The sequence below is a fragment of the Pseudonocardia sp. DSM 110487 genome (genome assembly GCF_019468565.1).
Taxonomy (GTDB): domain Bacteria; phylum Actinomycetota; class Actinomycetes; order Mycobacteriales; family Pseudonocardiaceae; genus Pseudonocardia.
On sequence record NZ_CP080521.1, the window covers coordinates 1,646,438 to 1,703,009 of the forward strand.

The 56,572-nt window shown below is 72.2% G+C and carries 51 protein-coding genes and 1 pseudogene (2 of these 52 cut by a window edge); 28 read left to right on the forward strand and 24 right to left on the reverse strand.

The genetic code is table 11. From position 1 onward, the window contains the following. The 6 genes in view from K1T35_RS07445 to K1T35_RS48735 are tightly spaced (at most 31 nt apart) and all read right to left on the reverse strand, a layout consistent with a single transcriptional unit that may run on beyond the window. On the reverse strand, window positions 1–408 hold the 5' portion of the coding sequence (locus K1T35_RS07445) for a transporter substrate-binding domain-containing protein (protein WP_220262458.1). Its footprint begins 390 nt before the window's first position; only the first 408 of its 798 coding nucleotides appear in the window; it begins with the start codon at window positions 406–408; its stop codon lies off the left edge, out of view. After that, entirely contained in the window at window positions 408–1,238 is an 831-nt protein-coding gene (locus K1T35_RS07450; RefSeq protein ID WP_220259427.1) for a class I SAM-dependent methyltransferase, read from the reverse strand. The genes K1T35_RS07445 and K1T35_RS07450 overlap by 1 nt, the downstream gene beginning before the upstream one ends. Next, complete coding sequence (locus tag K1T35_RS07455) at window positions 1,235–2,635, reverse strand: APC family permease (protein WP_220259428.1); 1,401 nt, start codon at window positions 2,633–2,635, stop codon at window positions 1,235–1,237. The genes K1T35_RS07450 and K1T35_RS07455 overlap by 4 nt, the downstream gene beginning before the upstream one ends. Window positions 2,636–2,666: 31 nt before the next feature. Further along, window positions 2,667–4,481, reverse strand: coding sequence for a glycoside hydrolase family 2 protein (locus tag K1T35_RS07460; protein WP_220259429.1), 1,815 nt, complete (start codon window positions 4,479–4,481; stop codon window positions 2,667–2,669). A 19-nt stretch (window positions 4,482–4,500) separates the two neighbouring features. Then, window positions 4,501–5,646 (reverse strand): RNA polymerase sigma factor, encoded by a 1,146-nt coding sequence (locus K1T35_RS07465; RefSeq protein ID WP_220259430.1) that lies wholly within the window; start codon window positions 5,644–5,646, stop codon window positions 4,501–4,503. Continuing rightward, on the reverse strand, window positions 5,643–5,876 hold the full coding sequence (locus K1T35_RS48735; protein ID WP_255621677.1) for a YciI family protein: 234 nt from the start codon (window positions 5,874–5,876) through the stop codon (window positions 5,643–5,645). Before K1T35_RS48735 ends, K1T35_RS07465 begins: the two co-directional genes overlap by 4 nt. Window positions 5,877–6,206: 330 nt before the next feature. Between K1T35_RS48735 and K1T35_RS07475 the strand changes: the two genes are divergently transcribed. Further along, window positions 6,207–7,874, forward strand: a complete 1,668-nt coding sequence (locus K1T35_RS07475; protein WP_220259431.1) for a choline dehydrogenase — start codon at window positions 6,207–6,209, stop codon at window positions 7,872–7,874. Continuing rightward, a complete protein-coding gene (locus K1T35_RS07480) occupies window positions 7,867–9,147 on the forward strand; it encodes a lipopolysaccharide biosynthesis protein (protein WP_220259432.1) in 1,281 nt (426 codons plus the stop codon). The genes K1T35_RS07475 and K1T35_RS07480 overlap by 8 nt, the downstream gene beginning before the upstream one ends. On the opposite strand, the gene K1T35_RS07485 is transcribed toward K1T35_RS07480, so the two are convergent. Then, window positions 9,131–9,799 carry a methyltransferase gene (locus K1T35_RS07485; RefSeq protein WP_220259433.1) on the reverse strand — a complete coding sequence of 223 codons (669 nt, stop codon included), beginning with the start codon at window positions 9,797–9,799 and terminating at the stop codon, window positions 9,131–9,133. The two genes, K1T35_RS07480 and K1T35_RS07485, sit on opposite strands and share 17 nt — an antisense overlap. A 60-nt stretch (window positions 9,800–9,859) precedes the next feature. Here K1T35_RS07485 and K1T35_RS07490 point away from each other — a divergent pair, with 60 nt between their 5' ends. From K1T35_RS07490 to K1T35_RS07515, 6 genes are all read left to right on the forward strand, one after another. Then, window positions 9,860–10,450 (forward strand): helix-turn-helix domain-containing protein, encoded by a 591-nt coding sequence (locus K1T35_RS07490; protein ID WP_220259434.1) that lies wholly within the window; start codon window positions 9,860–9,862, stop codon window positions 10,448–10,450. Next, entirely contained in the window at window positions 10,447–11,214 is a 768-nt protein-coding gene (locus K1T35_RS07495) for an SRPBCC domain-containing protein (RefSeq protein ID WP_220259435.1), read from the forward strand. The genes K1T35_RS07490 and K1T35_RS07495 overlap by 4 nt, the downstream gene beginning before the upstream one ends. After that, complete coding sequence (locus tag K1T35_RS07500) at window positions 11,211–11,591, forward strand: VOC family protein (protein ID WP_220259436.1); 381 nt, start codon at window positions 11,211–11,213, stop codon at window positions 11,589–11,591. The genes K1T35_RS07495 and K1T35_RS07500 overlap by 4 nt, the downstream gene beginning before the upstream one ends. A gap of 78 nt (window positions 11,592–11,669) precedes the next feature. Next, on the forward strand, window positions 11,670–12,875 hold the full coding sequence (locus tag K1T35_RS07505; protein WP_220259437.1) for a glycoside hydrolase family 10 protein: 1,206 nt from the start codon (window positions 11,670–11,672) through the stop codon (window positions 12,873–12,875). Window positions 12,876–12,956: 81 nt separating this feature from the next. Further along, window positions 12,957–13,391: a hypothetical protein gene (locus tag K1T35_RS07510; RefSeq protein ID WP_220259438.1), complete on the forward strand. Its 435-nt coding sequence runs from the start codon at window positions 12,957–12,959 to the stop codon at window positions 13,389–13,391. A 108-nt stretch (window positions 13,392–13,499) separates the two neighbouring features. Then, complete coding sequence (locus K1T35_RS07515; RefSeq protein WP_255621678.1) at window positions 13,500–14,018, forward strand: hypothetical protein; 519 nt, start codon at window positions 13,500–13,502, stop codon at window positions 14,016–14,018. 400 nt (window positions 14,019–14,418) lie between these two features. Here K1T35_RS07515 and K1T35_RS07520 read toward each other — a convergent pair whose 3' ends face one another. The 3 genes from K1T35_RS07520 to K1T35_RS07530 form a co-directional block, all read right to left on the reverse strand. Beyond that, window positions 14,419–15,255, reverse strand: coding sequence for an MOSC domain-containing protein (locus tag K1T35_RS07520; protein WP_220259439.1), 837 nt, complete (start codon window positions 15,253–15,255; stop codon window positions 14,419–14,421). Then, the gene (locus K1T35_RS07525; protein WP_255621679.1) at window positions 15,252–15,857 is read right to left on the reverse strand and encodes a class I SAM-dependent methyltransferase; all 606 of its coding nucleotides are present in this window, start codon (window positions 15,855–15,857) and stop codon (window positions 15,252–15,254) included. The genes K1T35_RS07520 and K1T35_RS07525 overlap by 4 nt, the downstream gene beginning before the upstream one ends. Window positions 15,858–15,996: 139 nt before the next feature. Further along, window positions 15,997–16,491: a MarR family winged helix-turn-helix transcriptional regulator gene (locus K1T35_RS07530; RefSeq protein ID WP_255621680.1), complete on the reverse strand. Its 495-nt coding sequence runs from the start codon at window positions 16,489–16,491 to the stop codon at window positions 15,997–15,999. Between the two features lie 81 nt (window positions 16,492–16,572). Here K1T35_RS07530 and K1T35_RS07535 point away from each other — a divergent pair, with 81 nt between their 5' ends. The 3 genes from K1T35_RS07535 to K1T35_RS07545 all read left to right on the forward strand — a co-directional run bounded on the left by K1T35_RS07535 (window position 16,573) and on the right by K1T35_RS07545 (window position 19,758). Beyond that, a complete protein-coding gene (locus K1T35_RS07535) occupies window positions 16,573–17,784 on the forward strand; it encodes an NAD(P)/FAD-dependent oxidoreductase (RefSeq protein WP_220259441.1) in 1,212 nt (403 codons plus the stop codon). A gap of 15 nt (window positions 17,785–17,799) precedes the next feature. Continuing rightward, window positions 17,800–18,456, forward strand: coding sequence for a DUF1707 domain-containing protein (locus K1T35_RS07540; protein ID WP_220259442.1), 657 nt, complete (start codon window positions 17,800–17,802; stop codon window positions 18,454–18,456). Window positions 18,457–19,161: 705 nt separating this feature from the next. After that, window positions 19,162–19,758, forward strand: a complete 597-nt coding sequence (locus K1T35_RS07545) for a hypothetical protein (protein ID WP_220259443.1) — start codon at window positions 19,162–19,164, stop codon at window positions 19,756–19,758. Here K1T35_RS07545 and K1T35_RS48740 read toward each other — a convergent pair. The 3 genes and pseudogenes from K1T35_RS48740 to K1T35_RS07555 form a co-directional block, all read right to left on the reverse strand. Continuing rightward, window positions 19,739–19,970: pseudogene (locus tag K1T35_RS48740) on the reverse strand (helicase C-terminal domain-containing protein); the annotation flags it as partial. The gene K1T35_RS07545 and the pseudogene K1T35_RS48740 overlap by 20 nt on opposite strands. Before the next feature lie 353 nt (window positions 19,971–20,323). Then, complete coding sequence (locus tag K1T35_RS07550; RefSeq protein ID WP_220259444.1) at window positions 20,324–21,718, reverse strand: HNH endonuclease signature motif containing protein; 1,395 nt, start codon at window positions 21,716–21,718, stop codon at window positions 20,324–20,326. A gap of 499 nt (window positions 21,719–22,217) precedes the next feature. Then, entirely contained in the window at window positions 22,218–24,146 is a 1,929-nt protein-coding gene (locus K1T35_RS07555) for an AfsR/SARP family transcriptional regulator (protein ID WP_220259445.1), read from the reverse strand. Between the two features lie 54 nt (window positions 24,147–24,200). Here K1T35_RS07555 and K1T35_RS07560 point away from each other — a divergent pair, with 54 nt between their 5' ends. Both K1T35_RS07560 and K1T35_RS07565 read left to right on the forward strand, forming a co-directional pair. After that, window positions 24,201–25,079: an alpha/beta fold hydrolase gene (locus K1T35_RS07560; RefSeq protein ID WP_220259446.1), complete on the forward strand. Its 879-nt coding sequence runs from the start codon at window positions 24,201–24,203 to the stop codon at window positions 25,077–25,079. 49 nt (window positions 25,080–25,128) lie between these two features. Then, complete coding sequence (locus tag K1T35_RS07565) at window positions 25,129–26,139, forward strand: hypothetical protein (RefSeq protein ID WP_255621681.1); 1,011 nt, start codon at window positions 25,129–25,131, stop codon at window positions 26,137–26,139. Here K1T35_RS07565 and K1T35_RS07570 read toward each other — a convergent pair whose 3' ends face one another. Beyond that, a complete protein-coding gene (locus tag K1T35_RS07570) occupies window positions 26,140–26,985 on the reverse strand; it encodes a helix-turn-helix transcriptional regulator (RefSeq protein WP_220259447.1) in 846 nt (281 codons plus the stop codon). It abuts the gene before it with no gap. Window positions 26,986–27,085: 100 nt separating this feature from the next. On the opposite strand from K1T35_RS07570, the gene K1T35_RS07575 reads away from it, so the two are divergent. From K1T35_RS07575 to K1T35_RS07585, 3 genes are all read left to right on the forward strand, one after another. Beyond that, complete coding sequence (locus tag K1T35_RS07575; RefSeq protein ID WP_220259448.1) at window positions 27,086–28,135, forward strand: D-2-hydroxyacid dehydrogenase; 1,050 nt, start codon at window positions 27,086–27,088, stop codon at window positions 28,133–28,135. A gap of 95 nt (window positions 28,136–28,230) precedes the next feature. Beyond that, entirely contained in the window at window positions 28,231–29,664 is a 1,434-nt protein-coding gene (locus tag K1T35_RS07580; protein WP_220259449.1) for an FAD-binding oxidoreductase, read from the forward strand. Then, on the forward strand, window positions 29,661–31,121 hold the full coding sequence (locus tag K1T35_RS07585; RefSeq protein WP_220259450.1) for an OmpA family protein: 1,461 nt from the start codon (window positions 29,661–29,663) through the stop codon (window positions 31,119–31,121). Before K1T35_RS07580 ends, K1T35_RS07585 begins: the two co-directional genes overlap by 4 nt. Before the next feature lie 45 nt (window positions 31,122–31,166). Here the strand turns inward: K1T35_RS07585 and K1T35_RS07590 are convergent, their stop codons facing one another. Next, window positions 31,167–32,000: an alpha/beta fold hydrolase gene (locus K1T35_RS07590; protein ID WP_220259451.1), complete on the reverse strand. Its 834-nt coding sequence runs from the start codon at window positions 31,998–32,000 to the stop codon at window positions 31,167–31,169. A gap of 128 nt (window positions 32,001–32,128) precedes the next feature. Between K1T35_RS07590 and K1T35_RS07595 the strand changes: the two genes are divergently transcribed. After that, window positions 32,129–32,554: a hypothetical protein gene (locus tag K1T35_RS07595; RefSeq protein ID WP_220259452.1), complete on the forward strand. Its 426-nt coding sequence runs from the start codon at window positions 32,129–32,131 to the stop codon at window positions 32,552–32,554. Between the two features lie 66 nt (window positions 32,555–32,620). On the opposite strand, the gene K1T35_RS07600 is transcribed toward K1T35_RS07595, so the two are convergent. Then, a complete protein-coding gene (locus K1T35_RS07600; RefSeq protein WP_220259453.1) occupies window positions 32,621–33,034 on the reverse strand; it encodes a nuclear transport factor 2 family protein in 414 nt (137 codons plus the stop codon). Between the two features lie 44 nt (window positions 33,035–33,078). Here K1T35_RS07600 and K1T35_RS07605 point away from each other — a divergent pair, with 44 nt between their 5' ends. Next, window positions 33,079–33,732, forward strand: coding sequence for a TetR/AcrR family transcriptional regulator (locus K1T35_RS07605; RefSeq protein WP_220259454.1), 654 nt, complete (start codon window positions 33,079–33,081; stop codon window positions 33,730–33,732). Window positions 33,733–33,742: 10 nt separating this feature from the next. On the opposite strand, the gene K1T35_RS07610 is transcribed toward K1T35_RS07605, so the two are convergent. Then, on the reverse strand, window positions 33,743–34,342 hold the full coding sequence (locus tag K1T35_RS07610) for a TetR/AcrR family transcriptional regulator (protein ID WP_220259455.1): 600 nt from the start codon (window positions 34,340–34,342) through the stop codon (window positions 33,743–33,745). A gap of 78 nt (window positions 34,343–34,420) precedes the next feature. Between K1T35_RS07610 and K1T35_RS07615 the strand changes: the two genes are divergently transcribed. Further along, entirely contained in the window at window positions 34,421–37,339 is a 2,919-nt protein-coding gene (locus K1T35_RS07615; protein ID WP_220259456.1) for a BTAD domain-containing putative transcriptional regulator, read from the forward strand. A gap of 11 nt (window positions 37,340–37,350) precedes the next feature. On the opposite strand, the gene boxB is transcribed toward K1T35_RS07615, so the two are convergent. Together boxB and boxC are read right to left on the reverse strand one after the other, a co-directional pair. Then, the gene (gene boxB, locus K1T35_RS07620) at window positions 37,351–38,763 is read right to left on the reverse strand and encodes a benzoyl-CoA 2,3-epoxidase subunit BoxB (protein WP_220259457.1); all 1,413 of its coding nucleotides are present in this window, start codon (window positions 38,761–38,763) and stop codon (window positions 37,351–37,353) included. 7 nt (window positions 38,764–38,770) lie between these two features. Next, window positions 38,771–40,462, reverse strand: coding sequence for a 2,3-epoxybenzoyl-CoA dihydrolase (gene boxC, locus K1T35_RS07625; RefSeq protein WP_220259458.1), 1,692 nt, complete (start codon window positions 40,460–40,462; stop codon window positions 38,771–38,773). A 782-nt stretch (window positions 40,463–41,244) separates the two neighbouring features. Here boxC and K1T35_RS07630 point away from each other — a divergent pair. From K1T35_RS07630 to K1T35_RS07645, 4 genes are all read left to right on the forward strand, one after another. Next, a complete protein-coding gene (locus K1T35_RS07630; RefSeq protein WP_220259459.1) occupies window positions 41,245–41,433 on the forward strand; it encodes a hypothetical protein in 189 nt (62 codons plus the stop codon). Window positions 41,434–41,503: 70 nt separating this feature from the next. Then, entirely contained in the window at window positions 41,504–42,043 is a 540-nt protein-coding gene (locus K1T35_RS07635; RefSeq protein ID WP_220259460.1) for a DUF6879 family protein, read from the forward strand. Further along, on the forward strand, window positions 42,036–42,857 hold the full coding sequence (locus tag K1T35_RS07640; protein WP_255621683.1) for a helix-turn-helix transcriptional regulator: 822 nt from the start codon (window positions 42,036–42,038) through the stop codon (window positions 42,855–42,857). The genes K1T35_RS07635 and K1T35_RS07640 overlap by 8 nt, the downstream gene beginning before the upstream one ends. A gap of 162 nt (window positions 42,858–43,019) precedes the next feature. Beyond that, window positions 43,020–44,696, forward strand: a complete 1,677-nt coding sequence (locus K1T35_RS07645) for an FAD-dependent oxidoreductase (protein WP_220259462.1) — start codon at window positions 43,020–43,022, stop codon at window positions 44,694–44,696. Between the two features lie 51 nt (window positions 44,697–44,747). On the opposite strand, the gene K1T35_RS07650 is transcribed toward K1T35_RS07645, so the two are convergent. Continuing rightward, window positions 44,748–46,343, reverse strand: a complete 1,596-nt coding sequence (locus K1T35_RS07650) for a benzoate-CoA ligase family protein (RefSeq protein ID WP_220259463.1) — start codon at window positions 46,341–46,343, stop codon at window positions 44,748–44,750. A gap of 153 nt (window positions 46,344–46,496) precedes the next feature. On the opposite strand from K1T35_RS07650, the gene K1T35_RS07655 reads away from it, so the two are divergent. The 4 genes from K1T35_RS07655 to K1T35_RS07670 all read left to right on the forward strand — a co-directional run bounded on the left by K1T35_RS07655 (window position 46,497) and on the right by K1T35_RS07670 (window position 52,243). Beyond that, window positions 46,497–47,618 (forward strand): NDMA-dependent alcohol dehydrogenase, encoded by a 1,122-nt coding sequence (locus K1T35_RS07655; RefSeq protein ID WP_220259464.1) that lies wholly within the window; start codon window positions 46,497–46,499, stop codon window positions 47,616–47,618. Beyond that, window positions 47,599–49,413 carry a MoxR family ATPase gene (locus K1T35_RS07660; RefSeq protein ID WP_220259465.1) on the forward strand — a complete coding sequence of 605 codons (1,815 nt, stop codon included), beginning with the start codon at window positions 47,599–47,601 and terminating at the stop codon, window positions 49,411–49,413. The genes K1T35_RS07655 and K1T35_RS07660 overlap by 20 nt, the downstream gene beginning before the upstream one ends. A gap of 66 nt (window positions 49,414–49,479) precedes the next feature. Next, window positions 49,480–50,295 (forward strand): FHA domain-containing protein, encoded by an 816-nt coding sequence (locus K1T35_RS07665; RefSeq protein WP_255621684.1) that lies wholly within the window; start codon window positions 49,480–49,482, stop codon window positions 50,293–50,295. A gap of 73 nt (window positions 50,296–50,368) precedes the next feature. Beyond that, window positions 50,369–52,243: a serine/threonine-protein kinase gene (locus K1T35_RS07670; RefSeq protein ID WP_220259466.1), complete on the forward strand. Its 1,875-nt coding sequence runs from the start codon at window positions 50,369–50,371 to the stop codon at window positions 52,241–52,243. 12 nt (window positions 52,244–52,255) lie between these two features. On the opposite strand, the gene K1T35_RS07675 is transcribed toward K1T35_RS07670, so the two are convergent. Together K1T35_RS07675 and K1T35_RS07680 are read right to left on the reverse strand one after the other, a co-directional pair. Next, a complete protein-coding gene (locus tag K1T35_RS07675; protein WP_220259467.1) occupies window positions 52,256–53,065 on the reverse strand; it encodes a TIGR03619 family F420-dependent LLM class oxidoreductase in 810 nt (269 codons plus the stop codon). A gap of 3 nt (window positions 53,066–53,068) precedes the next feature. Beyond that, on the reverse strand, window positions 53,069–53,842 hold the full coding sequence (locus tag K1T35_RS07680) for an alpha/beta fold hydrolase (RefSeq protein ID WP_220259468.1): 774 nt from the start codon (window positions 53,840–53,842) through the stop codon (window positions 53,069–53,071). A 58-nt stretch (window positions 53,843–53,900) separates the two neighbouring features. On the opposite strand from K1T35_RS07680, the gene K1T35_RS07685 reads away from it, so the two are divergent. Then, the gene (locus K1T35_RS07685; protein ID WP_220259469.1) at window positions 53,901–54,245 is read left to right on the forward strand and encodes a MerR family transcriptional regulator; all 345 of its coding nucleotides are present in this window, start codon (window positions 53,901–53,903) and stop codon (window positions 54,243–54,245) included. Window positions 54,246–55,314: 1,069 nt separating this feature from the next. Here K1T35_RS07685 and K1T35_RS07690 read toward each other — a convergent pair. Then, window positions 55,315–56,094, reverse strand: a complete 780-nt coding sequence (locus tag K1T35_RS07690) for an anti-sigma factor domain-containing protein (protein ID WP_220259470.1) — start codon at window positions 56,092–56,094, stop codon at window positions 55,315–55,317. Further along, on the reverse strand, window positions 56,094–56,572 hold the 3' portion of the coding sequence (locus tag K1T35_RS07695) for an RNA polymerase sigma factor (RefSeq protein WP_220259471.1). Its footprint extends 142 nt past the window's final position; 479 of the gene's 621 nt are visible here — the last part of the coding sequence; its start codon lies beyond the right edge, outside the window — the gene reads right to left on this strand; it ends in the stop codon at window positions 56,094–56,096. Before K1T35_RS07695 ends, K1T35_RS07690 begins: the two co-directional genes overlap by 1 nt.

Genomic DNA, 56,572 nt, shown 5'->3' on the forward strand with positions numbered 1-56,572 from the left:
GCAGCGCGTGATCGGCGTCTTGCCGTCGACGAGGTAGGGGTCGCTGTAGAACGCGCGCTTCGCGCGGTCGGTCGTGACCGAGATGCCGCCCATGGCGATGTCGCAGGTGCGGCCGAGGTCGTCGAGGAGCGTTCCCCACGTGGTCCTGACGAGCGTGAGCCGCACGCCGAGCTTCGCGGCGAGGTCGCCCGCCATGTCGATGTCGATGCCGTCCCACCGGCCGGTGGCGTCGTCGAGGTGGGTGAACGGGCGGTAGTCGCCCGTGCTGCACACCTTGATCTCGCCGTTCGCGAGCACGGCGTCGAGCACGCTCTGCGGCGGGGCGGGTTCGGATTCGGCCGCGGGTTGTGCCGCGCATCCGGCCACGAGCGCCACCGCGGCCGCCGCGCCCGCGAGGATCCGCGCGATCACGATCCCGCCCTGACGGCCGTGATGATCCACATCGCGGACGGGTACGTCACCCCGTCGGGTCCCATGTGCTCCTCCAGCGTGGTGTGCAGTGCCGCCGTGGCCTCCGCGCGGCCGGCGTCGTCGAGCTCGGCGAGCAGGCCACCGAGCATCGTCGACACGTACCGCTCGGCCGTCGCCACGTCCGGGCCGTAGTACGTCGGCTCGCGCACGCCCCGCAGCTCGGGCTCGGCGAAGCCCGCTGCGGTGAGCAGGGTGCGCACGCGGTCCGGGTCGCCGAGTGCGAACGGGCCGGGGCCGTCGGGCGGCGGCAGCGGGCCCGGGACCGCACTGCGGAACGCGGTGAACCAATGGTTCTCGACCATGCCCTGCCACACCAGCAGCACCATGCGGCCTTCCGGCTTCAGGGCGCGGGCGAGGTTCGCGAACGCGGCGACGGGATCGCCGAAGAACATCACGCCGTTGCGGCTGATCACCCGGTCGTACCTGGCCTGGCCGAGATCGGCGACCTGGACGTCGGCCCGCACGAACGAGACGTTCGCGAGGCCATCGGCCGCGGCGCGGCGCCGGGCGATGTCGAGCATCCGCGCGGACAGGTCCACCCCGGTGACGGCGGCCGCGCGTCGCGCCGCCTCGCGCGTGGTGAGCCCGTTGCCGCAGCCGACGTCGAGCACGTGCATGGTGCGCTCGATCGCCGCCGCCTCCAGGAAGGGCTGCATGAAGCGGGCGACACCGGCGTCGAACTGATCGGCGTGGTCGGCCCAGATGTCGCCGGCGGGGCCGTCCCATGCGGTGGCAGCGTCGGCGTTGGACGGGTGGATACCGGTCATCGTCGGGCCGTCGCTTCCATCAGCCGTTCCTCCGCGTCCGGTCCGGCGCCGACCCGCGGCAGCCGCAGCACGAACCACAGGCCGACGAGCCACCAGATCCCGACGATCAGCCACTCCGCGGGCCAGACGAGCGCCGCGGGCATTCCTGGCAGGTAGAGCACGGCCAGCCCGAGGCTCAGCACGACAGCGGCCCAGCCGACGACCGGGCCGGCCGGCACGCGGAACGGCCGCGGCATGTCCGGCTCGCGGCGGCGCAGCACGAGGAACGACACCGACACGAGGAGGAACGCGATCACGATGTTGATCCCGCCCGCGTCGACCAGCCACACCAACATCGGCCTGCCGAACAGCGGGGCGATCACCGACAGGCCGCCGACGACGAGGATCGCGCGGGTGGGCGTGCGGTAGCGCGGGTGCAGGTAGGCGAACCAGCGGGGGAGCATCCCGGACTCGGCCATGGCGTAGATGATCCGGCTCGCGCCGATGAGGAAGCCGTTCCAGCTGGTGAGGATGCCGGCGATGCCGCCGAGGATGAGCAGGGTGCCCATCGCGGGGCTGTCCCACAGCGCGGTCATCCCGTCCGCGGCGGCCAGCTCGGCAGCGGCCAGCTCGGAGTGCGGGAGCGCCGAGCTGACGCTGAGGACGACCACGATGTAGAAGGCCGTTGCCATCAGCACCGAGACGACGAGCAGCTTGCCCACCTGCCGCTGCGGCAGGTTGATCTCCTCGGCCGACTGCGGGATCACGTCGAAGCCGACGAACAGGAACGGGGTGGCGACCAGCACCGAGATGAAGCCGGCCAGCCCGCCGGTGAACCAGGGATCGAAGTGCCGGACCTCGCCGCCGACGAACGTACCGGTGAGCAGAACCAGGCCGACGCCGATCAGGAACACGACGGCGATGGTCTGCGCGATGCTGGCCGGGCGGATCCCGATGTAGTTGATCCACGTGATCACGATGGCGCCCACGATCCCGACCAGTGCCCACGTCGCGTACACGTCGTAGCCCGCCACCGACCACAGCCGCCCGACGAGCATGTCCGGGGCGAGGTAGAGGACGGTCTGCGGTAGCGCGACGGCCTCGAACGCGACCACCGAGACGTATCCGAGCACGATCGCCCACGACGTGACGAACGCCGGCCGTGAGCCCATCGCACGCAACGCGTAGTTGTGCTCGCCTCCCGCCTTCGGCATCGCGGAGACGAGCTCGGCGTATGCCAGCCCGACGAGCGTCATGACGAGGCCGCCGGCGACGAACGCGAGCGCGGCACCGAGGGTGCCTGCGTCCTCCAGCCACCCGCCCACCAGCACGACCCAGCCGAAGCCGATCATCGCGCCGAAACCGACGGCCAGGGTGTCCCAGCGCCCGAGTGCCTTGACGAAACCGATGTCGGTCATGGCGGCTCCTCCCTCTGGAAGGAGCCGATGATCACATCTCCGGGCCGGATGGACCAGACCTATCTGACAACTCGTACGCCGTGGGGCGCAGCTGCGCCTTGCGCACGGCCTCGACGTCCAGCTTCGTGGACCGGTCGAACCGGTAGATGCCGTTGCGCTCCTGCATGAGGTCGGTGAGCTGGGTGTAGCAGTAGCCGAACATCTCCGGGTCGGCGAGCAGGGCACCGGTCAGCCCGGCGAAGCGCTCGTGGAACCCGGCCTCGTCGCGCACCCGCGTGCCGTAGCCCCACGACTCGCCTCGGTTCTCGCCGTCGGCCTCGGCGGCGTCCGGGTCCCACCAGATCCCGCCGAACTCCGACACGAAGTACGGCTGCCCGGCGTACGGCAGCGAGATCGGGTGGCCGTCGTGCCGGTTGACGTACGGCTGCCCGCCCGCGAGGCCGCCGACCTGCTCGGCGAACCGCGCCGGGTCCTGCTCGTAGTCGTGCGAGTCGTAGACGTCGGTCTCCGGCACCCGGTGCGAGTAGCCGGAGGCGTCCAGTGCCGGCCGCGTCGGGTCGGCGAGCTTCGTGGCGAGGAACATCGCCCGCGTCACGTCGTCGAGCACCGTGATCCGGTCGTGCAGCACCTGCCACGTCTCGTTGAGCGGGCACCATCCGACGATCGCGGGGTGGTTGTGGTCTCGCGCCAGCACCTCGAGCCACTGCGTCACGAACGACGCGGTGGGCAGCTGCTCGTCCCCGACCCGCGCGCCCCAGTCGCCGAACTCGCCCCAGACGAGGTAGCCGAGCCGGTCGGCGTGGTAGAGGAATCGCTCCTCGAACACCTTCTGGTGCAGCCGCGCCCCGTTGAAGCCCGCTGCCATCGCGAGCTCGATGTCGCGCACGAGCGCATCGTCGCTCGGGGCGGTCATCAGGGTCTCCGGCCAGTAGCCCTGGTCGAGGACGAGCCGCTGGAAGACCGGCCTGCCGTTGAGGCGCAGCGCGCGGCCGTCGATCGCCACCGAGCGGATCCCGGCGTAGCTCGTGACGTCGTCCACGGTGCCGCCCACGGCGTCGACCAACATCACCCGCAGGTCGTACAGGTGCGGGTCCTCCGGCGACCATGGCCGCAGCCGGTTCTTCGGGATCGTGAGCTGCACGGCCGGGGTGAGGTCGAGGTCGGCGCGCGCCTCCGCGCGCGCGACCGGCCCGTCCGCGTCGGCGAGCTCGGCGACGATCCGGTGACCCGGCCGGTTGGCGGTGACCGGCGCCTCGACGGAGAGGGTGCCCGCCGCGAGGTTCGGGGTGACCCGTACGCGGCGGACGTGCACCTCGGGCACCGCCTCCAACCAGACCGTCTGCCAGATCCCGGTGGTGCGCGTGTAGTGGCAGCCCGCGTTGGCGTGCTCCGTGGACTGCTTGCCGCGGGCCTGCGGGCCGTGGCGGGTGTCGCGGGCCCGCACCACGATCCGGACCCGCTCACCCGCGCGGACGCCGAGGTCGGCGGTGAACGGTGTGAAGCCGCCGCGGTGGCGGGCGACCTCGGCGCCGTCCACCCAGACGGTGGCGTCGTGGTCGACGGCCCCGAAGTGCAGCAGCACCCGCGAGCGCGCCCACTCGGCCGGGATCTCGACGGTCCGCGCGTACCAGACCGCCTCCAGGAAGTCCGTGACGTGCACGCCTGAGGCCTGCGACTCCGGCGCGAACGGCACGGTGATCGTGCCCGTCAGCCGGCGGTCCCGCAGCCCTCGCTCCAGCCCGGAGTCGCCCTGGTCGATCTCGAACTCCCACTGGCCGTTGAGGTTGCGCCAGCCCGGGCGTACGCAGGTCGGGCGCGGGTGCTCGGGGCGAGGTACCTCGGTCACGTGCTCGTGCTCCTCCTATCTACATCTCCGCGAGACGACGTTCCAGGAACCGCCGTTCCACGCCGGTCGTGGTGAGGTCGAGCGCCCGACGGTAGGCGGTGCGGGCGGCGGGCAGGTCACCGAGGCGGCGCAGCAGCTCGGCACGGGTGGAGTGCAGGTAGCGGTATCCGTCGAGATCGGCTGCTATCGCCTCGACGACCGTCAGCGCTGCGCGTGGACCGGAGGTCTCCGCAACGGCGACGGCACGGTTGAGCTCGACGACGGCGGAGCCGGTGAGCTCCCCGAGGGCGGCGTAGCGCTCGGCCACGGCCTGCCAGTCGATCGGGTCCTCGGTCTGCAGGGCTGCGATCGCGGCCTGCAGGGCGTACGGGCCGCCGGTGCCGGGCAGAAGGGCGCGCCCCTCCGCGATCTGCGCCGCGTTCCAGCGGGAGCGGTCCTGGTCCGGCAGCAGGACGAGCTCGCCGTCCCGGGTTCGGGCGTCGCGACGGGCGTCGTGCAGCAGCATCAGGGCGAGCAGGGCTCTCGGCTCCGGCTCGCCGCGCAGCAGCTCCACCAGCATGCGGCCCATGCGGATCGCCTCGGCGGCCAGGTCGACGCGCTGGTCGCCGTAGCCCTGGTTGAAGATCAGGTAGAGCACCGCGAGGACGGTGCCGAGCCGGGCCGGCAGTAGCTCCTCGCCCGGCACCGCGAACGGGATCCCCGCCGCCTTGACCTTCGTGCGGGCCCGGGTGAGCCTGCGCTTCATCGTCTCCTCGGGCACGAGGAACGCCCGCGCGATCTCGGCGGTGGACAGCCCGCCGAGCGCGCGCAGCGTCAGTGCCACCCGGGCCTCCGCCGCCAGGGCCGGGTGGCAGCAGAGGAAGATCAGTTCGAGGCGTTCGTCGGGGATCGCGGTGGCGGGCATCGGCGTCTCCGGGGGCGGTGCCATGAGCTGGAGCTTCTCGGCGTGCCTGCGGTCGCGCCGGAGCCGGTCGATCGCCTTGTTGCGCCCGACCGTCACGAGCCACGCCCGCGGCTCGTCGGGCGGCCCGTCCCGGGCCCAGCGCTGTGCGGCGAGGGCGAACGCCTCCTGGGCGGCATCCTCCGCGACGTCGACGTCACGGCAGAAGCCGACCAGGGAGGCGACGACCCGGCCCCACTCGGCGCGGAAGATCTCGTCGATCACCGATTGATCTGGGCCAGCGGCCGTATCTCGACCGACCCGCCGAACCGCAGCGCCGGGACCCGGCCTGCCAGTTCGAGCACGCTGTCCAGGTCGGGCGCTTCCACCAGGAAGAAGCCGCCGAAGATCTCCTTGGTGTCGGCGAACGGGCCGTCGGTCAGGAGGAGCTCTCCATCGGCGATCCGGACGGTGGTGGCGGTCTCCGCGGGCTGGAGGTGTTCACCGCCGACCACGCGCGGGTCGCCGTGAACCCCATGTACTCGGCGGAGAGAGCGGCGCGCTCGTGCTCGTCGAGCGGGTCGTTCGCGCCGGGTCGTTCGTTGATCAGCAGTGCGTACCGCATCAGTTCTCCTTGCGCCGATCGGTTGTCGTGAGGGGGACGACCAGGTTCGCCCCGCGGGGACAGAGCGTTGATGTGGCGCCAGTCACAGGGACGTCGGCTGACACGACGGTGTCAGCCTCCGTTCCGTCAACCGTCACCCACAGTTTTCTTTCAGGCTCCAGAGCTAGCCTTGCGGCCGTCAACCGGTGTCAGACCGCGAACCGAGGTGTGAAGGCCCGCCATGTCCGAGCAGACGTACGACTTCGTGATCGTGGGCGGTGGTGCGGCTGGGTGCGTGCTCGCCAACCGGCTGAGCGCGGACCCGAACACCAAGGTCCTGCTCCTCGAAGCCGGCCGCCCCGACTACTGGTGGGACCTCGCCGTTCACCTGCCCCTCGCGATGGGCATGCCGGTCGGCAGCCCCGCCCACGACTGGCGCTACGTCGGCGAACCGGAGCCGAATCTTTCGGGCAGGCGGGTCGAGCACCCGCGTGGCAAGGTGCTCGGTGGCTCCACCAGCATCAACGGGATGCTCTACACCCGGGGCAACCGGGCGGACTACGACCGGTGGGGTCAGGAGACCGGCACCGACGAGTGGGACTACGCGCACTGCCTGCCCTACTTCCGGAGGCTGGAGCGCCGGGTCGGGGAGGCCGAGGACGCGTTCCGCGGGCGCAGCGGCCCGCACACCATCGCGCCGAGCCCGACCGACGGCCCTATCTTCGAGGCGTTCTTCGGTGCGGTCGGGCAGGCCGGCTACAAGGTCCTGAACGACACCAACGGTTCGGAGCAGGAGGGCTTCGCGCCGCTCGACCAAGGTGTTCGCGGCGGGCGGCGTGAGTCGGCTTCCCGGGCCTACCTGTGGCCGGTGCGTGGGCGTTCCAACCTCGACGTCCGGACCCGCGTGATGGTCACGAAGGTCGATATCGAGGGCGGCCGCGCGGTCGGCGTGCGGTTCCGCCACGGCGACGCCGAGACGGTCGTGCGGGCGGGCGAGGTGGTGCTGTCCGCGGGCGCGGTCGGCTCGCCGCAGATCCTGCAGCTGTCCGGGATCGGCGACAAGGCGCACCTCGAGGCGCTCGGCGTGCCCGTGGTGCAGCACCTGCCGGGGGTCGGCCAGTCACTGCAGGACCACTTCGCCGTGCACATCCAGCACACCTGCCTGCAGCCGGTGTCGATGGCGGCGGTCCGTCGCAAGTCGAAGTGGCCGAAGATCGTCGCCGAGGCGCTGCTGTTCGGCCGCGGGCCCGGCGCCTGGAACCCGATGCGGGTCGGCGGGTTCGTCCGCAGCTCGCCGGAGCAGGGCTACCCCGACCTGTTCTTCGTGCTCGCCCCGCTCGCCATGGCGAGCGAGGAGCGGTCGATGCCGGTCGACCAGCACGGCTACCAGATGCACGTCGAAGTGATGCGCTCCGGGGCACGGGGGTCCGTCCAGATCACGTCCGCCGATCCCGGCACCCACCCGTCGGTGCAGCTCAACTTCCTCTCCGGGCCCGAGGACCGCACGCGCTGGATCTCCGCCGTGCGGTTGGGCCGCGAGCTGCTCACCCAGCAGGCGATGCAGCACCTCGACGGCGGCGAGTGGCTGCCGGGCGCCGACGTCGGCACCGACGACGAGGTCATGGAGTGGGTGGCTCGCACCGGGCAGAGCGGTCTGCACCTGTCGTGCAGCGCGCGGATGGGCGCCGACGACGATGCGGTGCTCGACCAGGCGATGCGGGTGCGCGGCGTCGAGGGCCTGCGCGTGATCGACGCCGCCGCGTTCCCGTCGATCACCAACGCCAACACCTACGCGCCCACGCTGATGCTCGCGGAGAAGGCGGCCGACATCGTCCTCGGGAACACCCCGCTGGCACCGGAGTACCCGGCCGTGCCCTCGCAGGCGGGTGACCCCGCGGGCAATGCCTGACGCTCCCGCGGGTACATCGCGGCTGCGAGCGGTGCTCGCGGGGTGGCGCGCCCCGCAGCACCGCGACGGGCTCGCGCTCGTGCTCAGCTCGGGGCTCACCTCCGTCATCGGGCTGCTGTACTGGGTGGTGGCCGCGCGGCTGTTCCCGCCGGACGTCGTCGGCGTCAGCAACACGCTGATCTCGACGATGACGCTGATCGGCGTGGCCGCACAGCTCAACCTGGGCAACGCGCTGCTGCGGTTCGCACCGGTTGCCGAGCGCTCGGCCCGGCGCCTGGTGTTCACCTGCTACGCGGTGGGGGCGGTGGCCGCCGCCGTGGCAGGCGGGGTCTTCGCGCTCGGGGCCGGATGGTGGGCGCCCGAGCTGCAGCAGGCGGTCGGCGCGGGCCCGCTGGCCGCGTTCTTCGTGCTGTCCACGCCGATCTGGACCGTGTTCGTCATCCAGGACTACGTCCTGACCGCGGTCAAGCGGGCCACGATCGTGCCGTTGGAGAACCTGGTCTTCTCCCTGCTGAAGATCGCGCTGCTCGGGGTGGGGGCGCTGGTCGCGTTCGGCGGGGCGATCGCCGTGTCGTGGATCGTGGCCACCGCGCTGATCGTGCTCGCCATCACGGCGTACCTGCTGAGGGTGCTGCCCGCGCGCGACGAGCCTCCCGCCACCTCACCGGTGCGGCCCCGCGACGTCGCCCGGTTCGTGTCGGCCGACTGGACCGGCGGGCTGTTCACCAATGCCGTCGAGTTCGGCCTGCCGCTGCTCGTCCTCGTGACGCTCGGTGCCGAGCAGGCCGCGACGTTCGGCGTGGCGTGGGCGATCGCGTATGGGCTCTACCTCGTGTCGCACGGGATGGGGCAGTCGCTCGTGGCGCACGTGGCGGCCGATCCCGCGGCGCTGGAGGCCGCCCGCCGCGGCACGGTGACCAGGTCGCTCGCCCTGATCCTGCCCGCGGCTCTCGTCATCGTCCCCGGCGCAGGGCTGATCCTCTCGATCTTCGGTGAGCACTACGCCGCCACCGGTACCACGCTGCTCGCGCTCGCCTCGCTCTCGGCCGTGCCGAACGTCATCGTCACCGCCGCGCTCTTCGGCGCCCGCGTGCAGCAGCAGCGGGCTGTGCTGGTCGGCGTGCCGGCGGCGGTCGCAGTGCTGGTCATCCCGCCTGCGCTGGTGCTCATGCCGACGCTGGGGCTCGCCGGGGTGGGCGTCGCGCTGCTGGTGGGGCAGTCGGTGGTGGCCGTCGCCATCCTGATCCGTCATTGGATCAGCCGCCGCGCGTGAGCCGGTGGAGCCAGACCTTCGGTAACCGGGTCGGGGAGGTCTGTACCGATGCCCAGTGCGGGCGGGCGGCCGCGAGGAACTCGGCGGTCAGCGGGCGCTCCGGGTCGCTGATCCACACCTGCCCGCCGTCGGCCACGAGCCGGGGGAGGAGGGCGTGCATCTCGTCCACGTTGCGCTGGCCGTACAGGACGTCGGAGGCGAGCACGAGCTGGAACGGGCCCCGTGCGACGAGGTCGTCGGGGTCATCCCACGCGCACCGGGCGGTCTCGATGCTCGCCCCGTTCTGCTCGGCGTTCACCGCGGCGAACGCGAGCGCGTCGGCGGAGCGGTCGGTGGCGAGCACCCGCGCCCCCGCGAGCGCAGCGGCCACGGCGGGCAGGCCCAGCCCGCAGCCCAGCTCCACGGCGCGGGTTCCGGTCCAGTCGCGCGCCGACACGGCGTGGGCCAGCTCGATCCCGCTTGGCCACAGCTCCGCCCAGTACGGCGGGTAGGCCTGGTCGGCGGCGACGTCGTCCTCGTAGAGCAGTGCAGCGGGCTCGCGCGGGTGCACGAACCGGATCCGCCCGTGGTGCAGGTCGATGGTGCCCGCCAGTAGGTCGAGCCGCGGGTCGGCGGGTTCCGGTCGCCGGGCGAGCTCCGCGGGGGTCGGCATCGACTGATCCATCACGCCAGTATCCTTGACAACTTTTCTTGTCGGTGAGACGGTCGGAGCGTGCAGGAACTCACCGTCATCGACGACCCGGCGGCCGCGGGCGTCTCGCTCGACCCGATCCGCTCCCGGCTGCTCGCACTGCTGGCCGAGCCGGGCTCAGCGAGCAGCCTCGCGGGCACGGTCGGGCTGGCCCGGCAGAAGGTCAACTACCACCTGCGCACGCTGGAACAGCACGGCCTGATCGAGCTGGTCGCAGAGCGGCGCAAGGGCAACATGACCGAGCGGGTCCTGCAGGCCACCGCCGCGAGCTACGTGATTTCGCCCGCGGCGCTCGGCGCCGTCGCTCCGGATCCCGGACGGGCGCCGGACCGGCTCTCCGCCCGCTGGCTCATCGCCGTGGCCGCGCGGACCGTGCGGGAGGTCGGCGAGCTGCTCGCGGGTGCGACCAAGGCCGGGAAGCGGCTGGCGACGTTCGCGATCGACGCCGAGGTGCGGTTCGCCTCCGCTGCCGACCGGGCGGCCTTCGCCGACGAGCTCGCGCACGCCGTCACGGCGCTGGTCGGCAAGTACCACGACGAGAGCGCCCCTTCCGGGCGCCGGCACCGGGTGGTGGTGGCGATCCACCCCGAGCTGAAGGCGAACCGGTCATGACGGAGCGGCGGCTGGAGAAGCACGTCGAGCTGGATGCGACCCCCGACGAGGTGTGGCAGGCCATCGCGACGGGGCCCGGGATCGCCACCTGGTTCGTCCCGCACGAGGTGGAGCCCCGCCCGGGAGGCACCGTCGAGCAGGACTACGGCGGCGGATTCACCACGCGGGGCCGGGTCAGCGCGTGGGAGCCGGGGCGCCGGTTCGCGTACGGCGCCTTCGCAGAGCCCGAGGACGGACGCCCGAACTACGCCTACGAGTTCCTCGTCGAGGGCCGCGACGGCGGTGGCACGGTGCTGCGGTTCGTGCAGAGCGGGTTCCTCGACGGCGCGGACTGGGACGACGAGTACGACAGCTTCGACGCGGGCTGGTCGCTGTTCTTCGTCAACCTCCGCGGCTACCTGCGGCATTTCGCGGGGCTACCGGTCCGGAACGCGGTGGCCATGAGCTACACCGCGGGGAGTGCGCGTGACATCTGGCCCGTGGTGCACCGCGCGCTCGGCCTGACCGGGCACCCGGCCGTCGGGCAAGCGATCACGCTGACGCCCGACGGTCCAGCGCCGATCACCGGCGTGGTCGACGTCGCGGACGAGGAGTTCCTCGGCGTTCGGTCGGAGCACGGGCTGCACCGCATCGGCGTCGAGGGCGAGGACGGCTGCGGCCTGAGCGCCTACCACTACGTCTACGGCCGCCCCGTCGATTCCGCCGCGCTCACCGCCGACTGGCAGCGATGGCTCGAGAAGATCACCGAAGAGGGGAAGTCATGAGTGAGAACTGGAAGCCCGGCACGTTCGTGCACCTGGACCTGACCGTGCCCGACGCGCCCGGCATGCGGGACTTCTACTCCGCAGTGGTCGGCTGGAAGCCCGAACCGCTCGGAGGGGACTGGCTGATGCTCGCGCCCGACGGCACCCCCGCGACCGGGATCTGCCACGCGCGCGGCGAGAACGCCGACCTGCCGCCACAGTGGCTGGCCTACATCGCCGTCGACGACCTCGACGCGTGCCTCGCCGCGGCGCGGGAGCACGGCGGCGAGGTGGTGGCGGGGCCCAAGGGTGAGGGCGAGGGCGGCTACGCGGTGATCCGCGACCCCGAGGGCGCCGTGCTCGCGCTCATCCAGCGGGGAACGACCTGCGCCACGTAGCCCACGCCCGGGCGAAGTTCTCCGGTTTCGGGCCGCCAATGCGGCGCGCCCGATCACCGACGGCCGATACTGACGATCATGCGTGCTCGGGTGGTGCAGTGGGGGGTGGCCGCCCTCGCGCTCGCGCTCGGTGTGTGGGGTGTCGTGCCCACGGACCCGCCCGCCAGCTGTGCCGGTGGGGAGACCCGCGCGGTGTGGATCGCCACCGTGCAGAACATCGACTGGCCCAGCAAGCCGGGGCTCCCCGCCGCCGAGCAGCAGCGGGAGTACCGCACGCTGCTCGACGACGTGCGGCGGCACGGGCTGAACACGGTGATCGTGCAGGTACGCCCCACCGCGGACGCCCTGTGGCCCTCGCCGTACGAGCCGTGGTCGCACTGGCTCACCGGCGAGCAGGGGAAGGACCCCGGCTACGACCCGCTGGCCTTCCTCGTGGACGAGGCGCACGCCCGCGGGCTGAAGTTCCACGCGTGGTTCAACCCGTTCCGGGTGAGCAGGCAGGCCGACCCGGCGCAGCTCGTGCCCGAGCACCCGGCGAGGCAGCACCCGGACTGGGCGTTCGCCTACGGCGGCCAGCTCTACTACGACCCGGGCAAGCCCGCGGTCCGGGAGTTCGTGACCGACGTCGTGCTGGACGTGGCGCAGCGCTACGCGATCGACGGCGTGCACTTCGACGACTACTTCTACCCGTACCCCGTCGAGGGTGAGCAGATCCCGGACGCCGGCACGTTCGCGGCGTACGGCGGCGGCACCGACGTCGCCGACTGGCGCCGGCAGAACATCGACGAGCTGGTCAAGGGCGTGTCCGAGCGGCTCTCCGCACTGGACCGGGACATCGCGTTCGGGATCAGCCCGTTCGGGATCTGGCGCAACGAGGCCGCGGACCCGCGCGGATCGGCGACCACCGGCATCCAGTCCTACGACACGACGTACGCCGACAGCTGGACCTGGGTGCGCCAGGGCTGGGTGGACTACATCGTCCCGCAGATCTACTGGGAGATCGGGCACCCGAGCGCCGACTACGCGGCACTCGTGCCGTGGTGGGCCGGGGTCGTCGCCGGCACGCGCGTCCAGCTGTACACCGGGCAGGCGGCGTACAAGGTGGGCGGCAGCCCGGCATGGGGCGACGGCGAGCTCGCCGCGCACCTGACCCTCGACCGGGAGCACGCCGAAGTGCGCGGCCAGGTCTACTTCAGCGCGCATTCCCTGTCCACGAACGCGGCCGCCGCGATGGAACGGGTGAAGGCGGACCACTACTCCTGCCCGCCGACGGGTAATGCCTGATTCCGGCTAGCACTACTCGTCCACCCTCGGCATCGCCACTAGGCTTTTCGTGATCCAGGCCACTACGGGGGGTACACGGCGATGGCGAGTCAGGACCGTCCCGAACGCGTGCTCGCCGACCTGCTCGCCCTCCTCGCCATCGCCGACCAAGCGATCCTCCTGCAGGAGCGGGCAGAAGCCGTGCTGCAGGCCTGCACCGACCCGGGGGAGTCGGTGCAGTCCGTGGCCCGGGAGGGCACCCGGGTCGCGGGCGAGTACCAGCGGCTGTGGAACTGGTCGCTGGACTTCGCGCCCACCGCGGGCGACGGCTCCCTCGAACGGCGGCTGTCCGACCTCGTGCTGCTGCACTTCCAGATGCTGCACGTCGCGGTGCGGCTCGCGTTCCCGCGGCAGGCCACGCCGGGAGCGTTCCGGTCGGTGCGGGCGGTGGAGGACCTGGCGCCGTGGGTCGCGGAGCTGCGCTCGGTGCGCGACCAGCTCAACCTGTGGATCACGGCGCTCACCCCGTCGCGCTGAGGTACGTCACGCGGGGTAGTGGCGGCCGCTGCCCTACCGCGGCGGGCGCACGTCCCCCGCCGCCCCCGCCATGACGCGGAAGGCGTTCTCGCTCGCCACGATGGGTCCATGGCGACGATGCGGGTCAGGGGACGGATGCGGCCGCGCACCCGCAAGGGGGTGCTGGTGGCCCACATCGTGGCGGCCGGGGCCTGGATCGGGCTCGACGTGATGCTCGGCGTGCTGGTCTTCACCCCGCCGCTCACCTCCGACCCCGCCGTCGCCGCGCTCTGCTACCAGGCGATGCCACTGCTGTTCTGGCCGATCCTCGTGAGCGGCCTGACGAGCCTGGTCACCGGTGTCGTCCTCGGCATGGGCACCCACCACGGGCTCGTGCGCCACTGGTGGGTGCTGGTGAAGCTGGTGCTGAACATCGCGCTGACGTCGCTGGTCGTCGTGCTGCTCGGCCCGGGCATGGCCGAGGCGGCCGAGGCGGGCCGTCGGCTCGCGGCCGGTGTCCCCGTGGACATCGACCTGTCGAACATGGTGTTCCCGCCGATCGTCTCGGGCACGTCACTGGTGGTGGCCACCGTGCTGGCCGTCTACAAGCCGTGGGGCCGGGTGCGGCGGTCGGCGGCGGGCTCATGACGCTCTCGGGTGCGTTCCGCGGAACGCGACGCCAGCAGATCCGGTCTCATCGGCGGCCGTTCCCAGCCCCAGCACCACCGACCTGCTCATGATCTGCGGGACTGGGACATAACGCTCGTATTTCGAACGTTATGTCCCGGCTTCGCTGATCATGGACCTGGGACGCACCGAATCGCCGATCATCAGGGCGGACGCCTTCATGATCGGTGTCTCGGGGCGTTCCCGTGTCGAATTCGCCCGGGTTCGCGCCGAAGCCTTGAACATGTCCGTCGGACCGCCTTCGGTGGCGCCGCGCGCCCTACCGGGCAGGCCTCTGGCCTGCCGGCGTGGTTGCCCCGCGCACTGCGCGGCGCCACCGAAGGCCCTACAACCCCCGAAGCCCCTACGACCACCGCGGCCGTCAGGAGATGGTCGCCGCCCTCGCCCACCGCCCCACGACGAGCTCGTCCCCGACGCTCAGCAGCCCGGGCCGGAGCACCGAGAACTTCGCCCCGAACGCGACGCCCTTGCCCGGGACGCGCCGATAGCCGGCGAGGGTCCGCAGCGGCTCCGGACCCGCCCGCACACCGGTGCGCTGGTTGACCAGTGTCACCGCGCACCGGATCGCCTGCTTGGCGAACGCCAGCTCGGTGTCACCGACGGACAGCTCGCGGACCTGGTCCTCGATGTGGGGTTCGGTCCACCCCTCCACGACGATGTTGGGTCGGAACCGGTCCATCGGTATCCCATTGATGCCGCGCTCGGCGATCCGCCGGTCCAGCTCGGCCCATGACGCGCTGCTCGTGAGCAGGAGTGCGCCGCTGTCGGCGAACCCGGCCCTTCCTGGCGTCTCACCGTCGGTGACGCGGTCGTGTTCCGGTGGGACCCGCACGAGCCTGCTCGGCTCCCCGAGCACGCGCGTGAGCCAGCCGGCTACCGGCTCGCCCTGGTCGATGGCCCGATAGGGGCTGCCGAACATCTCGACGGGACGCCGGGGGCCGTCGAGGTCCACGGCCACCCGCAGGGCGTCGATCCCGGGGGCCTGCAACCGGAGCTCCCGGCCGTCGTCGAGGATCTCCGGCCGGATCGTCGCGAGCAGGGAATCCCGGCGCTGGCTGCGGAAGACCCCGTGCTCGTCGACGACCATGAACGTCCGGTCGTGGGCGAGTCCTGCCGGGGTGAGGAACGCGCTGGTCAGGGCGATCCCGGCGCAGCCCTTGATCGGGTACGTGTGCAGCGCGACCACTCTCGCGCTCACGCCGGCACCCGCGCGAAAACGAGGAACGACCGCCGCGGCCCAGAGGTGGTCGTCACCCGCACGGACCCGAACCCGGCGGCACGGGCGATGTGCCCGGCGCCCGCCTCGTCGGCGGGGACGGCGAGGTCGGCGGGCAGCGATGCCGCGAACTCGGGGGAGGGGTGGAAGTCGGCGGCCACCGGGATGCTGAACGCGGCCTGGCCGCCGGGCCGCAGCACCCGGCGCCACTCGGGCGGGGCGGTGGCACCGATGAGGTGCAGCGCCGACGCGCAGAGCACCACGTCCGCCGCGCCGTCCGGCAGGCCGAGCGGCACCGCGGGCGCGACGCGCCACTCGACCCGGCCGTTGCCGGGCGCCTTCGCCGCGGCCTTCTCGATCATCCGGGGCGAGATGTCGACGGCGAGGACCCGTCGTGGGGCGAGCGCCTCGAGCGCGACGAGGGCGGCGAACCCCGTGCCCGTGGCGACGTCGACGACCAGTTCGGGCTCCGGCACTGGCCGCAGGCCGGCCACCAGCTGCCGGGCGATCCCGAGGTGGTGTGGGTCGTCGTCGTAGACGTCTGCGACCGCATCGAACCGAGCGGCGGGTACGGGCACGGTCACCCCGGCCATCCTAGGAATGTCCGACCTCCGTGGTGAACTCGATTCCGGAGGTGATGGGCGTGTCGTTCGTGCACGGGCATCCGAGACGCACGGGGTGGGTGATGGGCCACGTGCGTCGCCCCAACCGAGCGGCGCCGGGTCAGCTGCCGCTGCTGCTCGTGGTGCCCCTCCCGCGCCCGCCTTCCGGCGGCGGTGCCACCAAGGCTCCTGCGCCAGGGCCTGCCAGGTCCGCGAGGAAGTCGGCGATCACCCGCAGCTGAGCGTCGTCGCGGGTGCTGAGCACGGCGTCCAGCTGCTCCCCGTGCTGGCGGTAGTGCGCACCAAGGGTGGCCATCGCCTCGGGCACCGGCGTCACGAGCACCTTGCGCCGGTCGCTCGGGTCCCGTTCGCGGCGGACGTACCCGGCCCGCTCCAGGCGGTCGATCACGCCCGTCACCGTGCCGGTGGTGAGGCCGGTCAGTTCCGCGAGCCGGCCCGGGGTCAGCGGGCCGTGCAGGTTGAGCAGCGAGATCAGTTGAGAGTCGCTCGCCCCGAGCCCCACCCGTTGCGCCACGGCGTGGTTGTGCAGCACCACACCGGCGATGAACCGCAGGGTCGACCGCTGGATGGCGGCCCGCAACTCGTCGGCGGACACGGAACCTCCTTGACAGTTATCTCGAAATCCCAAGATACTCGTCCCTCCGAGATATTCGGCCGGGCGAGGAAAGGGTAGGACATGCGGACGGCACTGGTGATCGGAGCGGGGATCGCGGGTCCGGTCGCGGCCATCGCGCTGCAGCGGGCGGGCATCACGCCCACGGTGTACGAGGCCCGCGAGGGCACGGCCGACGAACGGGGAGCGTTCCTGACGCTGCAGGTCAACGGCATCGACGCGCTGCGCACGCTGGGGATCGGCCGCGTGATCGAGGCGATCGGTTTCGCCACCCCGAGCATGCGATTCCGCAGCGGCACCGGGAAGGTGCTCGGCGAGGTGAGCACCGGCGCGGCCCTTGCGGACGGAACAGTGGGCGTCACGCTGAAGCGCAGCGACCTCTACCGCGCGCTGGGCGACGAGGCACGCCGCCGTGGCGTCACGATCGAGCACGGGCGAAGGCTCGTGGACGTGCGGCCGGTGCCCGGCGGCGTCCGGGCCGAGTTCGCCGACGGCACCACAGCCGCCGCCGACCTGCTCGTCGGCGCCGACGGGATCCGGTCCCGGGTCCGGCAGGTCATCGATCCGGAGGCCGCCTCCGCGCGGTACGTGCCGGTGCTCAACATCGGCGGGTTCGCCCCGCCGATGGACGTCGACGGAGTGCGCGGCGGTTACGAGATGGTGTTCGGCAAGCGCGCCTTCTTCGGCTACGCGGTGGCGCCGGACGGGACCGTCTGGTGGTTCGCCAATCCGCCCCACCGCTCCGAGCCCGCGCCGGGCGAGCTCTCCGCGCTCGGCACGGCGCACTGGCGCGCCCGGCTCGACGAGCTGTTCGCGGGCGACCGCACCCCGGCCCGCGCCATCATCGACGCCACGCCGGGGGAGCTGGAGGTACGGGCCACCTACGACCTGCCGTCGGTGCGCCGGTGGCACCGCGACCGCATGGTGCTGATCGGCGACGCCGCGCATGCCACGTCTCCTTCCTCCGGGCAGGGCGCCTCGATGGCGATCGAGGACGCCGTCGAGCTCGGTCGGTGCCTGCGCGACATGCCGGACCCCGACGCCGCCTTCGCCGCCTTCGAGCGGCTGCGGCGCTCCCGGGTGGAACAGGTGGTGGCGGACGGGGCCCGGTCGAGCAACGTCAAGACGGCCGGACCGGTGGCGCGAGTGCTGCGCGACGCACTCCTGCCGATCTTCCTCCGCCGTCATGGCGACCGGGCCGCCACGTGGTTGCACGGGCACCACATCGACTGGGACGCCCCCGTCACGGTCAACGCCGGCGCAGGCATCGGGTAGCGGCACTATGGGTGTGTGGACGAACCGCCCCGCCCCGAACTGCGCATCGGCGACCGCGAACGCCGCGCCACCGACGCACACCTGCAGCAGGCCCACGCCGACGGCGTGCTCACCCTCATCGAGTACGACGAGCGAGCCGCACAGTGCTGGGCTGCCCGCACCCAGAGCGAACTGGACGAGCTGGTCCGCGACCTGCCCCCGTACCGGCCCAGCCCTGAGGAGGCCGAGGCCGCGCAGGCCGCGCTACCGCGCAGCGTGCGGCGGCTGATGCCGACCGTCGCGGTACCCGAGAGCACGTCGTCCAAGAGCCTCGGGCAGCGGCTCGGCGGGGCGCTGGTCGGCGTGGCAGCCATCGGGGCGCTGATCTTCGTCGGTTCGAACGTCGTCACGTCAGCCGACGGCGCGGCCGTCTTCGGCAATCGGCAGGTCACCGTCGTGCCCGGCCAGGACCGTGTCGAGGTGGGCATGCTCTTCGGCAGGGTCGACGTGGTCGTCCCCGAGGGTATGCGCGCCCGCCCCACGGGCACGGTGGTCTTCGGCGGGACCGACTGCGCGCTGGCCTGCACCGGCACCGGGCCCGAAGTGGTGGTGGACGCCACCGGTGCGTTCGGCAGCGTCGACATCCTGCGGCCGGGTGAGCCGGAGCCCGACGACGACGATGACGACGACTAGCGGCCCTGCTGAGCGGTCGACATCGGGCTGGATCCCGGGTAGTGCGTTCCGCGGAACGCTCGAGGCGATCTCCAGGGGGCAGGGATTGCGTGGGCGCGTCGTCCCGGCTCGGGCCGGTCTGAGCCGAGACATCCCCAGGTCTCGCGGTCTGTCCCACCCGGTTCGCGTCGATTCCGCGCCACGGGTGGATGGTCGGGTTGCGATAACGACCGGATGGCAGGGCCCCGGCATAGTTGATGTTGCAGCTATGTGAGCAGTTCGATGGCTCGCAGTGGGTGGCGGCCGGTGTCGCGGCAAGCTGCGGCGATGTTGCTGATGCCGGCCAGGCGGTGGCGGCTGATGGCGAAGTTGCGCAGCGTGGCCATCGCAGCGGGGCCGGTGCCGGTGTGGATCTCCGCGTCCGCGGGCCTGGTCGAGGACAGGGATCGTCTTCCAGGGCAGGTCGGCGAGCTGGGCGTGCAGCGTGGGTCGGTTGCCCTTGACGGGGAAGGTGGGCACGCGGACACGCCAACTCCCGGTGATCAAGCAGGCTTAGGAACCCGGGGTGATCACCGAGGCGGGCGTGTCCGCCCTACGTCATCATCGGCGTGTCACTGCTCCGACACGCCGTTCGGCGCGACTTTGCCGGGCCCTGGGGGCTGTCGTGCTGTTCGCATGAGCAATTGCTCGGTGTCGTTTCGGCAGGTCTGGGCTTAGGTTCGGGCGGTGGCGAACGAACTGACCATTCCGCTCCTGCCCTGTCCATCCATCGACGAGATCGCGTCGTTCTACGAGATGCTCGGCTTCGAGATCACCTATCGGCAGACGCGGCCGAACCCGGGCATCGCGGTGCGGCGGGAAGACATCAATCTGCACTTCTTCGGGATGGACGACTATGACCCGGCGCAGTCGTACAGCACGTGCCTGGTCATCGTGGCGGACACCAGCGAGCTGTTCGAGGCCTTCGCGGCGGGGATGCGGTCCGTGCACGGAAAACTGCTCGTCTCCGGTATCCCGCGCATGACCCGGCCGCGGCTGCGCAACGACCGGTACACCGGGTTCACCGTCGTCGATCCGGGCGGCAACTGGATCCGGATCCACAAGGCTGCCAAGGAACCCGAGGCGCAGACCAAGCTCGCCAAAGCCATGGAGAACGCCGCGAGGCAGGCGGATGCGCGCGGCGACGAACGCCAGGGGCTGAAGATCCTGGAAGGCGCGTTGAAGCGGGCGACCGGCGACGAACCGGAGTTTCAGGCGGTGCGGGAGTACCGCGACGAGCTCGTCGAACGGATCGAGGGGTCTGAGCCGCGTCCAGGCGCTTGAGCGCGGCCCTGACCACCTCGGGGTCGTAGGTCGTCCAGATCGGGGGAGTGAGGCGCGCAGGAAGCCGCCGTAGCGGCCGTGGTCGGCCTCGGATCCAGGACGGCCACGCGCCCCTTGGCCGACATCGACCGCAGCAACCGCCCGGCGCCCTGGGCCAGCAGCAGCGCCGCGTGGGTCGCCGCGACCGTCAGGAAGCTGTTGCCTCCCCTGGATGCGCAGTGCGCCGCCGGGGCCAGGCGGGCGTGCGGAAACCTGATACCCGCGTCGCCCGGTCCGGTGATCGCGCATAGCTGCAGGGTGCGGGTCTCGGTCCGGACGTGCCTGCGTCCGCGGGCCTGGTCAAGCAGGCGTAGGAACCCGCGGTGATCACCGAGGCGGCCGTGTCCGGCCTACATCATCACCGGCGTGTCACCGCTCCGACACGCCGTTCGCCGCGACTTTGCCGGGCCCTTGGACCGAATGGTGTGCCGACAGGACCGTACCTGTCGGTGTCTACTCGACTATTCTGTTGTCCCGTCCTTCCCGGCGTGTCTATTGGAACCATCCGGCGCGTTCCGCGGAACGCTTACGCGGCCGTGGTGACTCGGCGGAGCAGCAGGGCGTCCAGGATCGGGTCCGGGTCCAGCCGCTCACCATCCCAGTCCGGGGTGAGGGTGGTGTGGTCGATGCGCAGCCGGGCCCGCGTGTGCATCTCGACCAGACTCTCGGTGTTCCCGGTCAACGCGACCGCGACTTCGGGGATCGGGGTGCCGTCGGGCCGGAGGAATTCCCACCTGCCCGAAAGCCGCCGGATCCGGTACCCGTGGTCGTGCACGAGGCGATGGTGAAACGAGCAGACGAGGATCAGGTTGTCGACATCCGTGCGGCCCCCGAACCACCAGGGGATCAGGTGGTGGGCGTGCAGGTGCCGGGTGTGCGTGCAGCCGGGAAGCTGGCAGCCCTCCCCGTCCCGCACCGTCAGCGCGGCGATCTGGGCCGGGGTGGCAAGGCGGCGGTTGCGGCCCAGATACATCCGATTCTTGGTGCGGTCGTTGAGCAGGACCTGGACCCGGGCATCACAGGCCAGCCGCTCCGCCGTCGAGGTGGGCACCTCTGGGCCACCTTCGAGGCGGGCCGTACCGGTGGAGGCGTCGAGGTGCACGATCACCTGCGCGGTGCCGCGCTCCACCACCTCGTCGCCATCCCCCTTGATCAGGGTGAGCAGGGCATCCGCCCGGCGGGCGGCCACCCGATCCACCGCCGGCCCCGGTTCCTGCTCTAGGGCCCGCTGCTCCAGGTCCTCCGGCGACGGCGCCACCGGGGGCGTGACCGGCAAGCCGGGCGGCACCAGCGCCTCGATCGCCGCGACCAGCACGGCACCCTCGTCGGGGGTGAACCGCGCCCGCAGAATGAGGGATCCGTCCTCGTCCCACCGCCAGGACACCGAGCGGCGGGCGGTCAGGTTGTCGGGTGGGGTGTGGCGGCGCCGCACCGCCCGCACCACGGTCTCCACGTGGCCGGCGGTGCCGTGCAAGGCCACGTTCAGCAGCACCCGCTCCGCCGTCTCCGGGTCGGCCACCGTGGTGTGGCGCAGCTCGGAGGTGCCGGCGGCGATCTCCGCGGCCAGCCGGGTCAGGGTCGCCGTGTCGGAGCCGGTGATGCGGGTGATGGCCCGCACCTTGGAGTAGGAGATCTGCCCGGCGGCGAACGCCGCACCGATCTGCGGCAGGTTGCGCAGCGCCTGCGCCACCCGTAGGCGCTCGGTGGCGGTGCGCAGGCTCATCCCGGCCCGCCAGGACAGCCAGTGTGCACACGACCGGATCCCATCCCCGGCCCACCCGTTGCGTTCGTCGAACTCGGCCAACAGTTGGAGGAACCGGGCTTCCGCGGCGGCGATGTGCCCGGCCAAACCCAACAGTTCGGATTCCAGGTCATGGAGGGGCATGGTCTGCAGCGGAGTGGGCAGCGGAATGACGGACACGACAAACCTCCGAAAGGGGCGAGACCGATGTTCGATCCCAAGGATGGCAGTCGGGTCTGACAATTCCGGGCGCGTTCCGCGGAACGCGGCGGGAAGGCAGGCAACTACTTCGCGGGAACCTGCGGGAGATGGGTCGGGACCACAGGATAGTTGCGTAGGCACCTGCCGGCGACGGTCTTGTCGATAACGGGCGTGCCCTCAAGTCGGGGACGGTCGCCAAAGCAGCCCCACTATTCGGTGTGATCCCAGCCCAGCCACCCGCCACACGCGGGAGGCAAACGGAAACGGGGTGACAGCTACCGAAACCCCGCAGATGTCGATCGCAACTGCGCCCGAGGCGACCGGGCTCGCCCACGGGAGATACGTTCCGCGGAACGCACCATCCAAGCGGCCCGAACACGCCACATCATGCCGGGCGCCCGGATCGGCCGCCGCCTGATCAACCGCCGCACGCCAGACCAACGCACCGGAACCACCTGAGCACCCAGGAATTCAACCTCTAGTAGGGCTCCAGCCGGGCCAGGATGTCGTCGACCGGGCCGAAGGTGAGCATGGCGGTGGTTCCGCCCGCGATCTCACCGCGCAGAGGGGAGAGGGCATCGCGCGCTTGCGCGCCGAGTGACTCGTCTCCGAGTAGGACGGCGGTGTGCGCGGTGACCGCCCAGAGGGCGTCGTACAGGTGGTCGGCGGCGGGCATGGGCAGGGTGGCGGCTGCTCGCCGGGCCGCCGCGACGTTCCCGTGGGCGAGGTCGAGGAGGGGCTGGACCCAGGGCCGGTAGGGGCCCCAGTCGAGGCCGGGGTCCCCCGGCGCGGGACGCCGGTGGCGGATCCGGAGTGAGAGGAGCGCGAGCGGGACGATGCCCGCCTCGACCCCGGTTATGCCGGCCCCGGCGAGGTCGCCGGCCACGGCGTGGTACGCCCGAGCGACCTCGGCGGGTTCGTGCGACCGTTCCGCCAGCTGCATCGCCCGGAAGGCCGCCGTGAGGACGTGGACGAGCGGGGTTTCGTGGATGGTGGCGAGCCGCTCGGCCGCGGCGACGTGGCGGGCGGCGGGCTCGGTGTCGCCGCGAGCGGCGCAGACCTGGATCCCGATGAGGTGGCCGAGGATCTCGAACGTCGGGAGGTCGTGTCGCGCGGAGAGCTCCACGAGCTCGCGGGCGATGGCGTCGCGATCGCCGGTGCGGCCGGGCCGCTGGAAGGACTGCACGAACTGGGCGTTGAGAGCCAGCACCAGCAGGTTGGGGTCGTGCAGTTCACGGGCCAGCCGTTCGGCCTCGGCCGCAGCCTCGGCCGCCCAGCGGTCCCGGGTTCCGCGGTGCTCCAGCCCGATGGTGGCGAGCAGCCGGGCCCGGAGCGCGGGAGGGGCTTCCCTGCCGAGCCTGTCGAGCGTGCGCCTCGTCGTCGCGACGAGGGCCTCGGACCGCGCGGGATCGTCGGCCCGCGTCCAGACGGTGGGGACGTCGTAGGCCGCGATCACGCGGGCGGTGAGGTCAGGGTTACCGGTTCGTTCCGCCTCCGCGACCGCGGCGGCGCGTTGCTCCTGGGCGAGTACCAGGTTGGCGCCGCCGGTGATCGCGGCGGCGCCGGCCACGGTGCTCATCGAGCGCAGCCGGGTGTAGGTCCCCGTCGCCTCCGTCCGGGTGAGCAGCCGCAGCCGGTCCTCGTCCCGTGGTGATGGCCTCAGGTGCGGGGCGTGCCGCAGGATGTCGCGTTCGAGGTGGTCGAGGGTGTCCACCGACTCCAGCCCGTACCGATCCAGCAGCCGGGCCCGCGCGTCGCGCAGCGATGCCAACGCGTCGACCTGGCGGTCGGCCTGGTAGAGGGCGTGGGAGAGCAGGACCCACGCCTGCTCCCGCCACGGGTGCGTGGTGGCGAACGCCTCCAGCTCCGGCACGAGGGGCGCGCCACGGCCGAGGTCGAGCACGGCCCGCGCGCGCAGCTCGACGGCCTGCCGGTGCAGCTCCGCAAGGCGGGCGCGCTCCCGCGTCAGCCATGGCGAGGTGCCGAGATCGGCGTACGGTTCGCCCGCCCACCACGTGAGCGCGTCGCTCAGCGCGCCGGCGACGATTCGGCTGGGTCCGTCGCGTGCGGCCCGGAGGGCGTCCTCGAAACGGTGGGAGTCCACTCGTTCCCGCGGGACCCGCAGGGCGTATCCGGTGCCGACGGTCTCGATGACCTGCGACCGCGTCCGCGGGGCACGCTCCGGTTCCAGCGCGCGGCGCAGCTCGGCGACGAAGGTGCGGACGGTCCCGGCCGCCGTGTGCGGCTGGTCCTCCCAGAGATCCTCGACCAGCACCTCGAGCGGGACGGGGCGCCCCGCGGCCGCGACCAGCCGTCCGAGGAGCTCACGGCGGCGCCTGCTGCCGACCGCGATCGGGCGGCCCCCGGCATCCCGGACCACCACCGGTCCGAGCACCTGGATCTCCACAGGCCCATTGTCGCCGCTGATCCACTGCTGACCCGCATCCCGGATGCTCGCGCCATGGGCATCACCATTCCGGGATTCGAGACCAGGCCGATCGGCGTGGCCGACGGCATCGAACTGAACGCGGCGGTCGGTGGGGAAGGACCGCTGCTCGTGCTCCTGCACGGCTTTCCCCAGACCCACCTGATGTGGCGCCACGTCGCTCCCGTCCTCGCCGAGCACCACACCGTGGTCTGCCCCGATCTGCGCGGGTACGGCGCCAGCAGCAAGCCAGAGGCAGCCACCGAGGACATCTACTCGAAGCGGGCCATGGCCGCGGACGTCGTCGGCCTCGCCGACGCACTCGGCTTCGACCGGTTCGCGCTCGTCGGGCACGACCGCGGCGCGCACGTCGCCTTCCGGGCCGGCCTCGATCATCCGGACCGGGTGAGCCACCTGGGGATCCTCGACATCGTGCCCACCCTGGACACCTGGAACGTCCTCCGCGGGGTCGGCGCTGCGGTGGCCTTCCACCTCTACCTGATGGCCCAGCCACCCGGTCTGCCCGAGCGGATGATCCAGGCAAGCGCCGACGCGTTCTTCGGCCACTTCCTCGACGCCTGGTCCTCGAGCTCCGACGCGATCCCGCCCGACGTGCGCGCCGAGTACCTGCGCGCGTGCCGGGACGCGGTCGTGTCGATCGTCGCCGACTACCGGGCCACCGCGACCGTCGACATCGAGCACGACCAGGCCGACCTCGACGCCGGCAACCGGTTCACGATGCCGGTGATGGTCGTCCAGCAGGACTGGGGCGCGCAGCTGGGGTTCGACGCGGCGGCGATCTGGCGGCCGTGGGCCGCCGACCTGGAGCACTTCACCACCCGAGCGGGCCACTTCATGGCCGAGGAGGCGCCGGAGGACGTCGCCATTCTGGTCATGAACCTGATGAAGCGCTGATCGCCCTGCGTTCACCGGGGCGCCTTCTGGCCTCCTTACGGTGCCGCTCGTGGAGGAACCGCTGTCGCGTCGTCGTCTCCTCGAGGTCGTGCTCGCCGGGAGCGCGGTCGCCATGGCCGGCTGTGCCGCCCCGCCGGACCGAGCGCCTCGGGTTCTGATCGCCACCAACGAGCCGTGGGGCACCTACCACGTCGAGCCGCTCCTCGCCGAGGCGCGGCGCAGGGGGTGGACGCTCACCCAGCTGGTGCCCGACCGCAGTGAGATCGACGCGGACGAGCCGGTGCCGGTCGCCGTCTCGGGCGCGTTCCCCGAGGCCGACCTGCTCGTGGTCACCGGCGCGGGCGACTGGCCTGCCGACTGCCTCGCGCGGCTGCCCGATCTGCCCGTCGTCGCCTCCTCACTGGCCTACCTGCCGGCCGAAGAGGCGCCACGGGCGGGTGAGGTACGGGCCAGGGTGCGTGCCGCGACGGCGTCGTCACTCGCGGAGGCGGCGGCGTTCCGGGCGAATCTCGGCCTTCCCGGTGACGTGCGGATCGTCGGCTCCGCCCAGACCGACGACCTGCCGGCGCGAGCGCCGGAGCCCGGCACCGTGCTGATCCTCACCAGCGTCACGCGCGCCGACGCGACCGGCGCCGCCGCTCCCGGCGCGCGGCTGCTGCTCGACTCGGCGCGCCTGCTCGCCGACGCCGGCAAGCGCGTCGTCGTCGGGCTCCACCCGCGGGAGGACCGGGCGCTGTGGTCGGGGTACGAGATCAGCCCGGTGCGCTCGGTGCAGGCGTCGGCTGGTGCCGATGTCGCGATCGGGATCCCCGGCACGGTCTTCCCGCTGGTGGCCGCCGTCGGCACCCCGCTCGTCGGCTGCGTGGACGCTGCGCTGGAGATCCCGGACTACCTGCGCGGCGTCTGCTCGGCCCTGATCGACGACCCCGGCGCCGCGGTGCCGGCGGTCGGACAGGCGCGCCCGCTCGCTCCCGACGCGCTGGCCGCCGCCGTCGGCCCGATCGGCGGCTCCGCGAGCCGCCTGCTCGACGCGTGGGGCGAGGCGGTCGCCGCCGGCTGATCAGCCGCTCGGTGCCCCGATCTCCTGCAGCCCCACCACACCGAGCAGGGCGAGCGCCTCTGCCTCCCGGCTCCCCGGCGCCGCCGAGTAGACCACCAGCGCCTGGTCGTCACCATGGACGTGCAGGACGTTGCAGTCCAGCTCGAGCACGCCGAGCTCGGGGTGGCGGATTCGCTTGGTATGGCCGTGGCGCTCGTCGAGCTCGCGCAGCGTCCAGAGGTGGTCGAACCGGTCGCTCCCCGCGCGCAGCTCGGCGATCAGCCGGGCGAGGCCGGGGTCGTCGGGGTAGCGGGCGGCCGTGCGGCGCAGGTCGGACACGATCGCTCTGTCGAGCCGTTCGCCGTCGCCGGGGTTCACCTCCATCCGGCTGGTGCCGAGGAACGCCTGCCACGCCACGTTGCGCTGTGCGGGCGGTACGGCCGATATGTCGCCCAGCAGCGCGGCGGCCAGCGGATTCCAGGCCAGCAGGTCGCTCTTGGCGTCGAGCAGCGTGACCGGAAGGTCGGTGAAGCGGTCCATCAGCCGTTGCACGCTGGGACGCACGGTGCTGCGGATGCGTCCCGGCGGGGGTGGCGCGACGCCTGCGAGGTCGAACAGGTGGTCGCGCTCGGCGTCGGTGAGCCGCAGCGCCCTTGCGAGGCCGCCGAGCACGGCCTCCGACGGGCGCGGCCCACGGCCCTGCTCGACGCGGGTCAGATAGTCCACCGACATCCCGGCGAGGCCCGCCACTTCCTCGCGCCGCAGGCCGGGGGTGCGCCGGCGCACCCCCGCCGGCAGCCCGACGTCGGCGGGGCGCAGCCGCTCCCGCCACGTGCGCAGCGCGACCCCGAGCTCGGTGCGGTCCATGCGTCCAGCATGCCGCGCGACCGGACGCCCAGCCTGGTACAGATCGTCCCCGGCTCGTACTGGAGACCCATTCCGCCTCGCGCCTTGAGATGCTGGGTCGGTGAGTGATCGACTGCGCGTCGCCGTGGTGACGCCTCTCAGCGAGGAGCTTGCGGCGCTCGTCCCGCGGCTCGAACCGCGGGTGGAGCTCGTGTGCGACCAGGAGTTGCTGCCGCCCGTCCGGTACCCGGCCGACCACCACGGTGATCCCTCGTTCACCCGCACACCCGCCCAGGACCGGCGGTTCGTGGAGATCATCGCCGAGTCCGACGCGCTCTACGGCGTGCCGGGCGAGGACCCGGCGGCGCTGCGGCGGGCCGTCGAGACGAACCCCCGGCTGCGCTGGGTGCACACGATGGCGGCGGGCGGCGGCGCGCTGGTGAAGGCGGCAGGCCTGTCCACCGAGCAGCTCCAGCGCGTCACGTTCACGACGTCCGCCGGCGTCCACGGGGGTCCGCTCGCGGAGTACGCCCTCTTCGGGCTGCTCGCCGGGGCCAAGAACCTGCCCCGCCTGCAGGCAGACGCCGCGCGGCACGAGTGGCCGCACCGCTGGCTGATGGGGCAGCTGCGGGAGCAGACCGTGCTGGTCGTCGGCCTCGGCGGGATCGGCCGCGAGGTGGCACGGTTGCTCGCGGCGTTCGGCACGCGGGTGATCGGCACGAGCAGGCGTGGCGATCCGGTCGAGGGCGTCGCCGAGCTCGTGCACCCCGCCGAGCTCGCCGCTGTGGTCGGCCGGGTGGACGGCATCGTCGTCACGCTGCCCGGCACGGCCGCCACCGAGCGGTTGCTGAGCGCCGACGTGCTCGCGGCCGTCCGGCCCGGCGCCACGCTCGTCAACGTCGGGCGCGGCACCGTGATCGACGAGGGCGCGCTGGTGGAAGCGCTGCGCGACGGTCGGATCGGGTTCGCGGCGCTCGACGTGTTCGCCACCGAGCCGCTCGATCCGGCCAGCCCGCTGTGGGACCTGCCCAACGTGCTGATCAGCCCGCACAACGCAACGCTCACGCCCGCGGAGGGGCAGCGGATCGCGGAGCTCTTCGCCGACAACGCCGCCCGCCTCCTGGACGGCCGCCCGATGCGGAACGTGGTGAACACCGTCGAGTTCTACTGAGTTCTGCTGAGCCGGCCCCGTGAAACGCCGATGAGGCGGCGGTGCAACCCCGGTCGCCCAAAGTCGTGGCAAGCAGGCACGACGGAGGAGTTGCCATGGGTCAGCGGACCGAATCGATCAGTGTGACGGCGGAGCCGGCGGCCGGCCGGCTCACGCCGGAGTCGGAGGCCGCGCTGCGCGCACTGGCCCGCGGAGTGGTGCTGACCCCGGACGACCCCGGCTACCGGGACGCGACGGCGTTGCACAACGGGGCCGTGGAGCGCACGCCTGCGGCGGTGGTGCAGGTCGGTGGGGTGGAGGACGTCGTTCTGACGGTCCGGTTCGCCCGGGAGCACGGCCTGTCGCCCTCCGTCCGCGGCGGCGGGCACGGGGTGGCCGGGCACGCGATGGGCGGCGAGGTCGTGATCGATCTCTCGGCGCTGCGCGACGTGCGGATCGATCCGGACGCGCGGACCGCGGTCGTGCAGGGCGGCGCCACGTGGGCCGACGTCGATGCGGCGAGCCAGGCGCACGGCCTCGCGGTGCCCGGCGGCCGGGTCAGCCACACCGGGGTCGCCGGCCTGACGCTGGGCGGCGGGGAGGGCTGGCTGTCGGCGCGGCACGGGCTGAGCTCGGACAACCTGGTCGCGGTCGAGCTGGTCACGGCCGACGGACGGGTCGTCACGGCGAGCGAGGACAGCGAGCCGGAGCTGTTCTGGGCGCTGCGGGGCGGCGGAGGCAACTTCGGGGTCGTCACGTCGTTCACGTTCCGGCTGCACCCGATCGGGCCGCTGGTGCTCGGCGGGATGTTCGCCTATGCGGTGGCGGCCGCGCCCGAGGTGCTGGGGGTGCTCGCCGAGCTGCACGAGTCGTACCCGGGCGACTTCGGCGGTGCCGCGGCGTTCCTCACCGCGCCGCCCGCGCCGTTCGTCCCGGGAGATGTGGTGGGGCGTCCGGTGCTTGCGGTGATCCCGGCGTGGTTCGGGGATCTCGACGCCGGGTTCGATGCGATCAGGCCGCTCAAGGACCAGCTGGCTCCGCTGATCGACGCCGTGGCGCCGATGCCGTACGTCGCGTTGCAGACGCTGCTCGACGCCGGCTCACCCAAGGGGCTGCGCAACCGCTGGTCGGGCGGGTTCGTCCACCAGCTGAGCGGCCCGCTCGTGTCGGATCTGCAGGACGCGGCCATGCGGATGCCGAGCCCGCTTTCGCAGATCATCATCTCGCCGCTGCCCGACGCGGTCCGCGCGCTGCCCGACGACGCGACCGCGTTTCCGGCCCGCGACGGCGGCCGCTGGCTCGTGCACCCCGTCGGCCTGTGGGCGGCTCCCGCCGACGACGCGGCGAACGTCGCTTGGGTCACGGACCTGCGTGACGCCGTGCGCCGGCACGGCGAGACCGGCAGCTACCTCAACCTCGACGACGCCGACGACGACCGCGTCCGGTGGGCCATGGGCGAGGGGCGCTACGCGCGGCTGCAGCAGGTCAAGGCGGCATGGGACCCGCAGGACGTGTTCCGGCACTGCGCGCACGTCCGGGTACCGCGATGAGGGCAGCGGGTCTGGGCGCGGCGGCGCTGGTGGCCGCCGCGCTCGTCGCGGGGTGCACGGTGCAGGTCAACGGGGGCGGGACGCCCGCGGCGGCCACCTCGCCGCTGACGCCGGCCGCCGCCCTGCCGTCAGGTTCGCGGCAGACGCCTGTGGCGCCGGGTGCCGGGGTGACCGCCCGGCCCCAGTCCTCTGCGCTGCCGTTCGAGGCGCGGAAGGTGCGGCTCGCCCGGGTCCAGGACCAGCTTGCGCTGCAGTTCGAGATGGTCAACAGCGGGACGGAACGGCAATCGCCGTCGATGCTGGGGATCGATCTGGTCCAGCAACTGGTCATGCTCGCCGACCTGCCCCGGCGCACCGGCTACTCCGTGCTCGCCGCGGGTCCGCCCACCGCCGACGGGCGGATCAGCGCCAACGTCGACGAGTTCCTCGAACCGGGCACATCGGCCACGATCACCGTGATGTTCGCGCCTCCTCCGGAGGAGACGACGACGATGATGGTGATGATCGCGGGATTCCTCCCCGTCGAGGTGCCGGTCGAACGCGACGCCGACCTCGTCGACGATCCGGTCCTGCACTCCGGCCCTCCAACCGAGGACGACGGGTCTGTCGGCCCACTGAGCTGCATCGCGGGATCGGAGGGCGACGGGAAGGCCGCCGCCACGAAGCGGGTCGAGCTGCCCAGCGACGTGCTCTTCGCGTTCGGCAGCGCCACCCTGTCGCCTGCCGCGACAGGCGCCCTCGACGAGCTCGGGAAGCAGCTGGGCGGCGCCGGGTCCGGCTCGATCCGCGTCGAGGGCCACACCGACGCGGTGGACGACGACCAGTTCAACCAGCAGCTCTCCGAGCAGCGCGCGGCGGCGGTGCGCGACGCGCTCGCCGCGAGGCTGGGGAACTCCTACACCTACGGGGCCTCGGGTGCCGGTGAGAGCAGGCCCATCGCCGCCAACGCCAAGCCCGACGGTAGCGACGACCCGGACGGGCGGGCGCTGAACCGGCGTGTCGAGATCACGATCGAGACGGACGCCGCATCCACAGCCGCGGAGGCGGACCCGTCCGGCGAGGAGGACGTCGATCCGCTGACCGGCTTCACCGCCGAGCCACGATCGGTCCGGCGCGTGCCCGGGTTCGCGCTGGTGCAGGTCGCCCTGCGGAACTCGGGTGGTGCGGACGCCAGGCTCGACTTCGCCAGCGACTCGTACAACGAGTGGCAGGGTGAGCTGAGCCTCGTCGACTCCACCGGCGGGCGCCACAAGCCGTGCGACTTCGCCGCGCCGGTGTACTTCAACTACGTCGGCACCCTGACCTCGGCCTTCGGCGACGACATCAACGAGACCGTGCCGGCGGGCGCCACCGTCGTGCTGTGGTCGCTGTTCGCCCTTCCGGCCGTCGACTCGGCGTCGGTGGACGTCCACGTCGCCGGGCTCTCCGAGAACGTCCCGACACCGGTCGAGACGTGAGCGGATACGCGTGCCATAGCGCGCGTATCCGCTCACGAGTGCCCTTCAGCCGAGCAGTGCGGCGACCGCCGTGACCGTTCCCGGATCGGTCATCACCCCGAAGTGGTTGCTGGGCAGCTCCACCACCCGCAGGTCGGTGGCCGTAGCCCGCAGTGCGTCCCGGTCGGCGACGGGCACGACGTCGGCGCCGTTCAGCGGCACCGTCGCGCGGACGAGCAGCGCGGGCATCGTGATCTTCGGCCAGCTGTCCCGCACCCGGTCGCGGTCCGGCGAATCGAGGTCCTCGAGGCAGGCCGCCTTGTCCGTGCGGGGCGTGAACCGCTCCCCGAGCGACGTGAGCTCGTAGGCGTAGACCCGGGGCCAGTAGTCGTTCCACGGCCGCACCACGCCGGCGTCGCGGATCCGGCCGACGTAGTCCTCGGGCCGGTCGACCACGGCGTCGAGGCGGTCGAGACCCTGCCGCACCGCGGCGCACGCGGCGGGCTCCTCGCGGCCGCAGTGGTCGATGAGGGTGAGCGTCCGCAGCCGTTCCGCCGCGAGGCCGGCGGCCGCGATGCCGATCAGCGCGCCGAGCGACCAGCCGACGTAGTCGAACCGGTCGGCCCCGAGGGCGGTGGCCGCTTCGAGGACGTCCTCGGCGTGCGCTTCGAGCCCGTACGTGCCGGCCGGGGTGATGTCGCTGCGCCCCCGCCCGCGCAGGTCGATCGCGACGACCTGGCGGTCCGGGCCTGCGAGCCGCTCGGCCATGAAGTCGAACGCGTGCAGGTTGGCCGACAGCCCGTGCACGCAGAACGTGAGGAGGGCGGTGGGCTCACCCCACCGCGCCGCGTGCAGCGTGCCGCGGGTCAGTGGGATGTCGAACTCGACCGGATACGTCATCGCAAACTCCCTCGAACCGTGGCCGCATGGCGGTGACTCTGCACCGCGCTCGTTTCACCGGCGCTTCACGCGCGGGCGTGAGATACGGATGAGACGTCCGTGAGAGGACGGCCGCCGATCCTCCTCACATGCTCGCTCGACTCTCCCCGGCCGCCGTGCTGGTGACGCTTCCCCTGCTCCTCTCGGTGGCATGCGCCGCGCCGACCACCCAGAGCCGGCCGACTCCGGCCGTGCCCTCCTCCGCCGCGGCGGCTCCCGGCGATCCGGTCGCCGCCTACTGCGCCGCCAACGCGGAGCTCTCCCTCGAGACGAGGGAGCTCGCGTCCCGGACGACGATCTCCGACGCCGACTACGCTGCCACCGCGGACGCGTTCGAGCAGCTCGGCGTGGTCGCTCCCGCGGAGGTGGCCACCGATCTCGCGACGATGGCCCATTCCTACCGCGCGATCGCCGAGGGGCGATCGGACCTGCAGAAGGTCGGCCCGGACATCGCGGCCGCGACCTTGCGGCTGGCCGGCGCGAACACGCGCCTCTGCCCGCCCTCCGGCAGGTGAGCGGGCCTGCCGACCGCCAGCGCCATGTAGGCGCCTCCGACCGGGGCGGCTCGCGCCTTCCGATCCTCAACCACCGGCGAGCTGCGCCATGACCGCGGCGCCGTCGAGCCAGACGTTCTCGCGACTGATCCTGCCGTCGCGGAACTCGCAGACGTGCAGGATGCGGAAGCTGATCGTCCGGTTGTTGCCCGGAAGGCCCATGAAGTCGGTCGCGATCCGCGCCGTGCACAGTGAGTCGTCCACGAAGAAGTTCTCGCCGTGGTGGCGGTGCAGCGAATTCATGGAGCTGTCCTCGAGCGCCGTGAACGTCTCGACGTACCGCTTGGCGATCAGGGCGCGGTCGTGCAGCACGCCGCTGGGGTCGCCGACGACGTCGTGCTCGACGTCGTCGGTCAGCGTGTCGAGGATGCCGTCGACGTCGTTCGCGGCCTCGGCCGCGCAGTGCCTCTCGAAGACCTCGTCCATCTCTTCCGGCGTCATGGTCCCCCCTTGGTCGATTGATGAGACTGTACTAGCATCATGAGATGACTGTCTCACGTCAAGAGGAGTTTCTCGCGACGGGTCGGCGGAACCAGAAGCAGCGCACCAGGGAGGCGATCCTCGACGCGGCCACGCGGCTCGCCCGTGCCGGCCAGACACCGTCCATCGCGGACGTGGCAAAGGCCGCGAGGGTGTCGACCGCCACCGCCTACCGCTACTTCCCCAACCCCGAGTCGCTGTGGGCGGATGTCGCGATCCGGCACGGCCCGCAGATTCACGAAATCGTCACCGATCTGCCGCCCGAGGTCGAGCAGCGGATCGATGTGGTCATCCGCAGGATGGCCGAGAGCCAGTTCGCCGACGAGGCGGTCTGGCGGGCCCTCCTGCGTGCGAGTCTCGATCGCTGGTTGCAGCAGGTGGACGTCGCCGAGGACGAGCGGGTGCCAGTTCGGGGCCCCAGCCGGCTCGAGGGCACGCGCGCCGCGCTCGCGCCGCTGGAGGGCGTCCTTCCGCCGGAGCGGCTCGATCGTCTGACCATGGCGGTCACCTTGGTGTGGGGTGCCGACGCGCTGGTCGTCACTCGCGACACGTGCGGGCTGGCGCCCGACGACGCCACGGACCTGATGAGCTGGGCTGCGCGGTCGCTGATCCGCGCCGCTCTCGCCGAGGCCGATGCCCCGTCGGCCGGTCAGGCCTAGGAGCGCCCTCCTAGGGGTTGCGGTGCCGGGAGAGAAGGGTGTCCATCTCGTCGCGCACGAGTGCGGCGGCCCGTTCCGCCGCCGACGGGCCCGCCTCGTCGGGCGGAGCGGTCAGCAGCATGAACAGCAGGCCGTCGACGAACGCGACGAACCGGAACACCTCGGACTCGGTCAGGTGAACGCCCGCGGCGGCGAACATCGCGGTGATGGCCTCGAGCTGTCGCCGGGTGGCGTCGGCCATGGTCGCGCGCAGGGCCGGGCGGCGGGAGCTCTCCAGATAGAGCTCGGCCACGGCGATGTGGCGGATCCGGTCCGGGCCGAGGCCCGCGAAGGCCGCCGCGGCGAGCATCTCGGTGAGCCGGTCAGGGGTCATCGCCATGGCGCTGTCGTCGGCTTGGTCGATCTCGACGAGGTGCAGCGCGAGCGCGTGCTCCACCACGGCCGTGAGCAGGGCCTCGCGGCTGCGGAAGTAGCGCGACGTGGTGCCGGGGGGAACGTCCGCCGCGGCGTCGACGGCGCGATGGGTCAGTCCGCGGGAGCCCTCTTCGGCCAGCACGCGCATGGCCGCGGCGGACAGGTGGGTGCGGCGCTGCGGATTGGGCGGGGGCATTTCCGGTCGAGCCTAGCTGATACGCTACATATGTAGCGCACGCCGTTGGGGGTCGGCGGGTCGCTGACGGGGGGAAATGTGGACGTGCTTGTGCTCGGACCGACCGTGGTCCGGGATGGGGAGGAGTCCCTGCCGGTGCACCGGTCGCTGGAGCGGGCCCTGCTCGTGCGGCTGGCGCTCGCGCGGGGCATGGCGGTTCCGGACGAGCGGCTCGCCGCCGATCTGTGGGGCACCGTGGACCTCGCGCGGCCGGAGTCGCGGCTGCGGGTCGTGGTGTCGCGGCTGCGCCGTTCCCTCGGCCCGCGGGCCGACGCGATCAGCCGTTCCCGGGCGGGCTATCGGCTCGACGCCGACACCGCTGATCTGCGGGCGGCGCAGGTCGCGGCCGATCGGCTGCACGCGGCGGCCAAGACGGGCGACCACGTGGCCGTGCGGGCGGCCGCGGCGGAGGCGCTCGGCCAGTGGCGCGGTCCCGCGATGGCCGACATCCGGGCGTTCCCGTACGCGGAACTCGAGGCCGAGCGGCTCGAGGACTGGCACCTCGAACTCACCGTGTCCCGGCTCCGTGCGGAGCTCGAGCTGGGTGACGCCGCCGCGCACGTGACCGAGCTGGCCGGGCTCGCCTCGGAGCACCCGCTGCACGAGCCGGTGCGCTGCCTGCTGGCGCTCGCCCTCTACCGCACGGGACGGCAGGCCGACGCGCTCGACCAGCTCGCCCGGCTGCGCCACGCGCTCGCCGACGAGCTGGGGGTCGACCCCGGCGCGGCTACGGCCGACCTCGAGCTGCGGCTGCTGCGCCATGACCCGGCGCTCCTGTCCGCGCCCCGGGCCGTTGCGGTTCGGCCGGCACCGCCGGAACCTCGTTCGCCGCTGCCGGAGCCGTCCACGAGCTTCGTGGGGCGCGACGGCGAGCTCGCCGCCATCGTCGAGCGGCTGGGCAGGCCCGGCGTGGTGACGCTGGTCGGGGAGCCGGGGTGCGGGAAGTCGAGGCTCGCGGCCGAGGCGGTCCGGGTGCTGGCGCCCGCGGGCCGCCGATGCGTCGTCGTGGAGCTCGCACGGTCCGATCGGGACGACGCGGTGGTCGTCGCGCTCGCGGATGCCGCGGGTGTGGAACCCGGCACCCGTGACCTGATCGCCGCCACCGCGCCCGCGCTCGGCGACGCGCTCCTGGTGATCGACAACGCCGAGCACCTCGTCGAGCGCGTCAGCGCGGCGGTCCGCGACCTCCGCAGGGCCGGTCACGGCCTGACGGTGCTCGTCACGTCGCAACGGCCGCTGCTGCTGGCCGAGGAAACCCAGCACCGGGTACGGCCACTGGCCCCGCAGGCCGCAGCCACCCTGTTCCGGGATCGGGCGGGAGCGCACACGCGATTCGATCCCGAGCAGGACGGCGACATCGCCACGATCTGCGCGGCGGTCGACGGGCTACCGCTCGGCATCGAGCTCGCAGCCGGCCTGACGCGGGCGCTGACCGTCCCCCAGCTGGCGGTGCGGGTGACCGACCGCCTGCGGCTGCTCGTCGGGGGCGGGCGCAGCGGCTCCGCGCGGCACGGGAGCCTGCGCGCCGCGCTCGACTGGAGCCACGAGCTCCTCGACGACCGGGAGCAGGCGGTGCTACGGCGGGTCGGAGTGTTCGCCGGCGGCTTCACCCTCGAATCGGCCGAGCGTGTCGTGCCGGACGGGAAGGTCGAGCTCGGCGACGTGGCGCCTGCGCTCGCCGAGCTCGTCGACCGCAGCCTGATCACCGTCCGCAACGACGCGGCATCCCGCCGGTTCGCGCTGCTCGAGACGGTCCGCGACTACGCGCTCGCCGAGCTGCACAGCGCAGGCGAGACCGCCGCGACGAGGAGCCGGCGGCTCGCCTGGTGCCTCGACTACGTCGACGACCTGCGCGCCGTCGACGAGTTCGCCTCGGCCGACACCGTCGCCGCCGTGTTCGCCGAGTGGCCCAACCTCGTCGAGGCGCTCGACCAGGCCGCGGTCAGCGACCTCGCGGTGGACGCGCTGCCGCTCGTCAACGCCCTGCACGTGCCGTGGCTGGCGCGTGCATGGTTCCGGGAGGCGCAGCGGCAGTTCGCCGCGTTCGCCGACGTGCCCGGCGCCGAACCCGTCGAGCGGGCGAGGGCCATGAGCAACCACGCCTTCCACACCCTGATGGTCGGCCGGCTCGACGAGGCCGCCGGGCTGCTCGCGCGGGCCGCCGAACTGGCGGGGGACCTCGACGACGACCGGCTCGTCACCACCATCCAGTACCACCGGGGCATCGTCGAGATCGAGCGCTGTCATCTCACCGAGGCGATCAGCACCCTCCGCGACGGCGAGCGCCGCGCCCGGGAGCTGGGCGACGCCCGCAGGGCGTCGTCGTTCGCCGATGCGCTGGGCACGGCCCTGCTGTTCAGCGGCGACGCCGCGGGCGCGCTCGAGTGCTACCGCACGGCCACCGACGTCGAACACGGCGACGAGCACAACCTCTCCCGCGGACTCAGCAACCAGGCGAAGGCGCTGCTCGGAACGGGCCGCTGGGCCGACGCGCTCCGGGTGGCGAGCGAGTCCGACCACTATGCGATGCGGCTCGACGACCGTCAGATCCTGCCCCTGAACGATCTGGTGCGGGGTGCCGTCGCGCTCGCGGAGGGCGACCTCGACGCCGCCGAGGCACACTGCCGTACCTCGCTCGCCTACACCGAGTCCGGGGCGAGCATGGCCCACATCGACCTCGCGGACGTGCTCGTCGCGAAGAGCGAGCTGGCGGAGGCCGGCGCGCTGCTCGACACGGTGTACGAGGACACGCCACCCGGCGGCGTCCCGTGGCTGGCCGCCCGCGCGGTGTCGGCCGCGCTCACGCTGGCCGAGGGTGATGTCGAGACCGCGCGCACGCTCACGGAGGAGATCACGGAGAGGTACCGGACCAGCGGATTCGGGTGGCCGCGCTACGCCGACCGGCTCCGCGCGGTGCGCGAGCAGATCGAGCCGTCAGGGCCCTCGGTGGTCGAGTAGCGGTGGGGCGCTCAGGGGAAGTGGACGTACTCGTAGTCGACCGGCTTGTCGTTGATGCCCTTCGACGGCGGGGCGATCCAACCCGCGATCTTGCCCGGCTCGTAGACCGGCCGCATCAGCGACCGGACGTGGGTCTTGTCGGCCTCGCTGGGTAGCCACGTGTCCTCGTTGGCCGCCCAGACGTCCTCGCCGACGAGGTCGCCCTTCGGCGTGACGTGGTGGTCGGCGAACACGCCGACGTGGCGGTTGAACCCGACGTGCGGCAGGTACAGGCGCCGGCCGATCCCGCCCTTCTCGAGCACCCGGTTCCAGCGCTTCAGCCCGGTCTCGCAGTCGGCGATGTACTCGCGGCGCAGGTCGTGGTTGAGCGCGAGCAGCGCCGACACCTCGTCGGTGGTGATCTCGCCGTCCCGCACGACGTCGATGTGCGCGGCGTCCTCGGTGAGCACGTGGTCGTCCTTGCGCCGTTCCTCCTGCCAGCGGCCCTTCAGCCCGGCGGTGAAGTAGTTGGCGGCGTTGGTGGAGCGCTCGGAGCCGAACAGGTCCAGCGACACCGAGTAGTGGAAGTTGATGTACTTCTGGATCACGTCGAGGGGGATGCCGCCGCGGGGCGCGATGTCGTCGGTGTCGTGCTCGCGCATCAGCTCGGCGGTGCGTGCGACCACCCGGTCGATGCCGGTCGTGCCGACGAACATGTGGTGCGCCTCCTCCTTGAGCATGAACTCGCAGGTCCTGCTCAAGGGGTCGAACGCGGATTCCTTCAGCGTGCCGAGCTGGTACTTACCGTCGCGGTCCGTGAAGTACGTGAACATGTAGAACGACAGCCAGTCCGGCGTCTCCTCGTTGAACGCGCCGAGGATGCGGGGGGAGTCGATGTCGCCGGAGTTGCGCTGCAGCAGCGCCTCGGCCTCCTCACGGCCCGCCCGGCCGAAGTAGGCGTGCAGCAGGTAGACCATCGCCCACAGGTGGCGGCCCTCCTCCACGTTGACCTGGAAGAGGTTGCGCAGGTCGTACAAGCTCGGGGCGCTCTCGCCGAGGCGGCGCTGCTGCTCCACCGACGCCGGCTCGGTGTCGCCCTGGATCACGATGAGCCGCTGCAGGTCGGCGCGGTACTCGCCGGGCACCTGCTGCCACACCGGCTCGCCCTTCTGCTCGCCGAAGGCGACGCGGCGGTCGGTGTTGCGCTCGGCGAGGAAGACGCCCCAGCGGTACTCGTCCATCGGCACGTGGTCGAAGTGCGCCCACCCCTCGCGGCCGACCGCGACGGCCGTGCGCAGGTAGACGTCCTCGGTGGGCACGGCGGGGCCCATGGTCTTCCACCAGTTCAGGAAGTTGGGCTGCCACGACTCGAGGGCCCGCTGCAGCTTGCGGTCGCCCGCCAGGTCGACGTTGTTCGGGATCTTCTCGCTGTAGTCGATGCTCATGAAGTGGTCACACCCGCCTGCGGTCGAAGTCGGCCCTGCGGCCCGTGCCGTACCGGCGCAGCGCGCCTTCCGGGCCCGCCGCGTTCGGTCGAACGAAGATCCAGTTCTGCCATGCGGTGAGCCGACCGAAGATCCGTGTCTCCATCGTCTCCGGGCCGACGAACCGGTGGTTGGCCTCCATACCGGTCAGCGCGTCGGGGGACAGGGACGCCCGCTCCTCCAGCATGATCCGGATCTCGTCGTCCCAGTCGATGTCGTCGGGAGCGTCGGTGACCAGCCCCAGCTCCAGCGCCTCGCGCGCGTCGATGCGGCGTCCGGCCTCCTGGCGCAACTTCGCGACGTGATCGTCGTCGCCGTAGAAGCGGCTCGCGAGGCGGGAAAGGCCGTTGCCCATGGGGAAGGCGCCGAAGTTGCTGTCGGACAGCACGATCTGGGCCGGCTCGCCCTCCTGGGCGTCCTCCTCGAGGAAGCCGTCGAGCATGTACTGCCGGTCGCAGGCAAGCGCCAGCTCCAGCAGCGCCCCCGCGAAGCACGAGCCCGGCTCGATGAGCGCGACCAGCGAACGCGATGTGACGTCGAGGCGCTTGAGCACGCGCTTGTAGTAGTGCCGGATCTCGTTGACCAGCCAGTCGTCGCGGGAATGCTGCGCGATCACGCGTTCGAACGCCAGCGCGTCCTCCACGTCGCCCTTGGTGCGGATCACCCACGTGCCGAGCTCGCGCTCGTTGGCGCGCAGCCGCAGGATCAGATCGTCCAGCTCCCGGCTCATCGCGAGCGGCCAGAACCGGGCGCCCAGCTCGTGCACCCGCTCGACCGTGTCGGGGACGTCGCCCTCCGGGCCGTGCACGGTGATCTCGACGATCCCGTTCGCCCGGTCGTAGCGCGCCTCGACGTGCTGGTAGCGCAGGCCGTCGGCGGACTCATCACGCTGTAGCGGCGGCAGTTCGACGCCATGGGCGTCGGCCGGCCGGGTGGAGCGGGCGGCGACCTCGGCGGCGCGCTCGGCCACCGTCTCGTCCCACTGCCGCTTGGGGATCACCTCGTCGACCAGCCGCCACTCGACGGCCTGCCGCCCCCGGATGCCCTCGGAGCGGGTGGCGAACACGTCGGCGCGGTCCTTGCGCACCTTGCGCTTGTCGGTGACGCGGGTGAGCCCTCCGGTGCCGGGCAGGACCCCGAGCAGCGGCACCTCCGGCAGCGCGACGGCGGAGGAGTTGTCGTCGATCAGCAGGATCTGCTCGCACGCGAGCGCCATCTCGTACCCACCGCCCGCTGCCGTGCCGTTGACGGCCGCGATCCAGGTCTGCCCGGAATGCGCGGTGGCGTCCTCGATCTCGTTGCGGGTCTCGTTGGTGAACTTGCAGAAGTTCACCTTCCACGGGTGGCTGCTCTGGGCGAGCATTCGGATGTTCGCGCCCGCGCAGAAGTTGCGGTCGCGTGCGCTGGTGAGCACCACCGCCCGCACCTGCGGGTGGGAGAAGCGCAGCCGCTGCACGGCGTCGTGCAGCTCGATGTCGACGCCGAGGTCGTAGCTGTTCATCTTCAGCTCGTAGCCCGGCACCAGCCCGCCGTCCTCGGCGACGTCGAGGCGCAGGTACGCGACCTCCCCCTGCACGTCGAGCCGCCAGTGGCGGTAGCTCGACGGATCGGTGTCGAACGAGACCTGGGGTTCGGTGGCCGGCTCGGCGGTGCTGGTCATCGCTGACGAACCTCCTGCGGCGGCGCGGCGGACCTGCGTCAGTCTACAGCTGCTCGACAGAACGGCAAGTAGATGTAGAACGTTCGGTGGGTTCAGCTGGTCCACATGGCTCGAAGGCGTTGGCGAAGCCAAGATGGCCGTGCACGGACCTCCGAACGCGTCATTGCGGTGATGCAGTCGGGGCATGTCGGTCCGATCGGGGCAACGAGCGGAGCGGGGCTGATCAAGCGGCTGCACATCACTCGGACCTGCCGTGAGCCGGTCAACGGTTGGAGTTCCCAGGTGGGGTGGTAATGCGCACGCCCGTCTCCGGCATCCGTGACGACGACGACTCGGGTCGACCAGCCGTAGGCCATCCAGCTCGCCTCGCTGTCACCTTCGACGGTGGGCTGGTGCCGGCAGTTGCTCGCGGGTGTTCGCCTCGCTGAACGCGCGCGCAACTTCCGCCAGATCTGCGAGTCGACACGGCGAGCGCGGCGCTCCGCGTACTCCTCGCACGCAACCGCGGCACCGTCCGTCCGGCCCCGCAACGTGCTCGGCCAGCAAGGATGAGAGCAGTCGGGGCCACCCGGCCAAGATCATCGCCGCTTCTTGCATCCGGACGGGCGCGGTCCACGCATCCATGACATCACCCCTCTATGGGCGATCGCGTGCTCGCCCTTGTGTCAGAGCGTGTCACTGCAGATCGTTGCGAGTCAAGCTTCGCTCGTCTTGACGCTGGACCGTCGCCAGGCCCATGCTGGAGTCACTGCGTTTCAGGCCAATTCAGAAGGGGTCGCGCCATGGCGCTCGTCGTGCTCGCCGACAGTGGATGTCCGGACGGCACTTGCCCGACGTTCTTGATCGACGAGGCCACGGGTGATGTGTTCGTCCGTGGCTACGACCCGGAGGACCCGTTGGGTCAGCGTGAGCTCGACGTACGCATCCCTGCCGTCCGGTGGGCGACGCTGATGGCAAAGATGGGCAACTGAGCGAGTTTGCGAGCGAATTCATGTCACAGCGCACCCGCGAAGCGCTCGCCGAGGGCAGCGAGGTCGAGCGGTGAGCGGGCAGACCTTCGACAGCCTCTTCGAATCGTTCGAGCGCACCGTGTTCCGGCTCGAAGCCTTGCCGGCCTACGAGGTCGGTGGCGCCGACGCAGAACGGTTCCAGGCGTATCACGAGGGGCGCCCGTTGTCGGTACGCTCCGTCCGCACCAGCCCCTGGCTGGCCAGGATCGCCGTTTCGACGGTCACCGCGGGAAAGGCGTGGTCGAGGGTGCGTGTCGTGGATTCCCCGCTCAGTCCCTACCAGCGGTACTCGCTGGAGGCCTACCGGGAGTCGCAGGCCGCGGGCGAGGAGATCTTCCTCGCCCCGCGATCGGCGGTCCGCGACTGGGGTCCAGACTTCTGGCTCTTCGACGGGGGTACACCGAGAGCCCGCGCCGCGCTCATGCGGTACTCCCCTGACGGACAGTTTCACGGGTTCGAGTTCGTGGAGGACCCGGAGCCATTGGCGGGGATGGAACAGGCACGGCTGAACGCGGTGGCAAACAGCGTTCCGCTGAACGTGTTCCTCGCGGAGGACGTCGCCGGTGCCTGACGCTTCCGCGCTCAGACAGGAGCTGGCGACGGAGCTTCGCACGCTCCGCGCGATGGCCGGCGTGTCCGGCCGCGCGCTCGGGGAGCGGATCGGCACATCTCAGGGCACGGTCTGGCGAATCGAGCACGCCCAGGCATTGCCCACTCGGCAACAAGCGCAGGCATGGCTCGACGCATGCGCGGCCGACGACGAGCGCACGACACGCGTGCTGCACATGCTCGAAGATGCCTACCGGGAAGCGCCGACATGGACGCGGACCCTTGCCGGCCGCAACCACATGCAGAGCGAGATCGCGGCCCGGGAGCGCGCCTCGGTATCGGTGCGCAACTTCCAGCCCACGATCGTGCCCGGACTGCTCCAGACTGCCGAGTATGCGCGGCATCTGGTTCCTTTCGTCGACCGGACCGGCGAGGTCGATGTCGAGGAACACGTCGCGAAGCGGCTGGAGCGGCAGGCGATGCTCGATGCCGAAGGGTGCCGTTTCGCCTTCTTCCTCGGGGAACGAGCGCTGCGATGGTCGCCGGGGCCCGGCGTGATGGCCGCGCAGCTGGAGAAGCTCGCCGCAGCCATCGCGCGGCCCGGGATCACGCTCGGAGTGGTTCCCGACGCGGCGCCGGTCGTGGCCTGGCACAACTTCGTCATCCACGAGCCCGCGGATGGGCAACCCACGTACGTGACCACCGAGACCGTGCACGGCGAACTCACGGTCCGCGAATCGGCCGACGTGGCGATCTACCTGAAGCTGTGGGATCAGCTTCTGCACTCGGCTGTCGTCGGTGACGACGCCGCGGAGTGGATCCGCAAGCTCTCCTGAGCCCAGAAGCGTGGCGGGGCGTTCCGCGGAACGCGACCGGCGTCCGTGGTCCGGCTCCGATTAGGCACTCGCTACCGATGTCCCGTGGTTCCGGCAGCGGTAGGACAGACCGATGGGCAGCGAACTCGACCCCATCCGCGTGGCCGAACGGTTCGTGTCGGCGTGACGACGGTGCAGAGGATCGAGACCGAGGTGCTGGTCGTCGGTGGAGGGCCGGTCGGCTTGACGCTTGCGATGGACCTGGCCTCGCGCGGGATCGATGTCACGGTCGCCGAGCTGCGTCACCGTGGCGAGCCGCCGAGCGTGAAGTGCAACCACGTGTCGGCCCGCTCGATGGAGATCTTCCGCCGGCTCGGCGTGGCGAAGAAGGTGCGCGACGCCGGCCTGCCGCCGGACTACCCCAACGACGTCGTGTTCCGGACGACGGCGACCGGGGTCGAGCTCGCGCGCATCCCCATCCCCAGCCGTGCCGACCGCTACACGGCCACCAACGGACCGGATACCTGGTGGCCGACGCCGGAACCACCGCACCGCATCAACCAGATCTACCTCGAGCCGATCCTCCACGAGCACGCCGCCGCCATGCCGGGCCTCGTAGTGCGGAATCGCGTCAGGGTGAGCGGCTTCTCCCAGTCAGGACACGACGTCATTGCCCGGGCTGAGAACCTGGACTCCGGCGAACGCTTCGAGATCGCCTGCGCGTACCTGGTCGGCTGCGATGGCGGTCGATCGGCGATTCGGCGGGAGATCGGGGCGAGGCTGCACGGCGACCCGGTCGTGCAGCGTGTGCAGTCCACCGTCATCCGTGCGCCGGGCCTGCTGCCCCTGATCCGCGGCAAGCCGGCATGGGCGAACTTCTCGCTGAACCCGCGGCGCACCGGCAACATGTATGCCATCGACGGGCGCGAGACCTGGCTGATCCACAACTATCTGACGCGCGCCGAGACCGACTTCGACGCCGTGGATCGCGATGCCTGCATCCGACTGATCCTCGGCGTCGGACCCGCCTTCGAGTACGAGGTGATCGGCACCGAGGACTGGATCGGGCGCAGGCTGGTGGCCGACCGCTTCCGCGATCGCCGGGTGTTCATCTGCGGCGACGCGGCGCACGTCTGGGTGCCGATGGCGGGTTACGGGATGAACGCGGGCATTGCGGACGCGATGGACCTGTCCTGGCAGCTGGCAGGCGTGCTCGAGGGCTGGGCGGCGCCGCCGATCCTGGACGCCTACGAGGCGGAGCGGCTGCCGATCACCGATCAGGTCTCCCGCTTTGCCATGGACCACGCGATCACACTGGCCGGGCAGCGCGGTGCCGTTCCGGACGACATCGAGGCGCCGGGGCCGGTCGGCGACGTGGTGCGTGCACAGGTGGGCAGCGCCGCCTACGACCTCAACGTGAACCAGTACTGCTGCGGCGGTCTCAACTTCGGCTCGTTCTACGACGCTTCGCCGATCATCGCCTACGACGGGGAAGCGGCACCGGGCTACACGATGTCCGACTTCACCCCCTCGACGGTGCCGGGATGCCGCGTGCCGCACCTGTGGCTGCGCGACGGGCGACCCCTCTACGACGCGCTCGGGCCGGGGTTCACCCTCCTGCGCCGCGATCGATCGGTCCAGGTGGACACCCTCGTCGCTGCGGCCGCGCACCGCGGCGTCCCGCTGGCCGTCCTCGACCTGGACGCGGAGGAGACCGCGGCGCTCTACGCCCGAGATCTCGTGCTTGCGCGGCCGGACCAGCATGTGGCCTGGCGCGGCGACCGGGTGCCCGCGGACCCGCAAGCACTGATCGACCTGATCCGCGGTGCGACCTCGGCCGGTGTACGACGGGCTGGGTAGGCGTCGGGCGCGGACGGCACGCAAGCGGCTGCTTGAACAGGCTTGTGCAGGTCAGGCCTTCGCTTCCGCCACGTCCTTCGCCGTGTCCTGTGGCGGCGTCACCGTGGCCGCCGCCCGCTCCCGCAGCCGGTAGCGCTGGATCTTGCCCGTGGCTGTGCGGGGCAGCTCGTCGACCTGCACGACGAGCCGGGGCCGTTTGAACGTCGCCAGCCCGGCCCGGCAGAACGCCACCACCTCGTCAGGGTCCACGGTGGCTCCGGGGCGAGCCACGACGTAGGCGACCGGCTTGTCCAGCCCGTCCTCGTCGGCTACACCGACGACGACTGCCTCGGCGAGCGCCGGGTGCTCCAGCAGCCGCGCCTCGACCTCGGAGGGGCTCACCCAGATCCCGCCGACCTTGAGCACGTCGTCGGCGCGCCCGAGGCACGTCCAGCTGCCGTCCTCGTTGCGGACGTACTGGTCACCCGTACGCATCCACTCGCCGTGGAACACCGCCCGGTTGACGCTCGTACGGCACCAGTAGCCGGTGCAGAGCGACTCGCCGGCCACGTAGAGCATCCCCTGCTCGCCCGCGCCGTCGATCACGCTGCCGTCGGGGCGGCGCAGCTGCACCTCGTAGCCGGGCACCGGGAAGCCGGAGCTGCCCGGGACCACCCTCCCGGGGACGTTGGAGATGAAGATGTGCAGCGCCTCGGTGGAGCCGATGCCGTCGAGGATCTCGAAGCCGTACAGGTCGCGGATGCCGTGGAACATGCGCGGCGGCAGCGCCTCGCCCGCCGACACCCCGTTGCGGACGGTCGCGAACGTCTCCCGCGGCAGGTCGGCGGCCATCAGCGGGCCCCAGAAGCTGGGGCCGCCGAAGAAGAGCGTGACGCCGTGCTCGACCACGCGCTGGGCGTACAGGGTGGGGTTGGGCCGCGACGGCTCCAGCACGCTGCTCGCCCCCACCGAGAGGGGGAAGAACAGCGAGTTGCCGATGCCGTAGGCGAAGAACAGCTTCGCCACCGACAGGCACACGTCGCCAGGGCCGATGCCGAGCACCTGCGCGGCGTAGGTCTCGCACACGTAGCGGATGTCGGTGTGGCGGTGCATCGCACCCTTGGGCCTGCCGGTGGTGCCGGACGTGTAGAGCCACAGTGCGGGCGACTCGTCCCAGGTCGGGTACGGAGCGTCGAGCGGCTCTGCGGTCAGCAGCGCGTCCCAGGTGAGCCCGGTCGTACCGGGGACGTCCGGCGCGGTGTCGCCGGTGAGCACGACGTGGCGCAGGTCCGGCGCGTCGGCCGCGGCGGCCGTCACCGCGTCGGCGAACTGCGGGCTGCCCACGAGCACCCGGGCCCGGGAGTCGACGACGAGCGTGGCCAGCTCGCGGGCCGTGAGCATGGTGGATGCGGGTACCGCGACCGCGCCCATGTACATCGCGGCGAGGATGCCGGTGGCCAGCTCGACGTCGTCGGTCATGCAGAGGAGCACGCGCTCCTCGGGACGGACTCCGATGGCGACCAGGCCGGCCGCGACCCGGCGAACCTCCGCGGTGAGCTGGTCGTACGTGTGGGTACCCCGCGGATGGCGGAGAGCGACCCGCTCACCGTCACCGGCGTCGACATGACGCTCGGAGAGGTAGGCGGCGGCGTTGAACAGTTCCGTCATGGGAGCGGCTCCGGTCCGAACGGGTGGGTCCGAACTCTACTGCTTGCTCACGCTCCGTCAACGTTACGTAGAAGATTCCCGCTAGCCGTGCTTCCCACACCCATGCGCGCGCTGCTATGAACGACCTCGGCCGCTCGTCAAAGGAGATCAGCGATGCAGACCCGTGGCGCCATCGTCCGGCAGGTACCGGGCAAGTACGAGGTCGTGGACCTCGAAGTCGACGATCCTCGTGAGAACGAGGTCCAGGTCAAGATGGTGGCATCGGGCATGTGCCACTCCGACGACCACGTGGCGACAGGCGACATCCCCGTGAACGTCTACCCGTTCGCGGGTGGGCACGAGGGCGCCGGCATCGTCACCAAGGCAGGCGTCAACACCAAGGGGCTGAAGGAGGGCGACCACGTCGTCTTCTCGTTCCTGCCTTCGTGTGGGCACTGCCGCTGGTGTGCCTCCGGCATGCAGAACCTCTGTGACCTGGGTGCTGGTCTGCTGGACGGTGCCCGCTGGGGCAGCCCCGGCGACTACCGCCTCAAGCTCACCGAGACCGGCCAGGGCGTCGGGCAGATGTGCGGGATCTCGACGTTCCTGGAGACCACCACCGTGTCCGCCGACTCCGCGGTGAAGGTGCCCGACGACATCCCCCTCGACAAGGCCTGCCTGGTGGGCTGCGGGGTGGGCACCGGGTGGGGCTCGGCGGTCAACTCGGCCGAGGTGCAGCCCGGCCACACCGTGATCGTCATGGGTATCGGTGGCATCGGCATCAACGCGGTGCAGGGCGCGGCCCACGCCGGGGCGTCCAACATCATCGCGGTGGACCCGGTGGCCTTCAAGCGCGAGAAGGCGCAGGAGCTGGGGGCCACGCACGCCGTCGAGTCGATGGACGAGGCCACCGAGCTCGCAAGGCAGTTCACCAACGGGCAGGGAGCCGACTCGGCGATCGTCACCGTCGGCGTCGTCAAGCCCGAGCACGTCGCGCAGGCCTTCGGGGCTATCCGAAAGGCCGGGACGTGTGTGGTGACCGGACTCGGTGACGTCACGGAGGTCGGCCTGCCGATCGCGGTCTCCGAGCTGACGCTGATGCAGAAGCGGCTGCAGGGCTCGCTCTTCGGCGCGTCCAACCCGAACTGGGACATCCTGCGGCAGCTGCAGCTCTACCGCGAGGGCGTGCTCAAGCTCGACGAGTTGGTCACGAAGACCTACTCGCTCGACGAGGTCGCGCAGGGCTACCAGGACATGCACGACGGCAAGAACATCCGTGGCGTCATCATCTACTGACGTACCGGTAGTCGGTCTCCGTCGCGAGCGCGAGGTCCTCACCGTCGCGCTCGCGACCGGCCGGCACGTGGTCATCGAGGGTCCGCCCGGTACCGGCAAGTCGACGTTGCTGCGCTCGATCGCCAGGAAGAACGGGCGTGCCGTCGTGTTCGTCGAGGGCAACGCCGAGCTGACGCCTGCCCGGCTGGTGGGGCAGTTCGACCCGGCCCAGGTGCTCGCCGAGGGCTACCGCCCGGCGAGCTTCGTCGACGGGCCGCTGCTCACCGCCATGCGCGAGGGTGGCCTGCTCTACCTCGAGGAGCTCAACCGCGTCCCGGAGGAGACGCTCAACGTCCTGATCACCGTGCTCGCCGAGGGCGAGATCGCGGTGCCCCGGCTGGGCCCGGTTCGGGCTGGGCCGGAGTTCCGGCTGATCGCGGCGATGAACCCGTTCGACGCGATCGGCACGGCGCGCGTGAGCCAGGCGATCGCCGACCGGATGTGCCGGGTGGTCCTCGGCTACCAGGACGAGCCGGCGGAGCGCCAGATCACGAACGCCGTGACGGGCCTCGACGGCGAGGTCGTCGAGCTGGCGGTGGGTATGGCACGGGCTACCCGCACCCACCGCGACGTGCGGATGGGCTCGTCGGTGCGCGGCGCGATCGACATGGCGCTCATGTCGACCGGCCTCGCCGAGCTGCGCGGCGAGGCGGCCCCCGGGCGTGAGACGGCCCGCGACGCGGCCTACGCGGCGCTCTCGGGCCGGATCCGGATCGGCGACGGTGTGGACCGGACGCCCGAGTCCGTGATCGATGAGCTGCTCGACGCGCTCTGGCCGGTCGACGATCCGCCGGACGACCCGGGAAAAGGTGACGGCCCGCCGGACTCCCCGGCGGGCTTCCGGCCGCGCTCCCGCCCCGGCCGCGACCGCGCGGGCCGAACCCATGGCCGGGCCCAGCTCGCGGCGCAGCACACCGCGTTCGCCGACGTCTCACCGGAGGTGGGCACGCTCGACCCGGCGGCGTTCGACGCGCTGCTCGCCCGCGACCCCGAGGCCGCTGCCGCGCTGCTCGCCGATCTCGCCGTCGCCACCGACGAGGGGCTGCGCGCCGCCGCCCGGCAGCTCGCGGGCCGGGTGTTCCTGCGCCTCGGCCGGGTCGGCCCGGCCAAGGCCCGCGGTACCCGGCGGCTCGCCCCGGTGCCCCGCGGTGACGGCGACCTCGACCTGGACCGCACCCTCGACGCCTGGGAGCCGGGTCCGACCCGGCGGCCGGGTCCCGCGGACGTCGTCACGCGCGGCTGGACCGCGTCACGGCGCGCGGTCGCCCTCGTCGTCGACGTGTCCGGGTCGATGCAGGGCCACGCCGTCGCGCTCGCTGCCGTCGCGGCGGCCGGCGTGGTGCTCGCGGCGGGGGACGCGCTCGTCCCGGCCGTGGTCGCGTTCGGCACGGGTGTGCGGGTCCTGCAGGCCCACGGTGTGCGGCGCCCGCCGGAGGACCTGCTGTCCGAGCTCGTGGCGCTGCGCGGCCACGGCACCACGGACCTCGCCGCCGGGCTGCGTGCGGCCGCGGGGCAGCTCGCGGGCGCGGTGGCCGACGATCGGCTGGTCGTGCTGCTGTCCGACTGCATCCACACCGCGGGCGACGACCCGGCGACCGCGCTGGGCGGCATCGACCGGTTGCAGGTGCTCGTCCCACTCGGGGGAGCCGACGCGGAGGCCGCGGCCGCGGCGCTCGCGGCCCGGCGCGGAGGGCGCGCCCAGACGGTGCGGCGGCTCGCCGAGGTGGGCCCGGCGCTCACCAGGGTGCTCGCATAGCAGCCGCGCGGCCCCTCGGCCCGGGATCTGTGCGGTCGCGTCTGGGGCGCCACATATCGTGATCCCGTGGTGCACGACAACGTGGGCGCGATCGACCGATCGTGGGCCGAGCCGTTGCCTCCTGCGGTGGGCAGCCTCGCCCGCGGAGGCTGGTCGAACACATCGGGAGCGACATCGGGAACGATCGTCGCGAGGTCGGTGGACGGCGGGATCACGGTGGGACCGAAGGTCGGCCGCAGCATCCTGTTCGGACGCAACGCCGACGAGGTGCACGTCTGCATCGGCGCCGACGACCGCCGGGTGAGCCGCCGGCACGGCGAGCTGCGCTGCGACGGTGCGCGCTGGTGGCTGCACAACCTGGGAAGGGCCCCGATCCGGCTCCCCGAGCGCAGGCTGTTCCCGGCCGAGGAGCCGGTGCCGCTCGTCGAGGGGTACACGCCGGTGTTCCTGCCCGGCACGCGCGAGCACCTGCTCGAGGTCTACATCGTGGGCCGGACGGGCGACCGGCGCGCCGCCGACCACGCGAGGGCGACGATCGCCCCGTCCACGTGGCCGCTCTCGCCCGACGAGAAGCTGGCGCTCGTCGTGCTCGGCCAGCGCTACCTCCTGCACGAGCCGAACCCCCAGCCGCTCACCTGGCGGCAGGCCGCCGACCAGCTGGGCGAGCTGCAGCCGCCCGCCGCCCAGTGGTCTGCCAAGCGGGTGGAGCACCTCGTGGGCCGGGTTCGTGCGCGGCTCTCGCGCGCCGGGGTGGCCGGTTTGACGAGGGAGGAGGTCAGCGGCCCGGTCGGCAATGCGCTCAACCACAACCTCATCACCGAGCTGGTGCGGTCCACGACCCTCGTGCCGCCGGACCTGCGCCGCCTGGATCCCCCGAGCTGATCCCGGCGAGTGCGCGAGGGTTGCCGACCCACTGTTCTATCCTCCGTGCGGTCTCGCCTGGGGGGAGTTGGGGATGACCGGGATCCCGGACGGTGCTCCGGTCGCCGTTGTCGCGGGCCGCTACCGGCTGCGCGAGCTCGTCGGGACCGGTGGCATGGGCGCCGTGTGGCGGGCCGCTGACGAGCTGCTCGGCCGTGAAGTGGCGCTCAAGCAGGTGCGCATCACCGACCAGCAGGACACCGACGTCGCGCTCGCGCGCGAGCGGATCATGCGCGAGGCCCGGATCGCCGCGGCGCTGCACCACCCCCACATCGTCTCGATCTTCGACGTCGTCCTCGAGGACGGCGAGCCGTGGCTGGTGCTGGAGTTCCTGCCCTCCCGCAGCCTGGGCAGCGTGCTCGCCGAGCGTGGCACGCTGCCGGCCGTCGAGGTCGCCGCCATCGGGGCGGACGTGGCCGAGGCGCTGGCCGCGGCACACGCCGCCGGGATCGTGCACCGCGACGTGAAGCCGGACAACGTGCTGTTGTCGCGGCCATCGGCCGCCGGGCCGCTGGTCAAGCTCACCGACTTCGGCATCGCCCACACCGCGGCGGCGCCCGCGCTCACGGCCACGCAGGTGCTGACGGGTACCCCGGCGTACTTCGCGCCCGAGACCGCACGCGGCGAGGGCACCGACTCGCGCAGCGACGTCTACTCGCTCGGCGCCACCCTGTACGCCGCGGTCGAGGGACACCCGCCCTTCGGCGCGGACACCGGCAATGTGCTGGCGTTGCTGGCGCGGATCGGGCGCGGCGGGGCGCCCCTGCCGCTGCGTGCCGGGGAGCTCAGCGAGGTGCTGAGCCACCTCACGGCCGACGACCCTGCGGCACGACCCACCGCGGCGCAGGCGCATGCCGCGCTCCGGGCGATCGCCGAGGGCCGCCCGCCGGCGGGTCCGCCCCCCGCCGGGCTCGACGCCGTGCCCACGGGCAAGCCGCCGCGTCGTGGCCGGCGGGCGGTGGTCGCGGTGGCCGCCGTCCTCGTCGTGGTGGCCGGTGTACTCGCGGCCGTCGCCGTCTACCGGCCATCCGGCCCGCCCGTCGCGGCTCCGACCACGACGGCGCCCACCACCGCGACCATCGCGGACCCCGACACGGCCGACCCCTGCTCGCTGCTGGACCCGGCGTCGGTGGAGCGCTTCGGCACCACCACCCTCGACCCGGACAACGTCCTGTTCGCCGGGTGCCGCGCGGACATCACCCGGCCCGACGGCGGCGCCATCGGGTTCACGGTCGCGTTCGAGAGCCGGGCCGAGACCCGACAGATCGCCGGTGCCTCCCGCACGGAGGAATTCGGTTACCCGATCATGCGCTACCCGCCCGGTGACGACTACTGCGAGCAGCGGATCCAACTCGGCGACGGGAACGCCGTGCTGGTATCCGCCGTGAGGTACGAGGACCCGTCGGGCGCGACCGATCTCTGCGCGATCGCGCAGGCCGGCCGCGCCGCCGCGCTCGCCCGGCTGGTGAACCAAGGCATCGGCGAGCGACAGCCGCTCAGCGCCACCAGCCCGCTCGCCGGCATCCCCGCGTGCGGCCTGCTGACGTCGGAGGAGATCGCCGCCGCGATGACGGACCCGTCGCCGCCGCAGCCGCACTTCGGTGGGTGGGGCTGCAACTGGAACGACTACCTGCTGGGGGACAGGGTGGTGGTGACGTACTACCGCGGCTTCGCCCTCGGCAACTCCGACGGCACGCCCTCCGAGTTCGCGGGCCACCCCGGCGCCGTGCTCGCGCGCGAGGGGAACTGCTGGGTGCAGTTCGTGCAGCGCTCCTACTCGGTACGGGGTAGCAACCGGGTGGAGGCCGTCTGGGTGACGTACTGGGGCACCGGCACCGGTGACCAGCTCTGCCAGACCGCCACCACCCTCGCCACGGCGGTGGCAGGCCGCCTGCCTCCACCCAGCTGATCAGGTGCCGGTTCAGGACCGGAAGGCCGCCGCGAACTCCGCCATCCGGTCCGCGGCACCGTCGGCGCCGCCGAACCAGACGGCCACGGCGTCGGCGCCTGCCTCGGCGAGGGCGTGCGCCTCCTCGACGGTGCGCTGCAGCTCGTCGCCACCACCGCTCCATGCGAGCCTGGTACCGAGCCGGGGTGTGCGCTCGCCGAGCTCGCGCAGCCGCGCCGCGCAGCGCGCGAACCCGGCGGCGTCGATCGCGAACCCCTGCCACTCGTCGGCAACGGCAGCGGCTCTGCGCAGCGCGGCGGCGCTCGTCCCGCCCACCATGATCGGCACGGGCCCCTCCGGCACGGGAGCGAACACGCCTTGCTCGACGTGGTGGAACCGGCCGTGGAACGCGCCGGCGTCGCGGAACAGGTGGCGCAGCAGGGCGATGTCCTCGTCGGTGCGGGCGCCCCTGGTGGCGAAGTCGGCGCCCACGGCCGCGAACTCGGCGCGATCCCAGCCCACCCCCACCCCGAGCAGCGCCCGGCCACCGGAGAGCCGATCGAGCGTGGCCACCTGCTTCGCCACGACGAACGGGCTGCGCAACGGCAGCACCAGCACGGACGTCCCGAGCCGGATCGTCGAGGTGCGGGCCGCGATGTGCGCGAGCGTCATGAGCGGCTCGTACACGCCGCCGTACGTGGCGCCGTACGGCGCGGGTGGGAGCAGGTGGTCGGGCAGGTACAGGGTGCAGTAGCCGAGCCGCTCCGCGGTCTGTGCGAGCTCCACGAACGCTTCCGGTGCGATGTCGGGCGACTCGTCGGGAAGGACGACCTCGAGATCCACGGCTCACCCTACCCGGGCCAGCAGCGAGCGGATCGCAGCGAGCCACTGGTCGCGGGCCTCCGTCGCGATCCCGTGCCCGGCGGCGATCTCGACGAGCTCGGCGTCCGGGATGCCGGCCGCGAGCTGCCGGGAGTGCTCGGGGGCGGCGAGCCCGTCCTCGGTGGTCGCGACGACCAGCGTGGGCGCGGTGATTCGCGGCAGGTCGGCCCGCGTATCGACGCCGGCCACGAGGTCGACGTGCTCGGGGCTGCCCGCGGGGATGAAGTCGGCGAGAGCGGCGACGCCGGCCTCGACCTCGGCGAGCGACATCGCGTTCAGGTGGGTGGTGCCCGTGGCCATGAAGGTCAGGTAGCGGGCGAGCAGCGTCCGGTCGCCGGCGGCGAGCAGGCCCCGCCAGACCTCCACCGCGAGCCGCATCCGGGTGTCCGGGTACGTGAAACCGGCGGTCAGCACCAGCCCGGTGACCCGCTCCGGGTACCGGACCGCGATCCGCACCGCCACGGCTGTCCCGAGCGAGTAACCGAGCACAGTGAAGCGGTCGACCCCGGCGTCGACGGCGGTGCGGACGAGCGTGTCGGCCACGTCGTCGAGGACGAGCGGCTCCGGGCTGCGGGGTGTGTCGCCGGATCCCGGGTAGTCCGGACCGACCACAGTGTGGGTGGTGGCGAGGTCGTCGAGGATCGGGCCGTAGTTGCCCGCGATGCTGCCGCCCCCGCCGTGGGCGAGCAGGATCCCCGGGCCGGAGCCCTTGACGACGTGCGCGAAATGTTCGGCCATGCGGCGATGTTGGGGTTTGACGCCGGTGTCAGGGTCAACAGGCGGTGAGGTGGATCACGTGCTGATCGGGGAGCTCGCGGCGCGCACGGGCGTGAGCCAGCGGGCGCTTCGGTACTACGAGCAGCAGGGACTGCTGCCCGCCGAGCGCGATCCCAACGGTTACCGGCGCTACGGCGCCGACTCGGTCCGCACGGTAGCCCGGATCCGCGCCCTGCTCGCCGCAGGCCTGTCCACCGAGGTGATCCGCGACGTCCTGCCGTGCGTCGGCGGTGGCGACCCGATCGAGATGGAACTGTGCCCCGACCTGGTGCGCACCATCCGGCGAGAGATCGCGCAGATGGACGCCCGGATCGGGGAGCTGCACTGCAGCCGCAGCGCCCTCGCCGGCTACCTACCGGGCTAGCGGCCTTGCGCTGGCCGGGTTTTGTGACCACGGGTGTTTTCGGCGCTGTTGTTGGGTCCCGTTCGGTGGTGGCCGCGCCATGATCCGAAGTATCGGTTGCTCATGGTTGTGCCGGCAGCCATGTGTACCCGCTACTTGCGATCTTCCCGTGCATGATCCGGAGTTTCGGGTGCTCATGGTTGTGGGGGCAGCCGTGGGCAACCGCTGGTTCGGATCATGCCGCCGCCGGTCGAGCGGCCGGGGTGGGTCAGGGCGCGATCGTGTCGATCCGTCGGGTCGAGTCTGGTTGGGCGGCTGCCGGTGGGCGCGCCGTTCCCGGGCCCGGGCGCCCTGGTGTCCGCCCCGTGATCCGGGCCTCGCGGGTGTTCCCTCCGGTTCACCTTGACCCGTTGCCGTGTGGGGGTGGCTGGGTTGGGTGCACTACCGTCCCCTGGGGTTGCGTGGGCGGCCGTCCCCGGCTGGGGGGCACGCCTGTTCTCGACGAGACCACCGCGGTTCGGGTGCTACGCAACTGGCTGTGGTCCCGACCCTCCACACCCAGCCCGCTCCCGGATGATCGAGGCGAAACCACTACGGGGCTGGGCCGCGGGCAGGCCCATGATCAGCAGGAACGGGGCACCAGCTGCAGGGGTGCCGCGCAGGTCCCGATCCCGCTGATCACGCCCCAGGTTCCCGGGGCGGCCAGGAGGGAGGCGAGGATCGGGACCACAGCCAGTCAAGTGGCTCCCAAATCGCGGTGGTCTCGTCCGGAACGGGCGAGCCCCCGCGTCGGGGACGGCCGCCCGAGCAACCACATGATTCGGTAGCGCACCCAACCCAGCCACCCCACGAGGCGACGCGGTCGAGGTGAACCGGCGAGAACACGCCGGCAGCCGAGCGCTGGTGGGTGAGGCCCGGGGCTGGCCGGGGCCGGGAACGGCGCGCCCACGAAAGTGCCCGGCACCCGGCCGCACCCCCGGGGGTGCGTTCCGCGGAACGCACCGCGGCCCAGGCGGTGATCAGCGATTCGGCGCGAAACCCGACGCCCCGGGTCGGGAAAGGCGCCGATCTGACGATCACAGGCATTCGCCTAAGCCTGCACGGGTCCGCTGGCCACCACCGTGGTCGGGACCGCGGGCATTGTGCGCCCCGGTTCGATCGAGACCGCGTATGCCTCGAACCGCGAACCGTCTCCCGGGCCGATCTCGTGGATCCCCGGGCCGGGGGCTGTGACGTCGAACGCCGCGAGCGGGCGCGGATCGCCGGCCTCGATGCCCCACACGACGTAGGTGGTGGCGCCGGTGTCGTTCGGGTCGAGTCCCGCGGTGACGACGGTGCGCCCCGCGGTGGTGACGAGCACGGCCGCCACCGGCCGCCCGGAGTCGGTGCTGAGCGTGGCGTGGCTGCTGCCGGGCGCATCGAGCTGGGTGACGATGCCGGCGAGCGCCTGCGCGAGCGCGTCCCGCTGGCGCTGCACCTGCGCGGTGTAGGCACCGAGCCCACCGACCGCGAGCACCACGGCCGCCGCGGCGGCCGCGATCAGGATCCGCGCCCTGTTCCGGCTCCGGTGCTGCCGTGCCGCGAATCGTGGATGGGGCTGCGACGGCGGGCCGGACTGCGGTGTCTCGGCGGCCGTGGCCAGCAGGTTGGCGCGCAGCCGCGGCGGAGGGTCGACCTGCTCCACCGCCCCGCCGACGGCGGCCGCGACGAGCTCGGTCTCGCGCACCGTCTCGGAGCACGAGCGGCAGCGCTCGATGTGGCTTCGCATCGCCGCCTCCTCGTCGGGCTCGAGAGCGTGCAGCGCGAAAGCGACCGCCTCCTCGCCCAGCGCGCAGGGCGTCGTGCCGTCGAACCGGGACCGGTCGTCCATCACGTACCCCCTCCCGCGTCGGTGGCGATCTCGCCGAGCACCGGACCGAGCGCCCCGCGCAACCGTCGCATGCCGCTGAACATCCGCGACTTCACCGTCCCCAACGGCACCCCGGTGAGCGACGCGACCTCCCGCTGCGAGTAGCCGCCGAAGTAGGCCAGCGCCAGCGCCTCCCGCTGCTCGGCGGGCAGGCCGCTGAGCGCATCGCGGACCTGCCCGGCCTCCATGGCCCGCAACGCGCCGTGGTCGGCGCCCGGCCCCGGGGCCGACCACTCCTGCCCCTCGTCGACGACGGCCACCGTACGGCGGCGGATCGCGCTCTCGCGGCGCACGGCGTCGACCGACTTGTGGTGCACGAGCGTGAGGATCCACGTGCCGAAACGGCCCCGAGCCGCGTCGAAGCGCCTCGGCTCGCGCCAGAAGGTGAGGAAGACCTCCTGCACGACGTCCTCGGCGAGGTTGTCGTCGCCGCAGATCC

Bases quoted from the DNA above. Each gene is read 5' to 3' on its own strand.
- K1T35_RS07450 (WP_220259427.1), bottom strand. From the start codon at position 1,238: ATGACCGGTATCCACCCGTCCAACGCCGACGCTGCCACCGCATGGGAC.
- K1T35_RS07455 (WP_220259428.1), bottom strand. From the start codon at position 2,635: ATGACCGACATCGGTTTCGTCAAGGCACTCGGGCGCTGGGACACCCTG.
- K1T35_RS07475 (WP_220259431.1), top strand. From the start codon at position 6,207: ATGTCCGAGCAGACGTACGACTTCGTGATCGTGGGCGGTGGTGCGGCT.
- K1T35_RS07480 (WP_220259432.1), top strand. From the start codon at position 7,867: ATGCCTGACGCTCCCGCGGGTACATCGCGGCTGCGAGCGGTGCTCGCG.
- K1T35_RS07485 (WP_220259433.1), bottom strand. From the start codon at position 9,799: ATGCCGACCCCCGCGGAGCTCGCCCGGCGACCGGAACCCGCCGACCCG.
- K1T35_RS07495 (WP_220259435.1), top strand. From the start codon at position 10,447: ATGACGGAGCGGCGGCTGGAGAAGCACGTCGAGCTGGATGCGACCCCC.
- K1T35_RS07500 (WP_220259436.1), top strand. From the start codon at position 11,211: ATGAGTGAGAACTGGAAGCCCGGCACGTTCGTGCACCTGGACCTGACC.
- K1T35_RS07505 (WP_220259437.1), top strand. From the start codon at position 11,670: ATGCGTGCTCGGGTGGTGCAGTGGGGGGTGGCCGCCCTCGCGCTCGCG.
- K1T35_RS07510 (WP_220259438.1), top strand. From the start codon at position 12,957: ATGGCGAGTCAGGACCGTCCCGAACGCGTGCTCGCCGACCTGCTCGCC.
- K1T35_RS07515 (WP_255621678.1), top strand. From the start codon at position 13,500: ATGGCGACGATGCGGGTCAGGGGACGGATGCGGCCGCGCACCCGCAAG.
- K1T35_RS07535 (WP_220259441.1), top strand. From the start codon at position 16,573: ATGCGGACGGCACTGGTGATCGGAGCGGGGATCGCGGGTCCGGTCGCG.
- K1T35_RS07560 (WP_220259446.1), top strand. From the start codon at position 24,201: ATGGGCATCACCATTCCGGGATTCGAGACCAGGCCGATCGGCGTGGCC.
- K1T35_RS07570 (WP_220259447.1), bottom strand. From the start codon at position 26,985: ATGGACCGCACCGAGCTCGGGGTCGCGCTGCGCACGTGGCGGGAGCGG.
- K1T35_RS07580 (WP_220259449.1), top strand. From the start codon at position 28,231: ATGGGTCAGCGGACCGAATCGATCAGTGTGACGGCGGAGCCGGCGGCC.
- K1T35_RS07585 (WP_220259450.1), top strand. From the start codon at position 29,661: ATGAGGGCAGCGGGTCTGGGCGCGGCGGCGCTGGTGGCCGCCGCGCTC.
- K1T35_RS07590 (WP_220259451.1), bottom strand. From the start codon at position 32,000: ATGACGTATCCGGTCGAGTTCGACATCCCACTGACCCGCGGCACGCTG.
- K1T35_RS07595 (WP_220259452.1), top strand. From the start codon at position 32,129: ATGCTCGCTCGACTCTCCCCGGCCGCCGTGCTGGTGACGCTTCCCCTG.
- K1T35_RS07600 (WP_220259453.1), bottom strand. From the start codon at position 33,034: ATGACGCCGGAAGAGATGGACGAGGTCTTCGAGAGGCACTGCGCGGCC.
- K1T35_RS07605 (WP_220259454.1), top strand. From the start codon at position 33,079: ATGACTGTCTCACGTCAAGAGGAGTTTCTCGCGACGGGTCGGCGGAAC.
- K1T35_RS07610 (WP_220259455.1), bottom strand. From the start codon at position 34,342: ATGCCCCCGCCCAATCCGCAGCGCCGCACCCACCTGTCCGCCGCGGCC.
- boxB (WP_220259457.1), bottom strand. From the start codon at position 38,763: ATGAGCATCGACTACAGCGAGAAGATCCCGAACAACGTCGACCTGGCG.
- boxC (WP_220259458.1), bottom strand. From the start codon at position 40,462: ATGACCAGCACCGCCGAGCCGGCCACCGAACCCCAGGTCTCGTTCGAC.
- K1T35_RS07630 (WP_220259459.1), top strand. From the start codon at position 41,245: ATGGCGCTCGTCGTGCTCGCCGACAGTGGATGTCCGGACGGCACTTGC.
- K1T35_RS07650 (WP_220259463.1), bottom strand. From the start codon at position 46,343: ATGACGGAACTGTTCAACGCCGCCGCCTACCTCTCCGAGCGTCATGTC.
- K1T35_RS07655 (WP_220259464.1), top strand. From the start codon at position 46,497: ATGCAGACCCGTGGCGCCATCGTCCGGCAGGTACCGGGCAAGTACGAG.
- K1T35_RS07670 (WP_220259466.1), top strand. From the start codon at position 50,369: ATGACCGGGATCCCGGACGGTGCTCCGGTCGCCGTTGTCGCGGGCCGC.
- K1T35_RS07680 (WP_220259468.1), bottom strand. From the start codon at position 53,842: ATGGCCGAACATTTCGCGCACGTCGTCAAGGGCTCCGGCCCGGGGATC.
- K1T35_RS07690 (WP_220259470.1), bottom strand. From the start codon at position 56,094: ATGGACGACCGGTCCCGGTTCGACGGCACGACGCCCTGCGCGCTGGGC.